This window comes from Zunongwangia sp. HRR-M8 (assembly GCF_027594405.1).
Lineage (GTDB): Bacteria > Bacteroidota > Bacteroidia > Flavobacteriales > Flavobacteriaceae > Zunongwangia.
The window spans coordinates 2,833,779-2,891,449 of sequence record NZ_CP115161.1 but is presented as its reverse complement, the minus strand read 5'-3'; the positions used below and the strand labels follow the sequence as shown (position 1 = coordinate 2,891,449).

At 35.1% G+C, this 57,671-nt stretch carries 49 protein-coding genes and 1 tRNA gene (2 of these 50 cut by a window edge); 21 read left to right on the top strand and 29 right to left on the bottom strand.

The annotated features are described in order from the left end of the window. Positions 1 to 388, bottom strand: the 5' portion of a protein-coding gene (locus PBT89_RS12465) for a BLUF domain-containing protein (protein ID WP_270062186.1). Its footprint begins 26 nt before the window's first position; only the first 388 of its 414 coding nucleotides appear in the window; the start codon lies at positions 386 to 388; its stop codon lies beyond the left edge, outside the window. A gap of 712 nt (positions 389 to 1,100) precedes the next feature. Between PBT89_RS12465 and PBT89_RS16840 the strand changes: the two genes are divergently transcribed. Beyond that, positions 1,101 to 1,202 (top strand): hypothetical protein, encoded by a 102-nt coding sequence (locus tag PBT89_RS16840; protein WP_443089597.1) that lies wholly within the window; start codon positions 1,101 to 1,103, stop codon positions 1,200 to 1,202. Positions 1,203 to 1,353: 151 nt separating this feature from the next. Here PBT89_RS16840 and PBT89_RS12460 read toward each other — a convergent pair whose 3' ends face one another. The 6 genes from PBT89_RS12460 to tamL all read right to left on the bottom strand — a co-directional run bounded on the left by PBT89_RS12460 (position 1,354) and on the right by tamL (position 9,993). Next, positions 1,354 to 2,217 carry a sigma-70 family RNA polymerase sigma factor gene (locus PBT89_RS12460; RefSeq protein WP_013070425.1) on the bottom strand — a complete coding sequence of 288 codons (864 nt, stop codon included), beginning with the start codon at positions 2,215 to 2,217 and terminating at the stop codon, positions 1,354 to 1,356. A gap of 283 nt (positions 2,218 to 2,500) precedes the next feature. Next, a complete protein-coding gene (locus tag PBT89_RS12455; protein WP_270062185.1) occupies positions 2,501 to 4,705 on the bottom strand; it encodes a polyribonucleotide nucleotidyltransferase in 2,205 nt (734 codons plus the stop codon). A 244-nt stretch (positions 4,706 to 4,949) separates the two neighbouring features. Beyond that, a complete protein-coding gene (gene rpsO, locus PBT89_RS12450) occupies positions 4,950 to 5,219 on the bottom strand; it encodes a 30S ribosomal protein S15 (RefSeq protein WP_270060566.1) in 270 nt (89 codons plus the stop codon). A 112-nt stretch (positions 5,220 to 5,331) separates the two neighbouring features. Continuing rightward, a complete protein-coding gene (gene accD, locus PBT89_RS12445; protein ID WP_270060567.1) occupies positions 5,332 to 6,195 on the bottom strand; it encodes an acetyl-CoA carboxylase, carboxyltransferase subunit beta in 864 nt (287 codons plus the stop codon). Between the two features lie 117 nt (positions 6,196 to 6,312). After that, a complete protein-coding gene (gene fbaA, locus PBT89_RS12440) occupies positions 6,313 to 7,380 on the bottom strand; it encodes a class II fructose-bisphosphate aldolase (protein WP_270062184.1) in 1,068 nt (355 codons plus the stop codon). A gap of 45 nt (positions 7,381 to 7,425) precedes the next feature. Next, positions 7,426 to 9,993 (bottom strand): translocation and assembly module lipoprotein TamL, encoded by a 2,568-nt coding sequence (gene tamL / locus PBT89_RS12435; RefSeq protein ID WP_270062183.1) that lies wholly within the window; start codon positions 9,991 to 9,993, stop codon positions 7,426 to 7,428. A 38-nt stretch (positions 9,994 to 10,031) separates the two neighbouring features. On the opposite strand from tamL, the gene PBT89_RS12430 reads away from it, so the two are divergent. After that, entirely contained in the window at positions 10,032 to 10,754 is a 723-nt protein-coding gene (locus tag PBT89_RS12430; RefSeq protein WP_270062182.1) for a TrmH family RNA methyltransferase, read from the top strand. A gap of 143 nt (positions 10,755 to 10,897) precedes the next feature. Here PBT89_RS12430 and porT read toward each other — a convergent pair whose 3' ends face one another. Then, positions 10,898 to 11,617, bottom strand: coding sequence for a type IX secretion/gliding motility protein PorT/SprT (gene porT, locus PBT89_RS12425; RefSeq protein WP_270062181.1), 720 nt, complete (start codon positions 11,615 to 11,617; stop codon positions 10,898 to 10,900). 4 nt (positions 11,618 to 11,621) lie between these two features. Further along, complete coding sequence (gene ubiE / locus PBT89_RS12420) at positions 11,622 to 12,353, bottom strand: bifunctional demethylmenaquinone methyltransferase/2-methoxy-6-polyprenyl-1,4-benzoquinol methylase UbiE (protein WP_270060572.1); 732 nt, start codon at positions 12,351 to 12,353, stop codon at positions 11,622 to 11,624. Between the two features lie 137 nt (positions 12,354 to 12,490). Here ubiE and trkA point away from each other — a divergent pair, with 137 nt between their 5' ends. After that, positions 12,491 to 13,840 carry a Trk system potassium transporter TrkA gene (trkA, locus tag PBT89_RS12415; RefSeq protein WP_270060573.1) on the top strand — a complete coding sequence of 450 codons (1,350 nt, stop codon included), beginning with the start codon at positions 12,491 to 12,493 and terminating at the stop codon, positions 13,838 to 13,840. Further along, the gene (locus tag PBT89_RS12410; RefSeq protein WP_270060574.1) at positions 13,840 to 15,336 is read left to right on the top strand and encodes a TrkH family potassium uptake protein; all 1,497 of its coding nucleotides are present in this window, start codon (positions 13,840 to 13,842) and stop codon (positions 15,334 to 15,336) included. The genes trkA and PBT89_RS12410 overlap by 1 nt, the downstream gene beginning before the upstream one ends. A 78-nt stretch (positions 15,337 to 15,414) precedes the next feature. Here PBT89_RS12410 and PBT89_RS12405 read toward each other — a convergent pair whose 3' ends face one another. After that, on the bottom strand, positions 15,415 to 16,605 hold the full coding sequence (locus PBT89_RS12405; protein WP_270062180.1) for a pyridoxal phosphate-dependent aminotransferase: 1,191 nt from the start codon (positions 16,603 to 16,605) through the stop codon (positions 15,415 to 15,417). A gap of 24 nt (positions 16,606 to 16,629) precedes the next feature. Beyond that, positions 16,630 to 17,736 carry a fatty acid desaturase family protein gene (locus PBT89_RS12400; RefSeq protein ID WP_270060576.1) on the bottom strand — a complete coding sequence of 369 codons (1,107 nt, stop codon included), beginning with the start codon at positions 17,734 to 17,736 and terminating at the stop codon, positions 16,630 to 16,632. A gap of 103 nt (positions 17,737 to 17,839) precedes the next feature. Here PBT89_RS12400 and rsmG point away from each other — a divergent pair, with 103 nt between their 5' ends. Further along, positions 17,840 to 18,469 carry a 16S rRNA (guanine(527)-N(7))-methyltransferase RsmG gene (gene rsmG / locus PBT89_RS12395; protein WP_270062179.1) on the top strand — a complete coding sequence of 210 codons (630 nt, stop codon included), beginning with the start codon at positions 17,840 to 17,842 and terminating at the stop codon, positions 18,467 to 18,469. A 34-nt stretch (positions 18,470 to 18,503) separates the two neighbouring features. On the opposite strand, the gene PBT89_RS12390 is transcribed toward rsmG, so the two are convergent. Beyond that, positions 18,504 to 26,705: a LamG-like jellyroll fold domain-containing protein gene (locus tag PBT89_RS12390; protein WP_270062178.1), complete on the bottom strand. Its 8,202-nt coding sequence runs from the start codon at positions 26,703 to 26,705 to the stop codon at positions 18,504 to 18,506. 282 nt (positions 26,706 to 26,987) lie between these two features. Further along, positions 26,988 to 28,616 carry an L-glutamate gamma-semialdehyde dehydrogenase gene (pruA, locus tag PBT89_RS12385; protein WP_270062177.1) on the bottom strand — a complete coding sequence of 543 codons (1,629 nt, stop codon included), beginning with the start codon at positions 28,614 to 28,616 and terminating at the stop codon, positions 26,988 to 26,990. 138 nt (positions 28,617 to 28,754) lie between these two features. Between pruA and PBT89_RS12380 the strand changes: the two genes are divergently transcribed. Next, positions 28,755 to 29,474 (top strand): NRDE family protein, encoded by a 720-nt coding sequence (locus PBT89_RS12380; RefSeq protein ID WP_270062176.1) that lies wholly within the window; start codon positions 28,755 to 28,757, stop codon positions 29,472 to 29,474. Here the strand turns inward: PBT89_RS12380 and apaG are convergent. Genes apaG through PBT89_RS12365 form a run of 3 tightly spaced genes read right to left on the bottom strand, consistent with a single transcriptional unit; the run spans position 29,466 to position 32,225 of the window. Beyond that, positions 29,466 to 29,852, bottom strand: a complete 387-nt coding sequence (gene apaG / locus PBT89_RS12375; protein WP_270062175.1) for a Co2+/Mg2+ efflux protein ApaG — start codon at positions 29,850 to 29,852, stop codon at positions 29,466 to 29,468. The genes PBT89_RS12380 and apaG overlap by 9 nt on opposite strands. Before the next feature lie 7 nt (positions 29,853 to 29,859). Then, positions 29,860 to 30,954: a DUF3667 domain-containing protein gene (locus tag PBT89_RS12370; protein ID WP_270062174.1), complete on the bottom strand. Its 1,095-nt coding sequence runs from the start codon at positions 30,952 to 30,954 to the stop codon at positions 29,860 to 29,862. A 17-nt stretch (positions 30,955 to 30,971) separates the two neighbouring features. Further along, positions 30,972 to 32,225, bottom strand: a complete 1,254-nt coding sequence (locus PBT89_RS12365; RefSeq protein WP_443089596.1) for a type IX secretion system plug protein — start codon at positions 32,223 to 32,225, stop codon at positions 30,972 to 30,974. Between the two features lie 167 nt (positions 32,226 to 32,392). On the opposite strand from PBT89_RS12365, the gene PBT89_RS12360 reads away from it, so the two are divergent. The 8 genes from PBT89_RS12360 (at position 32,393) to PBT89_RS12325 (ending at position 39,856) form a co-directional block, all read left to right on the top strand. Further along, the gene (locus tag PBT89_RS12360) at positions 32,393 to 33,739 is read left to right on the top strand and encodes a Na(+)-translocating NADH-quinone reductase subunit A (RefSeq protein WP_270060584.1); all 1,347 of its coding nucleotides are present in this window, start codon (positions 32,393 to 32,395) and stop codon (positions 33,737 to 33,739) included. 11 nt (positions 33,740 to 33,750) lie between these two features. Continuing rightward, a complete protein-coding gene (locus tag PBT89_RS12355; RefSeq protein ID WP_270060585.1) occupies positions 33,751 to 34,941 on the top strand; it encodes an NADH:ubiquinone reductase (Na(+)-transporting) subunit B in 1,191 nt (396 codons plus the stop codon). A gap of 5 nt (positions 34,942 to 34,946) precedes the next feature. Then, complete coding sequence (locus tag PBT89_RS12350; protein WP_270062172.1) at positions 34,947 to 35,690, top strand: Na(+)-translocating NADH-quinone reductase subunit C; 744 nt, start codon at positions 34,947 to 34,949, stop codon at positions 35,688 to 35,690. A gap of 2 nt (positions 35,691 to 35,692) precedes the next feature. Continuing rightward, positions 35,693 to 36,451, top strand: coding sequence for an NADH:ubiquinone reductase (Na(+)-transporting) subunit D (locus PBT89_RS12345; protein WP_270060587.1), 759 nt, complete (start codon positions 35,693 to 35,695; stop codon positions 36,449 to 36,451). A gap of 24 nt (positions 36,452 to 36,475) precedes the next feature. Further along, the gene (nqrE, locus tag PBT89_RS12340; RefSeq protein WP_270060588.1) at positions 36,476 to 37,090 is read left to right on the top strand and encodes an NADH:ubiquinone reductase (Na(+)-transporting) subunit E; all 615 of its coding nucleotides are present in this window, start codon (positions 36,476 to 36,478) and stop codon (positions 37,088 to 37,090) included. Between the two features lie 16 nt (positions 37,091 to 37,106). Next, complete coding sequence (gene nqrF, locus PBT89_RS12335) at positions 37,107 to 38,393, top strand: NADH:ubiquinone reductase (Na(+)-transporting) subunit F (protein ID WP_270060589.1); 1,287 nt, start codon at positions 37,107 to 37,109, stop codon at positions 38,391 to 38,393. Positions 38,394 to 38,490: 97 nt separating this feature from the next. Continuing rightward, positions 38,491 to 38,850, top strand: a complete 360-nt coding sequence (locus PBT89_RS12330) for a Na(+)-translocating NADH-quinone reductase subunit F (protein ID WP_270062171.1) — start codon at positions 38,491 to 38,493, stop codon at positions 38,848 to 38,850. Further along, the gene (locus tag PBT89_RS12325) at positions 38,828 to 39,856 is read left to right on the top strand and encodes an FAD:protein FMN transferase (protein WP_270062170.1); all 1,029 of its coding nucleotides are present in this window, start codon (positions 38,828 to 38,830) and stop codon (positions 39,854 to 39,856) included. Before PBT89_RS12330 ends, PBT89_RS12325 begins: the two co-directional genes overlap by 23 nt. Here the strand turns inward: PBT89_RS12325 and PBT89_RS12320 are convergent. From PBT89_RS12320 to gpmI, 6 genes are all read right to left on the bottom strand, one after another. Next, positions 39,853 to 40,620 (bottom strand): class I SAM-dependent methyltransferase, encoded by a 768-nt coding sequence (locus PBT89_RS12320; protein WP_270062169.1) that lies wholly within the window; start codon positions 40,618 to 40,620, stop codon positions 39,853 to 39,855. The genes PBT89_RS12325 and PBT89_RS12320 overlap by 4 nt on opposite strands. 67 nt (positions 40,621 to 40,687) lie before the next feature. After that, positions 40,688 to 41,254, bottom strand: a complete 567-nt coding sequence (locus PBT89_RS12315) for an HNH endonuclease signature motif containing protein (protein WP_270060593.1) — start codon at positions 41,252 to 41,254, stop codon at positions 40,688 to 40,690. After that, positions 41,247 to 42,062 (bottom strand): type I methionyl aminopeptidase, encoded by an 816-nt coding sequence (gene map / locus PBT89_RS12310; RefSeq protein ID WP_270062168.1) that lies wholly within the window; start codon positions 42,060 to 42,062, stop codon positions 41,247 to 41,249. Before map ends, PBT89_RS12315 begins: the two co-directional genes overlap by 8 nt. 12 nt (positions 42,063 to 42,074) lie before the next feature. Continuing rightward, positions 42,075 to 42,485, bottom strand: coding sequence for a BT0820 family HAD-type phosphatase (locus tag PBT89_RS12305; RefSeq protein WP_270062167.1), 411 nt, complete (start codon positions 42,483 to 42,485; stop codon positions 42,075 to 42,077). Between the two features lie 55 nt (positions 42,486 to 42,540). Next, on the bottom strand, positions 42,541 to 43,089 hold the full coding sequence (locus PBT89_RS12300; RefSeq protein ID WP_270062166.1) for a thioredoxin family protein: 549 nt from the start codon (positions 43,087 to 43,089) through the stop codon (positions 42,541 to 42,543). Between the two features lie 11 nt (positions 43,090 to 43,100). After that, positions 43,101 to 44,621 carry a 2,3-bisphosphoglycerate-independent phosphoglycerate mutase gene (gene gpmI / locus PBT89_RS12295; protein ID WP_270062165.1) on the bottom strand — a complete coding sequence of 507 codons (1,521 nt, stop codon included), beginning with the start codon at positions 44,619 to 44,621 and terminating at the stop codon, positions 43,101 to 43,103. A 379-nt stretch (positions 44,622 to 45,000) separates the two neighbouring features. Between gpmI and PBT89_RS12290 the strand changes: the two genes are divergently transcribed. Further along, positions 45,001 to 45,762: a murein L,D-transpeptidase catalytic domain family protein gene (locus tag PBT89_RS12290; RefSeq protein ID WP_270062164.1), complete on the top strand. Its 762-nt coding sequence runs from the start codon at positions 45,001 to 45,003 to the stop codon at positions 45,760 to 45,762. A gap of 58 nt (positions 45,763 to 45,820) precedes the next feature. Here the strand turns inward: PBT89_RS12290 and PBT89_RS12285 are convergent, their stop codons facing one another. Together PBT89_RS12285 and PBT89_RS12280 are read right to left on the bottom strand one after the other, a co-directional pair. Further along, positions 45,821 to 46,108, bottom strand: a complete 288-nt coding sequence (locus PBT89_RS12285) for a GNAT family N-acetyltransferase (protein ID WP_270060599.1) — start codon at positions 46,106 to 46,108, stop codon at positions 45,821 to 45,823. A gap of 5 nt (positions 46,109 to 46,113) precedes the next feature. Next, positions 46,114 to 46,662: a ClpP family protease gene (locus PBT89_RS12280; RefSeq protein WP_270062163.1), complete on the bottom strand. Its 549-nt coding sequence runs from the start codon at positions 46,660 to 46,662 to the stop codon at positions 46,114 to 46,116. A gap of 393 nt (positions 46,663 to 47,055) precedes the next feature. Between PBT89_RS12280 and PBT89_RS12275 the strand changes: the two genes are divergently transcribed. Then, positions 47,056 to 47,128, top strand: a tRNA-Gly gene (locus PBT89_RS12275). A 352-nt stretch (positions 47,129 to 47,480) separates the two neighbouring features. On the opposite strand, the gene PBT89_RS12270 is transcribed toward PBT89_RS12275, so the two are convergent. The 3 genes from PBT89_RS12270 to rho form a co-directional block, all read right to left on the bottom strand. After that, the gene (locus PBT89_RS12270; RefSeq protein WP_270062162.1) at positions 47,481 to 48,839 is read right to left on the bottom strand and encodes a HAMP domain-containing sensor histidine kinase; all 1,359 of its coding nucleotides are present in this window, start codon (positions 48,837 to 48,839) and stop codon (positions 47,481 to 47,483) included. Further along, on the bottom strand, positions 48,823 to 49,536 hold the full coding sequence (locus tag PBT89_RS12265) for a response regulator transcription factor (RefSeq protein ID WP_270062161.1): 714 nt from the start codon (positions 49,534 to 49,536) through the stop codon (positions 48,823 to 48,825). The genes PBT89_RS12270 and PBT89_RS12265 overlap by 17 nt, the downstream gene beginning before the upstream one ends. A 118-nt stretch (positions 49,537 to 49,654) precedes the next feature. After that, positions 49,655 to 51,328, bottom strand: coding sequence for a transcription termination factor Rho (gene rho, locus PBT89_RS12260; RefSeq protein ID WP_270062160.1), 1,674 nt, complete (start codon positions 51,326 to 51,328; stop codon positions 49,655 to 49,657). A gap of 193 nt (positions 51,329 to 51,521) precedes the next feature. Between rho and PBT89_RS12255 the strand changes: the two genes are divergently transcribed. Further along, the gene (locus PBT89_RS12255) at positions 51,522 to 51,932 is read left to right on the top strand and encodes a DUF4293 domain-containing protein (protein ID WP_270062159.1); all 411 of its coding nucleotides are present in this window, start codon (positions 51,522 to 51,524) and stop codon (positions 51,930 to 51,932) included. 195 nt (positions 51,933 to 52,127) lie between these two features. Here PBT89_RS12255 and PBT89_RS12250 read toward each other — a convergent pair whose 3' ends face one another. Further along, positions 52,128 to 52,625 (bottom strand): metallophosphoesterase family protein, encoded by a 498-nt coding sequence (locus PBT89_RS12250; protein WP_270062158.1) that lies wholly within the window; start codon positions 52,623 to 52,625, stop codon positions 52,128 to 52,130. A 102-nt stretch (positions 52,626 to 52,727) separates the two neighbouring features. Between PBT89_RS12250 and truA the strand changes: the two genes are divergently transcribed. The 4 genes from truA (at position 52,728) to PBT89_RS12230 (ending at position 57,126) form a co-directional block, all read left to right on the top strand. Continuing rightward, a complete protein-coding gene (gene truA / locus PBT89_RS12245; protein ID WP_270060606.1) occupies positions 52,728 to 53,480 on the top strand; it encodes a tRNA pseudouridine(38-40) synthase TruA in 753 nt (250 codons plus the stop codon). Then, positions 53,470 to 55,239 carry an ABC transporter ATP-binding protein gene (locus PBT89_RS12240; RefSeq protein ID WP_270062157.1) on the top strand — a complete coding sequence of 590 codons (1,770 nt, stop codon included), beginning with the start codon at positions 53,470 to 53,472 and terminating at the stop codon, positions 55,237 to 55,239. The genes truA and PBT89_RS12240 overlap by 11 nt, the downstream gene beginning before the upstream one ends. Before the next feature lie 128 nt (positions 55,240 to 55,367). Further along, positions 55,368 to 56,252 (top strand): hypothetical protein, encoded by an 885-nt coding sequence (locus PBT89_RS12235; RefSeq protein WP_270062156.1) that lies wholly within the window; start codon positions 55,368 to 55,370, stop codon positions 56,250 to 56,252. A gap of 10 nt (positions 56,253 to 56,262) precedes the next feature. Further along, positions 56,263 to 57,126 (top strand): hypothetical protein, encoded by an 864-nt coding sequence (locus PBT89_RS12230; RefSeq protein ID WP_270062155.1) that lies wholly within the window; start codon positions 56,263 to 56,265, stop codon positions 57,124 to 57,126. A gap of 31 nt (positions 57,127 to 57,157) precedes the next feature. Here PBT89_RS12230 and cdaA read toward each other — a convergent pair whose 3' ends face one another. After that, positions 57,158 to 57,671 carry the 3' portion of a diadenylate cyclase CdaA gene (gene cdaA, locus PBT89_RS12225; RefSeq protein ID WP_270062154.1) on the bottom strand. The gene runs 266 nt beyond the window's last position, so only the last 514 of its 780 coding nucleotides appear in the window; its start codon lies off the right edge, out of view; it ends in the stop codon at positions 57,158 to 57,160.

Below are 57,671 nucleotides of genomic sequence, written 5' to 3'. Positions count from 1 at the left end.
TTAGAATATTTCGAACTGCCTTTTGTGAAGATTGATCTAAGCTTTTTAGACATTTTAGATAAGGTACGTCCTCATGATTTAAATTTTTAGATCGTTTAGAGATGAAATTTGATTCATAAAATTCAAACGAATTCTTTTCAATTTCCTTGTAGAAGATTTTTATCAGATTATGATGTCGCGTATCATTGCAAATATTGTTGAATAGATTTTTAACCGTATTCATTTCTCCTTCTATTACCTGAAAGAAATTCCCATCAGAATACAAAAGTAGACCAGTTAGCTTATGTTCTACATTCCAGGACTGTGTCCAAGAGAGTATTTTGTCCACATCTTTTTCATTAAGAGACGTAGCGGCCGAACTAACATAACATACAGCCCATCTTTTCATATTGGTGTTAATTGGTTGAATACTAAAGTAATAAATTAAAATTATCCCTCTGCTATCCTTTTACTTAAAGATTGATTAGGAATGCTTATAAATGAAGCGACCCCGGGTCATCACTCCGGGGTCATTCATCAATCAAAAAACGAACAGTTATTTTCATGGTTGGGTCATCACTCCCACCACTAAACTGTTGTCATCTTAAATATTTTCGATATTTGATTTTTCATCAAATAAATTCAAAAGCTTTTGCTATTAAATATAGTCAGCAAATGTAAAAAGTTTTACTTAGAAAAAATAGATTTTAATTTAAGTTTAATATTTATAAGATTCTATTTATGTTTCGTTATTGCTATTAGACATAAAATGTACCGGTTTTATTAGTTTGAATAAATGTTCTGGGAGATTGGCCTATAAATCTTTTAAAAGTTTTACTAAGATTACTTAGAGCATATTCTACATTGTAACCAACCTTTGCTATATCTTCTTTATGATCTATAAACAATTCGATAGCCCTAAATTGTACGAACGTAATTTAAATAATGATTAAGAGTGATCATTTCCTGTTTAAACAGTCGAGTTAAATTTTTAACCGAAAATCCATGTTTTTCGGAAACATGCTGAAGTGAAATCTGTTCTCTGTAATTTTTATTAATATAATGAAGTACTTTGGTTAGATGATCCGGAAATTAGTGAGGTACTTACGGATAATAGTCCTATGAAACGCCCTGCAGAACCAAATTATGTTGCTCATCCTGTATTATTCTTATGTTCTCCTGAAGCTGTATTTGTTAATGGCAGTGTATTTACGAAAAGCTAATTATTCGGATTTTGATAACAATTCAGATATGCCCAAAAATGAAGCGACCCCGGTCATCACTCCGGGGTCATTCATCAATCAAAAAACGAACAGTTATTTTTATGGTCGGGTCATCACTCCCGCCACTAAACTGTTGTCATCTTAAATATTTTTAACCTAAATAGGTTTTTAAAATCTTACTGCGAGAGGTATGTTTTAATCTTCTTATCGCTTTTTCTTTAATCTGTCTTACACGCTCGCGAGTAAGATCAAAAGTCTCGCCAATTTCTTCAAGCGTCATAGGATGTTGATCTCCTAATCCAAAATATAAGCGAATAACGTCTGCCTCACGAGGAGTAAGCGTTTCTAAGGCACGCTCGATCTCTGTTCTTAGCGATTCATGTAAAAGATCTTTATCTGGGTTTGGAGACTCACCAGATCGTAATACATCATAAAGATTAGAGTCTTCACCTTCTACCAAAGGAGCATCCATAGATACATGACGACCAGAGTTTTTCATAGACTCTTTTACGTCATTAATAGTCATGTCAAGCTCTTTTGCAATTTCTTCAGCACTTGGTGGGCGCTCGTGAGATTGCTCTAAGAAAGCAAAGGTTTTGTTGATCTTGTTAATAGATCCAATTTTGTTAAGTGGCAAACGTACAATACGAGATTGCTCAGCCAGCGCTTGTAAAATAGATTGTCTAATCCACCAAACGGCATAGGAGATAAATTTAAAACCACGAGTTTCATCAAAACGTTTCGCAGCTTTAATAAGTCCTAAGTTACCCTCGTTAATAAGATCGGGAAGGGTTAATCCCTGATTTTGATATTGTTTTGCTACAGAAACAACGAAACGTAAGTTTGCCTTTGTTAATTTCTCTAGCGCGCGATTATCACCTGCTTTAATTCTTTGTGCTAATTCTACCTCTTCATCGGCGGTAATTAAATCTACCTTACCTATTTCTTGCAAATACTTATCTAGCGAAGCAGTTTCACGGTTAGTTACCTGCTTCGTAATTTTAAGTTGTCTCATCTATCTTCTCCTGGATTTTAATTGTGAATAGCTCTTGTATATAGTTATACGTAAGAAGACTAAAAAATGTTACAAAATGTATATGTGTTTTTAGTAAGTTGCTATCCAAAAATGATATTTTGGGTTGGGATTTCTGCTGCAAGTCCGCGTTGATTTCAGTAACTACGGGCTTTACACGCTAATCCCTAACACAATAGATAATTTTAATTTTTAATAATAAAAATGATTATAAAATAAAAAAGGCATCGATTTACGATGCCTTTTTATTAAAAAAATAATATAGCTATTTTTTGTCTCCTCTTGGTTTACGGTCTTCACGTTTAGTGTGATTACGATCACCACCTTCTTTACGTTCCGGACGCTCTGTACGTTCAGGTCTTGGAAGTAAAGCTTTTCTAGAAACTTTCTCTTTTCTTGTTTTTGGGTCTACACCAAAATATTTTACATCGATAACATCACCAAGGTTAACAACGTCTGTAACATTGTTTGTTCTTTCCCAAGCAAGTTCAGAGATGTGAAGTAATACTTCATTTCCTGGTGCGTCAAGATACTCTACAACTGCCCCAAAGTCTAGAAGCTTAATTACTTTCACTTCATAAACACTTCCTTTTTCAGGTTTAAAAGTAATTGAATCGATTTTGGCAAGAACCTTATCGATACCTTCTTGCTTAGTTCCAAGAATTTCTACGATTCCTTCTTCAGTAACAGGATCTTCATTGATCACGATTTCTGTTCCGGTTTCTTTTTGTAATTCTTGGATCACTTTCCCACCAGGACCAATTAAAGCTCCAATATAATCACCAGGAATCCTTCTGGTAATAATTTTTGGAGAATGTCCTTTTACGTTTTCATTTGGTTGCGCAATAGTATCGGTTAATTTCCCAAGAATGTGAAGTCTACCTTCACGTGCTTGTTTAAGCGCTTTTACTAAGATCTCGTAAGAAAGTCCTTTGATTTTAATATCCATCTGGCAAGCAGTGATACCATCTTCTGTACCGGTAACTTTAAAATCCATATCACCTAAGTGATCTTCATCACCAAGAATATCAGAAAGAACTGCGAAATCTTCACCATCAGAAATTAATCCCATAGCAATACCAGAAACCGGCTTTTTAAGCTGAATCCCCGCGTCCATCAATGCCATTGTACCAGCACAAACAGTTGCCATAGAAGAAGAACCGTTAGATTCTAAAACTTCAGAAACAACACGAACTGTATAAGGACAATCTTCTGGAATCATTCCTTTTAATGCTCTTTGAGCAAGGTTACCGTGCCCAATTTCTCTTCTTGAAGTTCCTCTAATTGGGTAAGCTTCACCGGTAGAGAAAGGAGGGAAGTTATAGTGTAAGTAGAATTTTTCTTCGCCCTGGTATGTTGGAAGGTCTACTTGATTTGATTCTCTAGATGTACCTAAAGTTACGGTAGCCAGCGCCTGAGTTTCCCCTCTGGTGAAAATTGAAGAACCGTGTGGAGAAGGTAAGTAATCTACCTCACACCAAATTGGTCTAATTTCATCAGTTTTTCTACCGTCTAAACGAATGCCTTCTTTAAGAACTACATCTCTAACTGCTTTTTTATGGGCATCAGCAAAGTAAGAGTTTATAAGCTTTTGCTTTTCTTCAAGCTCTTCTTCAGTAAACATCGCCAAAACTTCTTCTTTTAAATTAGAAATAGCTTCGGTTCTTTCCTGTTTTGTGCTTCCCTGTTTAGCTACGTCGTAAGCTTTTTGGTAAACAGCATCGTGTATTTTTTGTTGTAAATCTTCGTCAACTTCAGCAACTTCGTATTCACGAATTTCAGTTTTTCCAGCGGCTTTTCTTAATCTAGATTGAGCTTCACACTGTACTTTTATTGCTTCGTGCGCAAATTTGATGGCTTCTGCCATTTCTTCTTCAGAAATTTCATCCATCTCACCTTCAACCATCATTACAGAATCTGCAGAAGCACCAACCATAATATCAAGATCGGCTTTCTCTAACTGTTCGAAACTTGGGTTGATTACCAATTCACCGTCTATTCTTGCTACTCTTACTTCTGAAATTGGAGCTTCAAAAGGTATATCAGAAACTTGAATCGCAGCTGAAGCAGCTAAACCAGCAAGTGCATCTGGCATCACTTCAGGATCATGAGACATTAACTGAATCATTACCTGAGTTTCGAATTTATAATCTTTAGGGAAAAGAGGTCTTAGTACACGATCTACTAATCGCATCACTAAAATTTCTTCGCTGCTAGGTCTTGCTTCACGCTTAAAATATCCGCCAGGAAAACGTCCTGCTGCGGCAAATTTTTCGCGGTAATCTAATGTAAGTGGGAAAAAATCCATTGTTGTAGGCGTATACGAAGATACTACCGTACACAAAAGCATCGCGTCTCCCATTCTAACAACAACAGAACCGTGTGCCTGTTTTGCTAGTTTTCCGGTTTCGATAGAGATTTCTCTTCCATCCCCAAGATCGATAACCTCTTTAAATGTTTGTGGAATCATAAATTTTGAATATTTGATCTGAATAACTTCACCAGATCTATTTAGTTAAACATTTGGTCTTTCCGTCTTTATCTGGACGGCCAAGAGTTGTGTTGTTGTCGTTGCAGGCAGACCAATGAAAAACTACCCTTTTTGGGTGACAATTTTATAGATTGAAGTAATCCTAAATTGTAAAGAACTAATTTTTGGGTATTTGCAGCTACCCGTGCTGTATAAAAAAAGGGGGCAAAAAGCCCCCTGAAAATTATTTTCTTAATCCTAATTCTTTAATGATCGCACGATATCTCATGATATCTTTCTTCATTAAGTAATCAAGAAGACTTCTTCTTTTTCCTACTAATCTTACTAGAGAACGCTCTGTATTAAAATCTTTACGATTGCTTTTTAAGTGTTCTGATAAGTGAGAGATTCTGTAAGTAAATAATGCAATTTGTCCTTCAGCAGAACCAGTGTTGGATTTTCCTTCACCGTACTTTTCGAAGATTTCTTCCTTCTTTTCTTTAGTTAAATACATTCCAATATTATTTAAATGATTTTTATGTATTGACAGTTTATCTGTCAGGCCGCAAATGTACTACTTTTTTGTACAATTACTAGGTATTGTTTGAAAATTATTTTTCTGAATATTAAGCTCTTACTGGTTGATTTTGAATAAGATCCAGATAAAGGTTCACCTTGTTCTTAAGTTCAGATCTTTTGGTGATAAAATCTAAAAAGCCGTGTTCTTTCAGGAATTCGGAAGTCTGGAAATCTTTTGGAAGATCTTTACCAGTGGTATCTTTTACCACTCGAGGACCTGCAAATCCAATAAGTGCACCCGGTTCAGAAATATTAATGTCTCCTAACATCGCAAAGGAAGCTGTTGTTCCTCCTGTGGTAGGATCTGTACATAAAGAAATGTATGGCAATTTAGCTTCAGCTAATTGTGCTAATTTTACTGATGTTTTGGCCAATTGCATTAAAGAAAGCGCAGCTTCCTGCATTCTTGCACCACCAGATTTAGAGATAATCATCAAAGGTAGATTATTTTGAATCGCATAATCTGCAGCGCGAGCGATTTTCTCACCAACTACAGATCCCATGGAACCTCCAATAAATTTAAAATCCATACAGGCGATAACCAGCTCTTTTCCTTTAGATTTTCCTACTGCTGTTCTTACAGCGTCTTTAAGTCCTGTTTTATCCTGAGCGGTTTTTAATCGATCGGTATATTTTTTAGTATCTTTAAAGTTAAGTGGATCTTTGGCAGAAAGTCCCTTGTCTAATTCTTTATAATTATTATCATCAAAAAGAATTTGGAAATATTCGTTACTTCCTATTCTTACATGATAACCATCCTCAGGACTTACATAGAAATTGCTTTCTAGTTGTTCTGCATCAACGATCTTTCCTGTTGGGGACTTATACCATAAGCCTTTTGGAACATCTTTTTTCTCCTCAGTAGGGGTTTGGATACCTTTCTGTGTTCTTTTAAACCAAGCAGCAGCCATAGTATTTCAAGTTTTTATCTCCTTTGTTCAATCTACTCCATTTACAAAAGAGCAATTAATATCTAAAAATAAAAACAGCCGAAATTAAAGAATTTCAGCTGTTTATTAAGCGTTTTCTTATAAAGTATTAACGTTGTTAAGATCCTCGAAAGCTTTCTTTAAACGAGCTTTAAAAGTAAGTTCTCCTTCACGTACCCATTTTCTTGGATCGTAATATTTTTTGTTTGGAGAATCTTCACCTTCAGGATTACCAATTTGCGAAGCAAGATAATCTTTGTTCTCGCCCATGTAGTCTCTAATTCCTTCAAGGTATGCGTATTGAAGATCGGTATCGATATTCATCTTAATTACTCCGTATCCAATAGCCTCACGAATTTCTTCTACAGTAGAACCACTACCACCGTGGAAAACAAAATCGATATGGTTTTCTTCAACATTGTATTTTTTAGTGATATATTCCTGAGAGTCTTTAAGAATCGTAGGAGTTAGTTTTACGTTTCCTGGTTTGTAAACACCATGAACGTTACCAAAGGCAGCAGCAATAGTAAACTGGTCACTAACTTTACTTAGTTCTTCGTAAGCGTAAGCTACTTCTTCTGGTTGTGTGTATAATTTTGAAGCATCAACATCACTATTGTCAACACCATCTTCTTCTCCACCAGTGATACCTAATTCAATTTCAAGAGTCATTCCCATCTTGCTCATGCGCTCAAGATATTTTTTACAAATCTCAAGATTTTCTTCAATAGGCTCTTCACTAAGATCGATCATATGAGAACTGTAAAGCGGCTTTCCAGTTTTTTCGTAATGTTCTTCACTTGCGTCTAATAATCCGTCGATCCAAGGTAAAAGTTTTTTAGCACAGTGATCTGTATGCATAATTACAGTTGCACCATAAGCTTCAGCCAAAGTTTGCACATGCTTCGCGCCAGCTACACCACCGGCGATAGCAGCTTTTTGATCTTCGTTAGAAAGACCTTTACCACCATTAAACTGTGCGCCTCCGTTAGAAAACTGAATGATTACAGGAGAATTTAATTCAGCAGCAGTTTCTAATACAGCATTAATACTGCTAGAGCTTATTACGTTTACTGCAGGAAGGGCAAATCCTTTTTCTTTCGCGTAATTGAATATTTCTTGTACTTCTTTTCCGGTTGCTACACCTGGTTTGATATTGTGACTCATAATTTAAGTTGAATTAGGTTTACAAAATTAATAAAATAAACTGGCTTAGAAAGGATAATTAATCCCAACATTATAAACCGCATGCCCAAAATTGTATTCTTTAAACCATCTGTTGCCTAAAGATCTGCCTGGGTTATAGGTTTTAAAGCCGATATCAAACCTTAAAATAAAAAAGTTGAAATCGTAGCGCAAGCCAAAGCCAGAGCCTACAGCGATATCTTTTAAATCGGAAAAAGAGGTAAATGTTGATGCCTCATCTTCTACAATATCCAGGACATTCCAAATATTTCCAATATCTACAAAAAATGCACTGTTTAAAGAACCAAATAGATTATACCGATGTTCTAAATTAAGAGCTAATTTCATATTAGCTTCATTAAATTCATTGCGACCGCCACTGCTTCCGGGGCCAAGATCGTAGGCTTGCCAGGCGCGATTATCATTAGGGCCACCGGCAAAGAAACTTCTTGTAAACGGGATACTATTGGCATTTCCGTAGGGAATCGCAATACCACCAAAAGCTCTTATAGCAAAGATATTTTGATGACCTAAATCCCAATGCTTAATAAAATCAACTTCGGGTTTTACATACTGCGAAAAATTAACGCCAAGAATATCGTAATTCCCACTAGGATTTTTATCTAGACCACCAAGAGCAGATACCGCATATAAAAAATTACCGGCGGTTTCTATTTTTATTCTGAAACGGGTAAATTCACGGTCGTAAAGATTATCTTTAGTATTCCACAAATAGGTGAAATTTGATGCAAATATTAAATTATTCTCTGTTAAACGTTGTTTTCGCTCGCCAATATTCCTTACAAGTTGTGATTGATTAGTTGTTAGCCCCGTAGTTGTGCTTCTATTATTATTAATGTCACTTATAAAAGCATTAGCACCTTTAGGAATTGTAAGATCTCCATTACCGTTTAAGTAAGCAGGATCTGTCACTACATTTACCGAATTTACGACTTCATTTAAGTCTTGATAAGAACTTCTATAAACATTAAAGTAATTGGCAGCGTTTAAATTTCTTACATACTGGATATCGAGTAAATCAAAACTATTTGTAAGTTTTTTAGAAGGAGTCCACTTATAGTTTAATTCTCCGGTAATATTTTGTTTGTCGAGCCCAATATTAGTTTGCGTACTTACTCCAATACTTAGCGACGTAAACGGAGACATATATTTAGGAACTAGCTTTTCTGTATTAACAGGAAAGAAAATACGTGGGAAAGTTAAACTAACATCAGCACCAATTTCAGTAATATCGAAAAAGCGATCCTCGCTGCTGTTGGTTACGGCATCTTTGGAAGAACCAATACTTCCTCTTGCCGATATTTCAAAATTTTCAGCACCTCCAAATATGTTCCTAATCAATAGCGAGCCACCAAAGCCAATCCCAAATTTTTGAATATTAGATTGAGAAAGATCAAAATTAAAACCCAAAGAATACTTTTGTTGTGGTGTTAAGAAAATATTGGTAATTAAATCGGTTCCCGTGCTATCTTCGGGATCTGGCATATATTGAATATTGGGGTATTTAAAAACTCTATACGAATTTAAACGGCTGTAGGTTCTGGTACGATCGATATCCCGGTAAATTCTTCCAGGTCTTATAAAAACGGCATCGGTAATTGCTTCAGGTTTATAGTCTAATTCATCATAAGAATAGAGATAATATCCTCCTTTTACCTGTGCACTGTCTAATAAATGTCTGTTTTTATTGGTAAATTTATAATCGGTTATAATATTTACACGGCTAATTTTATGAATTTTGAAGCTCTTTTTTACCGTATCATCTTCAGCAGTAGGTAAATCACCAATAATCACACTCGTGTTTACATTATAATTGGTATTAATGGTATCTGCATCAAAACTTATATATTCCTGTTCAAAATTATAAACACCATTATTTCTAAAAAGGGAAGTTAATCGATCCCTTTCAGCATTATAATCTAAGGTTTTGTATTGTTTACCAGATTTGATAATAGAATTTTGATCGTGCTCATTATAAATAGAATCTAACACCGGAGAACTGATTCTTGTTTTGATTGAATCTACCTCATAAGCCTTTCCGGTTTCTACAAAATAGTCTACTCGAGCTCTTTTTTCTTTGTCTAAAGGAACAATTTCTGAAGATGTTTTTACATTAAACCAGCCATTATTCCAGTAATATGATTTTAAATTCTCTTCGGAATCCTGAATATCTTTATTTTTTAAGATCACAGGAGCTTCGCCGGTACGTTTTAACCAGGCATTAAAATCTTTTTTATTCTGAATTAATTGATCAAATTGCTTTCTGGAAAGCCGATTTACAAGCCTTCGAAATTTTACCGAATCCTGAATATATTTCTCATTCAAAATAGAATCGATATGAGGTCTTGCCAAATTATAGAAATGCAAACGCAAAGGTATGCCCAGTAATTTTGTATTTGGTTCTTGATCTAACTGCCCATAAATGCTGGTTTGGTTAGTTTTTTCGCCATTAACGTAAATGTCGTTTTGTTCCAAAAGCTGCTGGTTTTCCTCTAGGCGCTTTACAGCATCACAGGAAAACAGAAAAAGGGTTACTAAAAAAAATAATGATATTTTTGCGAAAAGCCTTTTCAAACAGTAGGTTTTAAAGTGATCAAAAATACATTTTTTGGATGGTTAGTAAAAGCCAAATTAAATTAATAACGAGCCTGGGACAAAAAAAGTACCGACAAAAAAACGGACTCTTTGTTGCTGAGGGAATCAAGGTGATTCGGGAATTTTTAAATTCTGATTTTCAATTACAAAATTTATTTGCTTCTGAAGCTGTTTTCGATATTCCTGAAGAACAGTTTGTTCTAGCTGAAGAACGAGAATTAAAGAAAATCAGTTTTCTTAAAACGCCACAAACTGCATTGGCTTTGTTTAAAATTCCGCAGCAAAATTTAGAAGTTTTGGATGATCTAACGATTGCCTTAGATGGCGTTCGTGATCCAGGAAATTTAGGTACGATTATTAGACTTTGCGATTGGTTTGGTGTTAAGAATCTAGTATGTTCTAAAGACACAGTAGATTGTTATAATCCAAAAGTGATACAATCTACGATGGGATCGATTACTCGTGTAAATGTAATTTATAAAAATCTAACTGAATTTTTACAAGATCAGGATTTAGTAACCTATGGTACTTTTATGGAAGGCGAGAATGTCTACCAAAAGCAACTTCAGCAAAAATCTATTTTGGTAATGGGTAACGAGGCAAACGGGATTACTTCAGAAATAGCAGAGTTGATTTCAGAAAAAATAAGTATTCCTCAATTTGGCCAATCTCAGGACACTGAAAGTTTAAACGTCGCAACGGCCACAGCAATTTTCCTTAGTGAATTCCGAAGAAAATAAACTTTAGGTTTTCAGAAAAAAAGGCTTAAATTTTATCGAATCTTGCTTGCTCGTCTAGATGGAATCCTACTATCCTATTGGAATAGGAGTAAACAAAAGTTCTCTGATAAATTTCAATTTTAGAATTATCTTGAAGTGATTTTTTACTGAAAAGTAAAGTTTAAAAAGACAGCTCTGGTCGTCATTTTATCAATATTTCCTGTATAAATACTGTCAGGAATATCATCTCTTACCAGTTCGTCATTCAAACCAAAAACACCGCGTATAGAAGGTGTGAACTTGAAGTAGTAAAGATAAAAATCAATACCAAACCCAATTTCCCAATTATAATTATTAGTGGTCATTCTAAATTGCCCTGCGTAATTATCATCTTTATTGTCTTCGTTACTCGATAGGTTTGTAGAATAAGAAATTCCACCTAGAATAAATGGACGAAAATTATTTAAACGATTGGTGTTTATTTTTAGCAATAAGGGAACGTGGATATAAGTAGAATTGATCTCGCGATATCTATTATCTGCATTAACTCCATTTCCGGGTGTAAAATAAAACCCTCTGGAAGTGAAATTTACACCTGGTTGTAATCGTAAATCTACATTTTTATGCAGTTTTAAGTTTCCTAATAATCCAACATTAAAACCGATGTTTTTGTCTACCGCTATTTCGCGACCTGTAATTGAGTTCGAATCATATTCTTTGTAATCGAAATGAAAGTCGTAGCTGTTAAATCCAAGAAAATAACCCCAAGACCACCTTTTATTATCAATATCGACGCTTTGCTGCACCTTTTCTTTTGAAAAGAGCTGAGCTTGCATTGGTTTTAGAGAAAATATGATGATGAATAGGATAAAATATCGCTTCATACAATTACTTTGATGCATTATATATTGTGGCAACTCCTAAAGTTTGTGGAGCACTTGCTACAGATATAAACCCAATTTTCTTTAAAATATTGTTGAATTGTTCTCCATAAGGAAATTCTGCCGCACTTTTGCTTAAATAGCTATAGGCATCTTTATCTTCCGAAAAAAGTTTTCCTATAGTTGGCAAAATTAAGTTAGAGTAAAATTTATATCCTTGTTTAAAAGGGAATTTGGTAGGTACAGAGGTTTCCAGTACGATAAATAATCCTCCTTTTTTAAGTACACGGTAAATCTCTGATAAGCCAAGTTCTAAATTCTCGAAATTACGAACTCCAAATGCAACCGTGATTACATCAAAAGAATTATCCTCAAAAGGTAAAGCTTCAGAATCTCCCTGTATCATTTCTATCTGGGTTTGCAGATTTTTAGACATAATTTTTTTACGTCCAACTTTTAGCATTCCTTCAGATAAATCCAATCCAACGATTTTTTTAGCATCGGCAGCTTCAGCAATTTGTATGGCAAGATCTCCTGTTCCCGTAGCAATATCCAAGACCGTCTCTGGCTGGTGATTTTTGGCCATTTGTACAACCTTCTTTCTCCAGCTCACATCGGTTCCCATAGAAATAACACGATTCATCCCGTCATATTTGCCAGAGATTTTATCGAACATTTGCTCTACCTGCTGCTTTTTACTTTGGGGAGAACCATCGTAAGGAGTAATTTTTTTGCTCATTTCTGCAATTTTGGTTCAAAGATAAGTTTTATAGAAGAATTAGTATATAAAGATTTCTGAATTGTTCTTATCCACTCAGTTTTAGGTTTATTCAAAAATAGCTTACATTTGCACCTCTTACAATTTGAAGCTGTTATATGAAAATAATTATCGCCGGTGCAGGTGAAGTGGGCTTTCATTTAGCTAAATTACTTTCTTTTGAGTCACAGGATATTACGCTGATTGATCCAAGTAGAGATCGATTGCAATATGCAGATACCCATCTGGATATCCGAACGATTAAAGGAGATGCCAGTTCTATCGCAATTTTAAAAGATGCCCAGGTTAAGTACACCGATATGTTAATTAGTGTGACATCTAGCGAAGCCACTAATATTACGGTATGTGTGCTTGCTAAACAGCTTGGTGCCTTAAGAACCATCGCTCGTATTTCTAATACAGAGTTTTTAGAAAAAAAAGAAGAAATAGGATTCACCCAATTTGGTATAGACGAGCTTATTTCTCCTGAAGCTTTGGCAGCAAGAGAAATTGCTTTATTATTAAATCAGTCTGCATTTAATGATAGTTACGAGTTTGAAGATGGGGCGCTAACCATGATTGGTTTAAGCTTGTCTAGAACAGCTCGTTTTGTGGGGAAAACGGTAAAGGAAGCAGCTAGGATATTTCCGCAGCTAAACTTTGTACCCATTGCAATCCAGCGTTTTGGAACACAGTATACGTTAATACCTCGTGGAGATACTCAATTTAAAGAAGGCGATCAGGTATATTTTATCACACTTAAGAGTGGGGTAGAAGAGCTTTATAAACTTACGGGTAAGACTAAACAGGAAATTAAAAGTGTTATGATTCTTGGGGGGAGTAAGATTGGAAGAAAAACTGCCCGGGATTTGTGTCGTAATAATTTTAATGTAAAGCTTGTTGAAGCAAATAAAGAAAAAGCTTACGATCTCGCCGATGAACTGCCAAATACATTGATCATTCACGGCGATGGCCGAAATGTAGAGTTATTGGAAGAAGAAAACATCCACGATATGGATGCTTTTATTGCTGTTACCGGAAATTCAGAGACAAATATTATGTCCTGCCTGGTTGCAAAATCTAAGAGTGTAAAGAAAACGATCTCTTTAGTAGAAAATATGGATTATTTTCAGCTAAGCCACTCTATTGGGATCGATACGCTAATTAACAAAAAGCTATTGGCGGCAAATAATATTTTTAGATATATACGTAAAGGAGAGGTAGTGGCGATGACCAAGCTTAACAATATGAATGCTGAGCTTTTAGAGTTTATCGTGAAACCTGGCTCTCAGGTAGCCGATAAAAAGATTAAAAATCTTGATTTCCCTCGTTCAGCAATTATTGGCGGTATTATTCGTCATGGAGAGGGAATAATTGCTTTAGGTGAATTTTTAATAAAGCCCGGAGATCGTATAGTGGTATGTTGTCTTCCGCGTTCGATTAAGAAGGTTGAAAAATTATTCCTATAATGCCGAAACTTAACTTTAAGGTTATTCTACATGTCATGGGGTTACTGCTAATTTGTAACGGTGGTTTCATGCTTTTATCGGTTCTCATTAGTTTTTTATATAAAGATGGGGTTACTTTAGGTATATCTTCTGCGGCATTAGTTACTTTACTAATAGGGACCTTATTAATGTTTACTACCCGTGGGCATAGCAAAGAGGTGAAAGTTAGGGAAGGTTATATTATTGTGAGTTTCGGGTGGATATTTATGACCTTAAGTGGTTGCCTGCCTTATGTGATGACCAAAGCAATTCCCGATTTTACGAATGCGTTTTTCGAAACCATGTCTGGTTATACAACGACAGGCGCTTCTATTTTAAATGATATTGAGTCGATTCCTAAAGGAATTTTATTTTGGAGAAGTCTAACCCATTGGATAGGTGGTATGGGTATTATCGTTTTAGCGATTGCTATCTTACCCCTTTTAGGAATAGGAGGGATGCAATTATTTGCTGCGGAATCACCGGGTCCTAGCGCTGATAAGCTGAAGCCAAGAATCACGGATACTGCAAAGCGATTATGGCTTATTTATGTAAGTTATACCGCTCTAGAAACGGTTTTGTTGATGTTAGCCGGGATGGATTTTTTCGATGCAATAAATCATGCTTTTAGTACATTGTCAACTGGAGGATTTTCAACCAAGAATGCCAGCATGGCGTATTGGAATGATAATCCAATGATTCAATACATAATTATCTTATTTATGTTCCTCGCCGGAAGTAACTTTGTGATGAGTTATTTTGCGTTTAAAGGAAGGGTGCAACGTGTTTTACAGGATGATGAGTTTAAATGGTATTTTTATTTTGTAGGGATCTTTACCTTAATCTCAGCCTTAATTGTATATTTTAAAGCAGATGTTTCATTATCTTCTATAGATCATCCAATGGTTTGGGGAGAGGGTGAAAGTGCATTTAGACATTCCTTATTTCAGGTGTTAACTGTGATTACGACAACTGGTTTTGTATCTGCCGATTTTACTATGTGGACACCATTTTTAACCATTTTTTACTTCGGAATGTTTTTCTTAGGTGGCTCTGCCGGAAGTACAGCTGGTGGTGTAAAAGTGATGCGTCATATTATAATGATCCGTAATGGATTTATCCAATTTAAGCGTACGCTTCATCCTAATGCGATCTTACCGGTGCGTTTCAATAAGAAATCAATTAATAGTGATATTGTTTTTAATATCCAGGGGTTCTTTATCCTTTATATGTTATCTTTTATTATTGGAGCAGTAGTTTTAGCGGCACTGGGATTAGATTTCGAAACTGCGATTGGTGGCGCTGCTTCATCCTTAGGGAATATTGGCCCAGCATTTGGAGCACTTAGCCCTGTAAACAATTTTGATTTATTACCTGATTTTGGTAAATGGTGGTGTTCTTTTTTAATGCTTATTGGTAGATTAGAACTCTTTACGGTACTTATAATATTAACTCCCTTTTTCTGGAGAAATCGCTAGATATATTATAATTAAACTTCGATATTCCATAAAAAAACCGGCACTAGGCCGGTTTTTAAAATTTATGTTTAGAATATATTATTCAGCTAAAGCTGATTTTATTCTTTTTAAAGCCTCTTCAATTTGTTCCTCGCTAGCAGCGTAAGATATTCTAATACATTCAGGATTTCCAAAAGCATCACCAGTAACTGTTGCTACTAATGCTTCTTCTAATAAGAACATAGAGAAATCTGTAGCATTGTTTATGGTATGTCCTTTAATTGTTTTTCCGAAGTAATGAGAGATATTAGGGAATACATAAAAAGCACCTTCTGGCTCTGTAGTTTCAAATCCTTCGATATTATTAAGTAAATCGAGAATTAATTTTCTTCTAGATTTAAACTTATCTACCATATAGCTAATTTTGCTAACCGGAGCTTCCAAAGCAGTAATTACAGCTCGTTGAGCAATACAGTTAGCACCGCTGGTAACTTGTCCCTGTAGTTTGTTGCAAGCGCGAGCAATCCAAGATGGCGCTCCAATATATCCAATTCTCCATCCTGTCATGGCGAAAGCTTTTGCAACACCATTAACAGTTACGGTACGTTCGTACATGTCTTCAAATTCAGCCATAGAAGCGTGACCACCAATGTAGTTGATGTGTTCGTAAATTTCGTCACTTACAATTATAATATCAGGATGTTTAGCTAAAACATCAGCTAAAGCTCTAAGCTCTTCTTTGTTGTATACCATCCCACTTGGGTTACAAGGTGAGCTATACCAAAGCATTTTTGTTTTAGGTGTAATTGCAGCTTCAAGTTGTTCTGGAGTCATTTTAAAATTAGACTCTAGAGCTGTAGGAACTTCAACAGGAACGCCTTCTGCAAGTTTTACAATTTCAGCGTAGCTAACCCAATAAGGACATGGTAAAATAACTTCGTCACCCGCATTTAACATTGCTAATGCAACATTAGCCAGCGATTGCTTTGCACCTGTAGAAACAACGATTTGTGGATGGGTGTAGGTTAAATTATTATCTCTTTTGAATTTAGTAATAATAGCATCCTTAAGTTCTACATATCCATCTACAGGTGTGTAGGAATTATAATTATCATTTATGGCTTTAATTGCAGCGTCTTTGATAAAATCTGGCGTATTAAAATCGGGCTCTCCAAGTGAAAGGCCAATAATATCTTTACCTTCTGCTCTTAATTCACGCGCTTTAGCTGCCATAGCCAGCGTTTGCGAAGTTGCTAAATTGTTAATTCTGTTAGAGAGTTTTTCTTGCATTTTAAAATGATTAATAAATAAGTATTAAGACGATATTGCAGGTTTGGCACCCATTTCTTTTAAATATTTAAAATGAGCTATAATCGCTGCGCGTGTGGTTTTGTATTCGTTGTAAGGTAAATTACATTCCTGTGCAGTCTGTTTCACTATTTGGGCAATCTTATCATAATGAATATGACTAATATTAGGGAATATATGGTGTTCTACCTGATGATTTAATCCACCGGTAAACCAGTTTACTATTTTATTTTTAGTTGAAAAATTAACCGTGGTAAATAATTGATGGATTGCCCAGGTGTTTTTCATAGATCCGGTATCATCTGGTAAAGGCATATCGGTATCTTTAACAACATGTGCTAATTGAAAAACAATGCTTAGTATTAATCCAGCAACATAATGCATCACAAAAAATCCAATTAATATTTTCCACCAAGAAATGGATAATATCAACATCGGCAGCAAAATCCAAATTGCCAAATAGATAACTTTGGTAATCGCTACTGTACTCCATTGCTTTACGGGATTTGGCATTTTTCCGTAAGAAAGTTTTCTTTTTAAATATCTTCTGGATTGTTTAAAGTCTGTTGTAATCGCCCAGTTAAAGGTTAATAAACCATATAGAAATATAGAATAATAATGCTGAAATTTGTGGAATCTTCTCCATTCGGCATGTTTTGAGAACCGAATTATCCTACCGGCATCCAGATCTTCGTCGTGCCCATGTATGTTGGTATATGTATGATGAAGCACATTGTGCTGAACCTGCCAGTTGTAAACGTTCCCTGCTAAGATATAAATGGTGCCGCCCATAAATTTGTTTACCCATTTTTTTGATGAATAAGATCCATGATTACCATCATGCATAATATTCATTCCAACTCCAGCCATGCCTATACCCATTACAACAGTAAGTAAAAGCATCCACCATTGTGAGATGTCTAAGGTTAAAATAATAAAATAAGGAGATAAAAACATGCAAAACATAACCGCAGTTTTTAAGTGCAATTTCCAGTTTCCTGTTTTCTTAAGGTTATTTTCTTTAAAATAAGTATTTACTCGTTTATTTAAGGTTCTGAAAAATTTAGCAGAATCTATTCTCGAGAATCGTATATTAGGTTGTGATAAATCCATGTGTAAAATTAAACTATCTTCAAAGGTAAAATATTAAACTTTCGAAACGAATTAAATAGTCACTTTAATACTAAATTTCTAATTTTGTTTAAAAATCACTCAGTTGGAATTACTCAGGAAATACTTTGATGGACTTAGTCCGCAGCAAATTGCTCATTTCGAGCAATTGGAAGAACTTTATAAAGATTGGAATCTCAAAATTAATGTGGTAAGTAGAAAAGATATAGATGAATTATATTTACGCCACGTTCTGCATTCTTTAGGAATAGCAAAAGTTCAGAAATTTAAACCAAATGCTAATATTCTTGATGTTGGCACTGGTGGTGGATTCCCGGGGATTCCATTAGCAATTCTTTTTCCTGAAACCAATTTTCATTTAGTAGATTCTATTGGTAAAAAGATGAAAGTAGTAGAGGAAGTTACTGCAGGTTTAGGATTACAAAATGTTAAGACAACTAATGATCGAGTTGAGAATATAGATGGTCACTACGATTTTATTATAAGTAGAGCTGTTGCTGCTATGCCAACTTTTGTGAGATGGACCAAAGGAAAAATTGCAAAAAAGAATAATCATGAGCTTAAAAACGGAATACTGTATTTAAAAGGCGGTGATTTATCGGAAGAGCTTAATGATTATCAAACTGCGAAAATATACAATCTAACAGATTATTTTGAAGAAGATTTCTTCGAGACAAAAAAGGTGGTTCATTTACCATTAAAATATAAAGGTTAAAAAAAAGTGGCTATCAGCTCCACTTTTTTTAATTCTATTTTCTTACAAACTTCAAATTGGTAACTCCTTTGGCGGTATTTATTTTTAGGATATATACTGCGCTGCTCATTTCTTTTTCAAGCGGAATGTATATTTCTTCCACTAAAGGGATATTTTTAAATTCTTTTATAAAGCTACCGTTAAGTCCGTAAAGAAGAATATTGTTAATTTCAATACGTTCTGGATTCTCTATATAAACAGCATCATCTTCGCGCAAATACAAAATTCGGAATTTCCCGCTTAGATAGCTGTCATCTTCATCTGGAGTTTCTGGAGGTTCAGGTTTTTCATCATCATCGATAGCCTCGTCTTCATCATCCTCCGTTTGTTCTTCATCTGATTCACCATCTGTCTCATCCCCATTGCCTTCTGTATCCTCATCCTCTTCGGAAACATCGTCGTCATCATTTTCTTGTTCTTCTTCGGTTGGCTCTTCTTCTGTTGGATCTTCGATTTTTTGGAAAGTTATAGCAAATCTTTTGTCGTAATAACCGCTATCTATAGTTGCAACAAATTTTTCAGCTCTTAAGTCGAAATATGTACTGTCTTGGCGATCTAATAAGTAAATTTCCTTTTCAGAAGAAATATTTTCTAAAGAGTCTATTTCAATATAAAATTCGGCACTAGATCGCACAATCACACCAAGATCTAAAACCCGCTCACTGTTGAAATCTGGAACTCCCTGTATTACCAGCGCCTGGTTCTTCATTAGCCAAAACATATCTTCCTTTTGCATGTCATAAAGAGGGGCATCATAACCAAGATCAAATTCAGACGTTGCATTTTCATCTGCACCTACGACAATTTCGCGGTACATCCCACCCGGAGATTTATAGTTTAATCGAATTTTTTGTCGAGTGTCAGCCTGGGTAATTGTTTTATTTTCTGAAGTTTTCTTTGATTTTGTCTCGGGTTTTAAAAAATGAGATTCAGAAGAATTTGTTTCTTTAGCAAAAACTCGTTGTTCATTTCTAAATAATATATCGCCCGAGCTAATGGTGATATTACCACTTGTTTCTGCATTTAGATAACTATTAACAAAAAATCCTTGCCCTACCGGAATATATTTACCCGGTCTTCTATCACTTTGTGTATTGTTGGCGTTAATAAGCTCATCTGTAGCAATTGCGGGGACGCTTCCTATTAAATTAAGCGTAGCATAACCACCAACATAGTCTTTTAAATAGTGCGAATTGCTATCACCAAAGTGATCCCAGAGGTAGATGGCACCATTAAAAAGGTTTTTATCTCCGGTAGCACCATTCACCTGTTTTTTATCAAGATTGTCAAGAATAAATTGTTCCCCATCTAGTGCGGAAGGATAGGGATTACCTATTAGGTAAATTTCGTTAGGTTCGATGCCTAAAGTTATATTTCCATTATTGGGCAAACCTTTGAAAGTGTAGTTTTGTAAAGAAAAGATATCTACAGAACCCGAGGTTCCTTTCATCGTATAGCCTTCACCTGGCTTTAGTTTGGTATTTTCATTTATTTGTTCCCAGCCTGAGTATATAGCTATTTGATGGAATTTATTTAACCAATAAGTGCTAATTCTTTTTGGGCCTGTATAGTTTTTAGAATCTGCCCATGTAAACTGTCTTTTAAAGGCAATATCTTGAATATTATCTGGATCGGTACCATCTTTTAAAACTTCTCCAATAGTGAAGCCAGAATTAACAGAATTGGAGCTCACAGGAGAAGACCAGTAATTATAATTAAAAGAATTCGCAGTTCCTTGTTGATCCCTTTGTATAAATCCAGTACTATTAGGATCTAAAATGCTGCCTTCGGTTTGTATTAATTGAGATTCGCCATTTAAATCTATAATTCCATTTAATTTTAAATAATCGGTAATAACTAAAGGATTTCCTGTTCCGCCATTGGGAGGATTAATCCCCATCATATTTAAAGCACCGGCATTAGAAATTAACCCAAGTACTTGTAAGGGTTTTGTTGAATTTGCGTAAGGGTAAAATATATCTTTCGAAATTTCAACAATATTCCAATCTATGGTCGTCTGTCCATCAATACCATAACTTCCGGGGACTTTCCATACTTCTCTTTCAGAAACTTTAGAATCATTAACCGATGTAGGTAAATACCAGGTGGTTTGATTTGTCCAATCTTGATTTTCCTCATTCAAAATATAAGGAAGCGGAGCCGTGTTCTCTTGTGTTGAGGTTATATTTCGAATAAGACCGTTATTGTGATTGCCAGTAATTTCTGGAGTTAATCCCTCTGCAATTGCCTCTGGGTTACCTTTTAATTGATAATAGGCTTCTAGATCATTCCAATTTAAGCTTCCGGGAACATCGATAGGTATAGCGTTACCGCGTAAAGGATTACTTGCAATCGCAATATGCTGATTCATTAAAAATCTTAGTTGTTTTTCAGTAAGACTTTTATTCCAAATTCTAAGTTCTTCAATCCAACCATCAAAATAATTAGAAGGAATGTCTGGACTTGTACTATTATGCACTGCACCAATTATAAATGGATAAGGTACTGAAGTAGGAAGATTTCCATCTTTGTTGGCTAAAGGAATACCATCTACATATAATTTTATATTTCCGTTTTTATATATAACCGCAACATGATGCCAAATACCTTCGCTAATTTTATGTGAAGTTGAAACAGAATTTCCATTCCATCTAAAGGTTGGGGAACCTGAGTTAATTATGAAATCGTACCCGCCGGCATTTATATTCTGAATATCTCTTTTGGAAAGTATAGTTTTAATTCCGGTATTGCTTTCAGATTTAATCCATGCCTCAATAGTAAAACTTTCTTTATCCTCCATGCCAAAGGAGTCGCCTATTAAAATATGATCATCTTTTCCGTCAAAATCTAGGCTATTACAATTCGCTGAAATGGTAAGATTAAGCTCATCATAATTAGAACAATTTTCATTAAATACCGTCCACCTTAAAACATATTGGCCTTCATCACCTATAAAATTGGTATTAGGATCACTCGGATTAATAAAGTTATAATTTGCTGGTCCACTCACCACGCTCCATATGCCCGAACCAAACTCTGGAGTATTGGCTTCTAATGTAGTTTGATAATAGCCACACCCCAGCACTTTATCTTCGCCAGTAATAGCTGTAGTTAATTGCTCTGGTTCAGTAATATTTATTGTGCGTATAGCTTGGCATTGGTTAGCATCAATAACGGTAATTGTATATTGTCCTGGTTCTAGATTATTTAAGGTTTTTGTTGTAGATCCAGATGCGTCGTTCCAAAGATATTCGTAAGCCGTCTCCTCATCTCCAATCTTTGGAGTGCCTCCCGAAGGATTTACCGTTACGGTTGCGTTATCGCCAGGACAAACGGGTTGCTGAATTTCAAACTCCATTGTGATAGGAGACTCTGGCTGAGTAATAACTACGGAAGGAATTTTAAAAATATTTGCTTCAGAATCTTTTACCCATACATCATAAGATCCAGCTTTTAAAATTTCGAATAAGTTTTCCTTTTGGTAGCCTGAAGTAGCACTAGTTATGCTGTAACTGTAAGGTGCTCGTCCTCCTGATGCCTGTACGCGTATGGTTCCTAATTCAGAATCATAACATTCCAATTCATTAGGTGTTGCTTTAGCATATAAAGGAGTGAAAACAATTTCTTGATTGTTAGTAGAAAAGCATTTAGATTTACTACTCTGTCCGCAGGCATTCTTTTTGTTATTTGAGAATGTTAGATAAATATTATCAATCGAAACCTCGTCACCGCATTGATAATTAATTGGGATAGCACGAGCATTAATAGGTATTTCTTCTCGCTCATAAAAACATCCAAATTCTCTTATTATGGTAGTCTCATTAGTTTCCAGACTTTTAACACTGTACGTGAATTCGGTATAAAGAGAGTAACGCGAAGTATTCTGATCTAGTTGAACATAAATGTATTTTTGAACACCATCGTTGCAATTTTCAGAGGTTATTTCTGTACCTGAAGCATCTCCAATATAATATCCCGCAATACCAAAATCATTAGATCCGCAGTTGTCTACATAACACTCACCAACGTATTGTTGGTATATAAAATCCTGGCTAAACCCTTCAGCATCGGTGACAGTTAATGTGATAATTCGGTTTCCTTCAGATGGGTAGGTCACTCTGTGAGGACCTAATCCAGTATCTGTCGTATACGTTCCATCGTTGTCGAAATCCCAGGTATATGAGTATGGCGCTACGCCTCCATAAGCCGTACCATTTGCTACTTCAAAATAACTTACCCGAACATTGTTTTCTCCTTCACAAATAGAAGTTGGTAAAATTTCTGCCTTTAATAATTCATTTACAACAACATCAATAGTTTTGGTACATCCATTTTTGTCATATACACTAAGCTTATAATTACCTGCAGCAAGATTTGTTGCTTTTTTTGTTGTAGCTAATATTGTAGAATTTCCTTCAGCTCGCCATTCGTAAGTATAACCAGGAGTTCCTCCAGTTGGATTGGCCTCGGCAGTTCCTGTTTTAGAGTTAAAAACTGTAGTTCGGGTGGTAGAAACAGATACTTCTACAGGAGCACTTGGCTCACTTATTATTATATTTTCTGCGATTAATTTTTGGCAGTTTATATTGTTTTCATCTCTTAATTTTAGCGTATATGAACCTGGTTTTAAATTTTCAAAAATAGCCGATTTTGACCAATTTAAACCGTTATCAATGCTGAATTCGAAACGACCGCTACCGCCAGATATTTTAGTAAACTGAATAATACCTGAGTCTTCCTTATAGCAATTAACATCGGTTTTGTTATAATTAGAAATAAGTTCGTCTGGCTGTTCTATGGTGAATAGTTGCTGGATACCGCAGGCATTAGCATCTTTAATAAAAAGCGTATACGTACCAGCGCTCAAGCCGGTGAAATTTCTATCGGTTTGAAAATTAGTATTATCGATAGAATACTCAAATGGCGCTGTTCCGCCATTAACCTCGCCAGCGGTTATTTTACCCGTAGAAGTTCCAAAACAATTTACGTTTGTTACCGATGGAGATGAAGCAGTAAGATCATTTGGTTGAGTTATTTGTATAGTTTGACTTATAGTACAACCATTATTATCTAAAATTGTTAAAGAATATGTGTCGGCAAATAAATTGCTGAATTTTCTATTCGATTGATAATTAATTCCATCAATCGAATATTGATACGGACTAGTTCCACCCGAAACTGAACCTGCTGTAATACTTCCGTCATTTCCACCAAAACAAGACACGTTTTGTGAAGAAGGTGCCGTCATTTTCAACTGATCAGGCTGCGTGATTTCAATATTCGTTGAAATCGAACAGTTATTTTGATCGCGCACGGTCAACGTATAATTTCCTGCTGAAAGATTTTGAAAGTTGGAATTCGTAGAAAAACTCGTTCCATCAATCGAATATTGATACGGACTAGTTCCACCCGAAACTGAACCTGCTGAAATACTTCCGTCATTTCCACCAAAACAAGAAACATTTTGCGAATTTGGAGCCGTCATTTCCAATTGATCGGGCTGCGTAATTTGAATATTCGTAGCAATCGAACAGTTATTGGCATCACGAACCGTCAACGTATAATTTCCTGCGGAAAGATTATCGAAATTTGAGTTTGTGGAAAAAGTCGTTCCATCAATCGAATATTGATACGGACTAATTCCTCCTGAAACTGTTCCTGCTGAAATACTTCCGTTATTTCCACCAAAACAGGACACTTTTTGTGAAGAAGGTGCGGTCATTGTCAATTGATCGGGCTGCGTAATTTCAATATTCCTTGAAATCGAACAGTTATTGGCATCGCGAACCGTCAACGTATAATTTCCTGCGGAAAGATTTTGAAAGTTGGAATTCGTAGAAAAACTCGTTCCATTGATCGAATATTGATATGGACTAGTTCCGCCTGAAACCGAACCTGCTGAAATACTTCCATCATTTCCACCAAAACAGGACACTTTTTGTGAAGAAGGTGCGGTCATTGTCAATTGATCGGGCTGCGTAATTTCAATATTCCTTGAAATCGAACAGTTATTGGCATCGCGAACCGTCAACGTATAATTTCCTGCGGAAAGATTTTGAAAGTTGGAATTCGTAGAAAAACTCGTTCCATTGATCGAATATTGATATGGACTAGTTCCGCCTGAAACCGAACCTGCTGAAATACTTCCATCATTTCCACCAAAACAAGACACGTTTTGTGAATCCGGAGTCGTCATTTCCAATTGATCGGGCTGCGTAATTTGAATATTCCTTGAAATTGAACAGTTATTTTGATCGCGCACCGTCAACGTATAATTTCCTGCGGAAAGATTATCGAAATTTGAGTTTGTGGAAAAACTCGTTCCATTAATCGAATATTGATACGGACTAGTTCCGCCCGAAACTTTTCCTGCTGAAATACTGCCATCATTTCCACCAAAACAAGACACGTTTTGTGAAGAAGGTGCGGTCATTGTCAATTGATCGGGCTGCGTAATTTGAATATTCGTTGAAATCGAACAGTTATTGACATCACGCACCGTCAACGTATAATTTCCTGCGGAAAGATTTTGAAAGTTGGAATTCGTAGAAAAACTCGTTCCATTGATCGAATATTGATATGGACTAGTTCCGCCTGAAACCGAACCTGCTGAAATACTTCCATCATTTCCACCAAAACAAGACACGTTTTGTGAATCCGGAGTCGTCATTTCCAATTGATCGGGCTGCGTAATTTGAATATTCGTAGCAATCGAACAGTTATTGGCATCACGAAGCGTCAGCGTATAATTTCCTGCGGAAAGATTTTGAAAGTTGGAGCTTGTCGAAAAGTTATTTCCATCAATCGAATATTGATACGGACTAGTTCCACCTGAAACTGTTCCTGCTGAAATACTGCCATCATTTCCACCAAAACAAGACACGTTTTGTGAAGAAGGTGCGGTCATTGTCAATTGATCGGGCTGCGTAATTTCAATATTCCTTGAAATCGAACAGTTATTGGCATCGCGAACCGTCAACGTATAATTTCCTGCGGAAAGATTTTGAAAGTTGGAATTCGTAGAAAAACTCGTTCCATTGATCGAATATTGATATGGACTAGTTCCGCCTGAAACCGAACCTGCTGAAATACTTCCATCATTTCCACCAAAACAAGACACGTTTTGTGAATCCGGAGTCGTCATTTCCAATTGATCGGGCTGCGTAATTTGAATATTCCTTGAAATTGAACAGTTATTTTGATCGCGCACCGTCAACGTATAATTTCCTGCGGAAAGATTATCGAAATTTGAGTTTGTGGAAAAACTCGTTCCATCAATCGAATATTGATACGGACTAGTTCCGCCCGAAACTTTTCCTGCTGAAATACTGCCATCATTTCCACCAAAACAAGACACGTTTTGTGAAGAAGGTGCGGTCATTGTCAATTGATCGGGCTGCGTAATTTGAATATTCGTTGAAATCGAACAGTTATTGACATCACGCACCGTCAACGTATAATTTCCTGCGGAAAGATTTTGAAAGTTGGAATTCGTAGAAAAACTCGTTCCATTGATCGAATATTGATATGGACTAGTTCCGCCTGAAACCGAACCTGCTGAAATACTTCCATCATTTCCACCAAAACAAGACACGTTTTGTGAAGAAGGGCTGGTCATTGTCAATTGATCGGGCTGCGTAATTTCAATATTCGTAGCAATCGAACAGTTATTGGCATCACGAACCGTCAAAGTATAATTTCCTGCGGAAAGATTTTGAAAGTTGGAATTCGTTGAAAAACTCGTTCCATCAATCGAATATTGATATGGTGCGGTACCTCCTGACACCGATTCTGCTATTATAGCGCCGTCATTAAATCCATTGCAGCTCACATTAGAGGTAGAAAAACTATCAAGAACTAATTCTTCTGGTTGAGATATAATAATAGATTCACGACCTGAGTTTCCAGCATCATCTGTGATTGAAACAGTATAAGTTCCCGCTGCAAGATTAGAAATATCTTCAGTAGAGGAAGTGAAGAAGTTGGGACCAGTCCATTGATATGAGTAATTTCCATTTCCTCCGGAAACATCAATATCTATAGCGCCATTGTCGGCATTATAGCAAGTTAGATCTGTAGATGAAGATGTGATAATAAGATCCTCTTCCAATCCGAAAGATTCTGATTGGTTGATGAAAAAAATCGTTATAAATATCCCTAAAATAATGACGGCTCCGGGAAAAGTAGTTTTCTTCATAGGCGTTATATTTTACTACTTTTTTTAGCCTTCTTACAATAGGATACTCTAATTTCAAATTTTTGTAGGGTCTTCAAATTAGCTCTCATCATTATTCGTCCTTGCAAATTTACTCTTTTTTTATATAAAACACCGATAAAAGGTTGGTTTTTAGCGGTGAAAGTAATATTAGATAACAAAATCTGTGCCTTAAATTTTTATTATAAAACACTAAAAGTCATTTTAAGTCATAAAAAAAGGCTACTTTAAAGTAGCCTTTTTCTAAAAATATTTGTTGAAAGATTATTCTTTCATGTGAGGATATTTATAATCGGTAGCTGGAACGAAAGTTTCCTTAATTAAACGAGGAGAAATCCAACGCATTAAATTAAGTTTAGATCCTGCTTTATCATTAGTACCACTAGCTCTTGCTCCACCAAACGGTTGTTGGCCTACAACGGCTCCGGTTGGTTTATCGTTAATATAGAAGTTACCAGCAGCGTTTTGTAAGATATCAGTAGCTTTTGCTGCTTCGTAACGATCTGCAGAAAATACAGCCCCAGTTAAGGCATAAGCACTCGTATTATCTACAGTATGTAAAGTTTCTTCCCACTTATCATCTTCATATACGTAAATGGTTACAACTGGACCAAATAATTCCTCTTCCATTGTTGTATAGTGAGGATCTTTGGCTAAGATTACAGTAGGTTCTACAAAATAACCTTTTGATTTATCACAATTACCACCAACCACGATTTCAGCATCATCATCTTCTTTTGCTTTTTCGATATAAGAAGATAATTTATCGAATGATTTTTCGTGTATTACGGCAGAGAAGAAATTAGTAAGGTCTTCCGGAGATCCCATTTTTATTGATTTTACGTCTTCAATTACGTAATCTTTAATTTCTGGCCATAAACTTTTTGGTAAATAAACTCTGGATGCAGCACTACATTTTTGTCCCTGGTATTCAAATGCCCCGCGAGTAATCGCTGTAGCAACTTGCTTAGCATTCGAGGTTGGATGTGCAACAATAAAATCTTTTCCACCTGTTTCTCCAACAATTCTTGGGTAAGACTTGTATGTGTGAATGTTGTTACCAATTTTAGTCCAAATATTCTTAAATACTTCAGTACTACCCGTATAATGGATTCCGGCGAAATCTGGGCTGGCCAATACAGTATCTGTAATCATTTCTGGATCACCCTGTACCATATTAATCACACCGTCTGGTACACCAGCTTCTTTAAATACTTCCATGATTACTTGTGCAGAAAGCATTTGGCTGTCACTAGGTTTCCATACGGCAACATTACCCATTAATGCAGCACTACTTGGTAAATTACCAGATATCGCTGTAAAATTAAATGGTGTAATCGCATATACAAAACCTTCTAATGGGCGATATTCAATACGATTCCAATTTCCGTCTGAAGAGTTTGGTTGCTCCTTATAAAGATCAGACATATATTCTACGTTAAAACGTAAAAAGTCACAAATCTCTGCTGCTGCATCAATTTCTGCCTGATAGACGGTTTTAGACTGACCGATCATAGTAGCAGCATTCATTTTCTGACGGTAAGGTCCCGAAATTAGATCTGCTGCTTTTAAAAATACCGCTGCTCTTTGTTCCCATTCTAATTTCGCCCATTTCTTACGAGCTTCCAATGCAGTATCGATTGCTTTTTCGATATGTTTTTTCTCGGCTAAATGGTAAACACCGCAATCGTGTTGATGGTCGTGAGGCGGATTTATATTTAATGTTTTTCCGGTTCTAATTTCTTCAGAACCTATGTAAAGTGGTACATCTACTTTGGTATTGTACAACTCTTTATATGTTAATAATACTTCTTCTCTTTCTGGAGTTCCAGGAGCGTATGATTTTACTGGTTCATTTTGCGCTTTCGGAACGTGAAAAAATCCTTTTCCCATATTGTTTTATGCTTGTTTTATTTGGTTTTTAATTCATTTTAAAGGTAAAAAAAATAATAGGGAATAGTAACTTCTAAGTTAGGTTTTAAGTAAGCTTAACTTTTTTCGTAAATTCAGCTACGTGTTTAAGATAAAATTATGTGTACAGTAAGTATTTTTCCAAAAGGAAAGCATTCAGATTCTTTCATATTAAGCTTCAACCGGGACGAGGCGATAGAACGAGAAACTTTACCTCCCAGAAAGAAAAATGTTAATGGATGTGAAATGATTTTTCCAAAAGATGCCGTTGCTGGGGGTACTTGGCTAGGGGTAAGTGCTCATAAACGTTTAATTGGGATCATGAACGGAGAATTTAAAGCACATAAACGCAATCCTCCCTATCGAAAAAGCAGGGGAGTAGTGGTAAAAGAATTTCTAGCTACGGAAGATGTAAAGATGTATGCTGAAAACTACGATTTTGAAGGTATCGAGCCTTTTACAATGCTTTGTGTTGATTGGTCTTCAGATCTAATAATTTTTGAAATGGTTTGGGATGCAAAGCAGTTGCATATAAAAAATGTTCCCTTAAAACCTCAAATTTGGTCTTCATCTCCGCTGTATGATTCTGCAATGAAGAAAAATAGGATAGAATGGTTTGATGAATTTAAAAAAGAAACAAAAATTTCTGCGGAAAGTATTTGGGACTTTCATCATAATGCCGGTGTAGGAGATGCAACTATAGATCTTATCGTAGATCGAGGATTTTTAAAAACACAAAGTATTTCGCAGATTGAAATTAGTAAAAAACGGAAGCAATTTAAATATGAAGAGTTAGCAACCGGAAGTTTAAAAATTGTAAATCTCCAAGATCTAGTTTAAAGCAAAAGGTGCGCTTAATTTAAATGAAGGAATTTGAACTCGAAATCTTCTGGTATTAGTGAAGTTAATCATGTTATAATGACCAATCATTGCACCAAAAGGGGTGTTTAAAAGGCAGCCACTCTGGTAAGTATGTTTTTCACCTGGTTTTATAACCGGTTTTTTACCAATAACGCCTTCTCCTTCTACAGTTTCAGTCTTATTCAAGGCATCTTTTATTTTCCAGAATCTTGATTTTAGTTGAACCGAATCGTTACTTTGATTTTCGATCGTGATCTTATAACCAAAGGCATATTTTACCTGATAGAGATCGTAGATGATGCCGTCGAAAAAAGTATGAACCGAGATTTTTATGCCTTTTGTTATTTGTTGAACCATAGGATTTTTAAAAAACTGCAAAAGAGCCGAATATTGATATTAGCCCCACAATTATGGCTAAGGTAAAAAATATAATGTTGAGAATCATAAATTTAACAGTGGTTTTTAGTTTTCCCTGCTGGTAGAATTTACGTAATCCCTGAAATAAATACCCAATAAAAATAAGATGCGCAAAATTAACTCCGAAGCTATCTCCGGTAATCAAATCTATAATTAAAGCGATGCTGTACAAAATAAAACACATGCTTTGCGTATGAAATGCAAATGTGAGGTGCTCCATATAATTATACTTAGAGCGAATATACAACAAGCTTAAAAAAAGAGAAAAGATAGGTAAGAAAGCAAAAATGATAAACGGGAGTTTACTAATTAGATAATTGATGAACAATTGCGGGTTTTGTTTTACCAAATTATAATCGACTACCTTCTTGTAAAGCCAGTGATTGTATCCAGAATTTTTAAGATTAAGTTTTGTAACCGCATCAGCTGGGATATTATTCTTTGTTTCTTCGAAATAGGAACTAAAGAGCTTGGATTTTGCATCTAAAGCATCTATAAAAGACATGGTGTCCAATTCTTGCTCGGTAATAAGGTGATCTCTGTAGGTTTCTTTTTCTTTTAAGTTGTCCTTAGAACTGGCTTTGATAATTGAATCAAGGTTTTGAAAAGGATTTTCAACTTTAACTTCAATATTTGTATTATTTTTCTCATTAAACTCTTCCAGGTTTCTAGCGACTTCTTCAGGTTCTTGATCTAAATTGATTCCTTCAAAAGAAAAATCGTATCCGTAGATAATAAAAAAGATAATAGAGGTAGTTAAAAAGAATCTATAGGGATTTACGTAACGCATACGTTTACCTTCGATATAATCTTTGGAAATTTTACCGGGTTTAAAAAGAAGTATTTTCATCGTTCTTATAAACCTGGAATCGTAGGCAAACAATCCTGAAAAAAATTCAGAAAAGAAATCACCAAGGGCTAATTTTTTTGTAGAATTTAACTGTCCGCATTCGGGACAATATTTTTGTTCTTTCTCTAAAGTTTTTCCGCAGTTAAGGCATTCTTCACCGCGATATTCAATTAAAGATCGCTTAGATTTCATTTTGTACTGGCAATTGGTTAGTTGCTAATATTGCTGGAGTTTGCGCTTCCTAGGCCAATAATTCTATCATACCTTCCTCCAATTTCACGATAATAAACTAATACGGTATATTCATTTTCAGTTTCGTCATAATTCCCGCTAATAAAACCCTCATCAATGCTGCCATCTTTATTTACAAGTACATATTTATAGTTATAAAATCCTTGTTTAAATAAGCGAGCAGTTTCGTAATATCCGGTTTCTTCGTTATACCGTAGAGCAGTGCTGTTATCTAGAGTGAAATTATTAAAATTTCCGTAAATATGTAGTGTTCCGTTATTTATTGGTTCATAATTTTTTAATGTGAAATGAATCCAGGTGTACTCCGCTTCAATATTAGAGTTATCAGCATTTAGTTGTCTTACCACAAAACCACCATTAATGTCTGGATTGTAGGTGTAAGGAGTACTTTCTCTAGATACGTCCATGTTTAAATAATGGTTATAAAGCTCATCAATATCTACTTTTCCGATATCTGCAGTGGTTGCGCGAAGATCTTTGGTGTCAAATTGAAGATATTCATTACCACCCCAAAAAGAAGTTGGTAGGTCATAACGATAAATTAGCTCATTTCCAACAGTGTATTGAGGTTCGATATCTTTAATGGCAGATTTTAAATTATGGTTTTGAATAATGAGTGGTTTTACAGTTTTATCGGGATTTCGAAGTAATAGATCTGGAGAACTAATTTTGAAATTAATCACCTGTTTCGTATTTATATAATTTAAATCTCTAGTACGTTTAATTGCGGCAGCAACACTTACTTTACTTTCATAAACCATAAATTTTCTGGAAAACACTAATTCGTCATTTTCATTATAGATTTTAATCATATAATTTCCTGAGACTTTTAAGGCTTTGGTATATTGATTAGGAATTTGTAATTGATAGTGCGAGTAGGGTTGAAGTGTATTGTACGAATTTTGGTAATTCATCACCCTAATATCGTCAAGGCCGTCTAGGTATTCGTTTTTAGATAGCTGTGTAGGTTGCCAATTATAATCAAAATGTTCAATACGGTAATAGTAATCTGCTTCGTCTCCAATAATGTCATCAAATGTTAAATTTAACACTCCGTTGATCGGGATTGCAGGATTTCCTTTGGTGCTGTTAGAGTCACCAAATAACCGAATGGTTCTTATAAAGTTTGGAGGTAGTGTTTCTTCCGCTATTTGGCTAGACATAGGGATTATAGAAAAGACACTGAAAATAAGAAAAATTAATCGCTTCATTTTAAAATAATATCGGTAAATGTACTTACAAATTATATACCTGATTTCGAAGGTGTTTATTTTAACAATTCATCAGCTCGAAAAAAGAGTACTTTATTGGGAAAAATGGCGTGAAAAACATAAATTTGCACGACTTTAAATAAACTTTATAATATACACTCCATCCTATGTCAAAAGACATTCGAATTAAAAGAGGACTTACTCTACGATTAAAAGGGGAGGCGGAAAAACAAATAGTTGAGGCCCCAAGGTCCAAGACCTATGCGATTAAACCTCCAGATTTTCATTCAGTTGTTCCAAAAATGGTGCTCAAAGAAGGAGCAAAAGTATTAGCCGGAGATGTGCTTTTCTTTTCAAAATATGCTGAAGAGATTAAGTTTACTTCGCCTGTTAGCGGAACCCTGAAGGAAATTAAACGAGCTGAAAAGCGCCGAATAGTTGAGGTAATTATCGAAGCCGATGCTACAGATGCTTACAAAGATTTTGGAACACTTAATGCAGCAACCGCTCCGGCTGAAGCTGTTAGTGAAAAAATCCTTGCAAGTGGCTGCGGAGCTTTTTTTATGCAACGTCCTTACGATGTTGTAGCAGACCCTAAAGATACGCCTAAGGCTATTTTTATCTCAGCAGTAACCACCGCACCTTTAGCAGCAGATCTAGGCTTTGTTTTAAAAGATAAAGTAAAATCTTTTCAGGAAGGAATTTACGCTATACAAAAACTTACACCAGGAAAAGTTCATCTATCAGTAGATGATTCTTCGTATCCAATTTTAAAGGATATAAAAGGTGTAGAGTTACATAAAGTTAGCGGTCCTCATCCTGCAGGTAACGTTGGTGTTCAAATCCATAAAATTGATCCTGTAAATGCGGGCGAGCGTGTTTGGGTTGTGGGCGCAGATCACGTACCGGTGATTGGTGATTTGTTTTTAACCGGAAAGTTGCATGCTAAAAAAGCAATAGCAGTTGCTGGTAGTGAAGTGAAAGATCCAAAATACTACGAAGTAATTGTGGGAGCTAATTCTGCAGATTTAATTGGTAATCAAATCCCAGATGATGTGAGAATCATTTCTGGTGATGTGTTAACTGGAGATCGAATTAGTAACAATCACTACCTAGGTTTTTACCACAATACCTTAACCTTGATTCCTGAAGGTAATAATTACAGAATGTTTGGCTGGCTGCCGTTTACTTACAATAACATTCATTCAAATTCCAAAACTTCATTATCCTGGTTATTTCCTAATAGAAAATACGAGCCTACAACAAACCTACATGGTGAGGAGCGTGCGCTGGTAGTTACAGGGGAAATGGAAGAAGTTTTACCAATGGATATCTATCCAATGCAATTGCTTAAAGCATGTATGGCAGGCGATATCGAAAAAATGGAAAACTTAGGGATTTACGAAGTAGCGCCTGAAGATTTTGCGTTGATAGATTATGTTAACACTTCTAAATTAGAAGCTCAGGAAATTATTCGTCTAGGATTAGATTTAATGATTACTGAAGTAGGATAAAAAGTTTAATTATGGAATGGATAAGACAACGATTAGATAAATTTAAAGAGCCTTTCGGTAAAGGGAAAAAGCTTGAAAAATATGCCCCTGCCGTAAATGCTCTTGATACTTTTTTATTTACACCCAATCACACCACTCAAACTGGTGCTCACATTCGTGATGGTGTAGATTTAAAAAGAACAATGATAACAGTGGTATTGGCTTTAATTCCAGCCTTGATCTTTGGTATGTGGAATGGAGGTTACCAATACCTACACCAATTACCAGAATATGCAGATGGCGTTCCTTTTATGGATGCGTTTTTAGAAGGAGCTGCTAAAATTGTACCTATGATCATAGTTTCTTATGTTATAGGTCTTGGTATCGAGTTTGCTTTTGCAATTTATAGAGGTCACGAGGTAAACGAGGGTTACTTAGTTACTGGTTTACTTATTCCTATGGTAATGCCAATTGATATCCCACTTTGGATGGTTGGTGTTTCTGTAGTTTTTTCAGTAATAATAGGTAAAGAAGCTTTTGGAGGAACAGGGATGAATATTCTAAACCCTGCGCTAACAGCTCGTGCTTTTGCATTTTTTGCATACCCAACTTATATGTCTGGTAACACTGTTTGGGTTCATAATGCATATGAAGTAGATGGAGTTTCTGGAGAAACTATCCTAGGAAAGTTAGCTTCAGATACAGATGTTCCTTATAGCACACTAGATATGTTCTCTGGCTTAATACCAGGTTCTGTTGCAGAAACATCTACAATATGTATTTTGGCAGGAGCTTTATTATTAATACTTACAAAAGTAGGAAGCTGGAGAATAATTTTAAGTGGTTTTGCCGGAGCAGCTGTAATGGGATTAATTTTTAATTCACTACCATCTTTAGGTATAGAAGGAAATCCTCTTACAAATTTCCCTTGGTATAACCATCTTGTAATAGGAGGTTTGGCTTTTGGAATTGTATTTATGGCTACTGATCCTGTTTCTGCATCACAAACCATGAAAGGGAAATGGATATATGGATTTTTAATCGGATTGTTTGCAGTAATGATTCGAATTTTCAATCCCGCCTATCCAGAAGGTATTATGTTGGCTATTTTATTAATGAACGTATTTGCGCCGGTAATCGATCACTATGTTATCCAGGGCAATGTGAAGAAGAGAAAGAAAAGATTAGCTACAGTTAAAGAACAACAAGTGAAAACAGCTTAGTTATTATGGAAGAGAAAACAGTTAATAAAACAAATACTAACGGTTATACCTTTCTATTCGCCATTATTATGGTGTTGGTAGTAGCCAGTGTACTTGCATTTACAGCGACCTCGCTTAAACCATTGCAGACAGAAAATGTTCGTAATGAAAAAATGCAGAATATTCTTGCTACTGTAGGTATCCAAACTAGTAGAGATAGCGCGCAGGCCTTATATGATAAGTATATAACAGAAACAATTTCTTTAACCGAAGATGGTTCTGTTGATGAATCTGCAGACGCTTTTGAAGTAGATCTTACCAAAGAATTACGTAAACCAGTAAGCGAGCAGATATACCCTTTGTACATTGCTAATATAGAAGGTGCTAAATATTATATTGTACCACTTAGAGGTAAAGGTCTTTGGGATGCAATCTGGGGATATATTTCTTTAAAAGATGATGTAAATACTATTAAAGGGGCTGTATTTGATCATAAAGGAGAAACACCTGGTTTAGGAGCAGAGATTACACAGGCATGGTTTCAGGAGCGTTTTGCTGATGAAAAGATTTTCGATGAAAACGGAAATTTAGTTGGTGTGTCTGTTGTAAAAGGTGGTAACGCAAGTTCTAGTAAGGATAATAATGAAGTGGATGCTATTTCTGGAGCTACTATTACCGGAAACGGAGTTTCAGATATGATTTCAGAAAGACTTAAGCATTATCTTCCTTATTTTAAGCAACAAACTGACGTTAAAGTAGCAACTAAATAATTATGAAGACAGATAACACAAAAACTTCTACAGAGTCGACTAAAAGTGCTGCTGAGAAGAAAAAAGATGAAATGATTCTGTTCTTATCAAGTTCAGAAGAGAAAGAACATTTTCTGTCTAAGAATAACAGAAAATTATTATCAGATCCGTTTGATGACAATAACCCAATTACCGTTCAGGTATTAGGAATTTGTTCTGCATTAGCGATTACTGTTCAATTACGACCTGCCTTAGTAATGGCATTAGCTGTAATTGTAGTAGTTGCTTTTTCTAACGTAATTGTTTCTTTAATTAGAAATTTGATTCCTAACCGAATTAGAATTATCGTACAACTTGTAGTAGTAGCTTCTCTTGTAATATTAGTGGATCAGGTTTTAAAAGCCTACTCTTATGATGTTAGTAAGCAACTTTCAGTTTTCGTTGGTTTGATTATTACCAACTGTATTGTAATGGGACGTTTAGAGGCATTTGCTTTAGGAAATGGAGTTTACAAATCTTTCCTTGATGGTATAGGAAACGGTGCAGGATATGGTTTTATACTAATTTTGGTAGCATTCTTTAGAGAATTGTTAGGTTCTGGAAAACTTTTTGGATTTGAAGTTTTAGGGCATAAAGCACCAACTATGGCAGAATCTACTGGATTGTATGCGTTAGGTTACGAAAATAACGGATTGATGCTTCTTTCACCAATGGCGCTTATCATTGTTGGGATTATTATTTGGGCACAACGTGCAAGAAATCGTAAACTAATCGAAGAATAAACAACAACAGCGAAATATATTATTATGGAATATATAAATTTATTTGTTAGAAGTATTTTCGTAGAAAATATGATTTTTGCCTACTTCTTAGGAATGTGTTCCTATTTAGCAGTGTCAAAAACAGTGAATACGGCTGTTGGTCTTGGAGCGGCAGTTATCTTTGTACTTACTGTAACGGTGCCTATCAACTTTCTGTTAGATCAATACTTATTAAGTCCTGGTGCATTGGCATGGCTAAGTCCTGAATATGCAAACGTTGATCTTAGTTTCTTAAGTTTTATCATGTTTATTGCAGTTATTGCATCTATGGTACAATTAGTAGAGATGATTGTTGAAAAATTTGCTCCTGCTCTTTATGGTGCTTTAGGAATATTTCTTCCGCTTATCGCAGTAAACTGTGCGATTTTAGGAGGATCTCTTTTTATGCAACAAAAGAATTTTGGAGGAATAGGAGAAGCAGTGACTTATGGTTTAGGTAGTGGAATCGGGTGGTTCCTTGCTATTATAGCTATCGCTGCTATTAGAGAGAAAATAACCTACTCTAATGTTCCTGCACCATTAAAAGGTCTTGGTATTACATTTATCATTACCGGATTAATGGCAATAGGATTTATGAGTTTTATGGGTATTAAATTATAAAAGAAAAACAACAACAATGACAGTTATAATTGCAAGTATCGTTGTATTCTTAATTTTGGTTCTTCTTTTAGTTTCTATCCTTTTAGGAGCTAAAGCGAAGCTAATACCTTCGGGACCTGTTAAAATTAATGTAAACGGAGAGAAAGATCTAGAAGTAAGTTCAGGTGGAACACTTCTAGGAACTTTAGGCTCAGAAAAGCTTTTCCTTCCATCTGCCTGTGGTGGAGGTGGTACATGTATTCAGTGTAAATGTATCGTTAAAGAAGGAGGAGGAACACTTTTACCTACAGAAGAGCCGCACTTTACCCGTAAAGAAATAGCTGATGGGTGGAGACTTGGATGCCAGGTAAAAGTAAAGCAGGATATGAAAATTCAGATTCCTGAAGAAGTATTTGGTATCAAGAAATGGGAAGCTACTGTAGTGAGAAATTACAATGTTGCTTCTTTCATTAAAGAATTTGTAGTAGAGATTCCAGAGGATATGGATTACAAAGCTGGTGGTTATATCCAGATTGAAATTCCTAAATGTGAAATTCCTTATAAAGATATCGATATAACAGCGCACCCGGAAGAACATGAAACTCCGGATAAATTCCAGGCTGAGTGGGATAAATTTAATTTATGGCCATTAGTGATGAAGAATAATGAGACTGTAGAGCGTGCTTACTCTATGGCTTCTTATCCAGCGGAAGGACGCGAAATTATGTTGAACGTTCGTATTGCTACCCCGCCATGGGATCGTGGTAAAAACGATTGGATGTCTGTAAATCCTGGTATTGCTTCTTCTTATATTTTCTCAAGGAAAAAAGGAGATAAAGTAACAATTTCAGGTCCTTACGGTGAATTCTTTATCAACGAAAGTGAAGCAGAAATGCTTTATGTAGGTGGTGGAGCCGGTATGGCACCAATGCGTTCTCACCTTTATCACCTTTTCCGTACAGTTAAAACCGGAAGAAAAGTGACTTATTGGTATGGTGGTCGTTCTAAGCGTGAATTGTTCTACACAGAACATTTTAGAGCATTAGAAAGAGATTTTCCTAACTTCAAATTTTATCTTGCCCTTTCAGAACCTATGGAAGAGGATAACTGGAAAGTAAAAGAAGGTATCGACGGTGAAGGAGACGGATTTGTAGGATTTATTCACCAGGTAGTTATAGATAATTATTTGAGTCATCATGACGAACCAGAGGAAATAGAATATTATTTCTGTGGGCCACCATTGATGAACAAAGCAGTGGAGAAAATGACCGAAGATTTTGGAGTTCCAAGAGAGAATGTAAGATTCGATGATTTTGGAGGTTAATCCTTAATTAATAGTATAAAAAAAGCCGACTAATTTTAGTCGGCTTTTTTTATGTCCAATTGATGTAGCTTTATGCATCTATTTGTAATTTTGTACTATGGCGAACGAATTGACAAAACAAGAACTACATAACCTTGCAATGAATGTAGTTGGGGAAGATTTGGAGAAGAATGGATATGAATTTCTTGGCGTAAATAGCAGTATAAAGGCGAATCCGCAATTTGTAGCTTTAAAAAATAAAAAGCTTCATTTTGTTGTTGTTCGGGCTATTCAGTATCCTAAGGATCCTAAAGTTATGGATAGAATCTATATGGAAACCATGAAAGAGCACGCGTCTAAATTTGAGGCTCGTGCTTTTTATGCCGGTGTAGGAATCGCAAATGCTAAAGATTACGAATTACCAGTAACTCACGATGATAATTATATAATAAACTATGATGGTTGGCAAGAAGTTTAAGTTTACAGTACTAACAATAATAATTGGCCTTTTATTAATTGGATGTGAGGGGAACGAATTTGAAGAAAAGAATTACTCTGGATCTGCATTAGGAACTACCTATCATATTAAAATCTTTACCGGTAAAGAAGATTTAAATGTTGATAAAGGTCTTGATAGTATCTTTCAGGCTATCAATAAGTCTTTGAGTACTTACTGGAAAGATTCAGATATTACACTTATAAATAAAGGAGTAGATTCTATTAAAGTAGACGAAAACTTTAAAAGAGTTTTCAAAGGGTCTAAAAAGATCTATGAGGAAACCGATGGATATTTTGATCCAACGGTTGGAAATTTGGTTAATGCCTATGGTTTTGGACCAGATAAACGTTTGGAGCGTTTGCAAGATCAAACAATAGATTCATTATTGAAATATGTTGGCTTAGATAAAATTCAGTTATCTTCTGAAGGGAAAATTATAAAGCAAGATCCTGAAATTTATCTCGATTTTAATGCGATCGCAAAAGGATACACATTAGATGTTATCGCCGAATTTTTTGATCATCTTGGAGTAAAGAACTATTTAATTGAATTGGGTGGAGAATTAGTAAGTAGGGGAGAGCATATCACTAAACAGAAACCTTTTGTCGTAGCCATAGACGACCCAAGACAGGAAGAAGGTGAAAGAACCTTTCAGGCAACATTAGAGCTTAAAAATAAGGCCATGGCTACTTCTGGTAATTATAGAAAGTTTAGAATAGATTCTATTACTGGAGAACGATTTGTACATACTATAAATCCGCTTACGGGTAAACCAGAAAGAAGTAATTTGTTAAGTGTATCTGTACTTGCTGAAAATTGTATGTTGGCTGATGGTTATGCCACAGCGTTTATGGCTCTCGGTTTAGAAAAGTCTAAAAAAATTGTAGCGAAATTAGATAATATCGATGTATATCTTATTTATGCTGAAAATGATTCAACTAAGGTGTATACTTCAGAAGGTTTTAGTAAAGTTTTACTCGATTAAAGCTTTTTGCAAACGGGAATAATTTCTCCTTTAGCCAAACGATATTTATCAACTTCTTCTGAAGAAATTTGATCGGTATAATCGACTTCATCAACGCTAAAGCCTATGCTCCTTAGTTTCTCGAAATAATCTCTGCCATAGACACGAACATGGTCGTATTGTCCAAAAATGCGTGCTCTTTCTTTAGGATCGGTGATACTATCATCTTCAAAAGTAGCTAATCTATCTAATTCTTGCGGAATTTGCAAAATTGCGGTTCCACCAGGTTTTAGAACGCGAAAAATTTCCTGCATGGCTTTCGTATCATCTGGAATATGCTCCAATACGTGATTGCATAATATAAAATCATATTGGTCATTTTTGAACGGTAAATTACAGATATCAGCTTTTACATCTGCTAATGGCGAGTTAAGATCTGTTGTGGTATAATCAAGATTCTTTAGTTTTCTGAACCTTTTATAGAAAGCCTGTTCAGGAGCAAAATGTAATACCTTGATATCGGCATTAAAGAAATTAGTTTGTTGCTTTAAATATAGCCATAAAAGCCTATGACGTTCCAATGAAAGGGTAGAAGGCGACAATACATTTTCCCTTTGATGCTCGTAGCCGTAAGGTAAAAACTTTTTGAAGCTTTTACCATCAATAGGATCTGTATAAGTATTACCCTTTAAAGTTAGTACCAAAAAAGGCTTAACAAAATAGCTAAGACGTATTAATAACGGTCTTGGGACTGTATTGAGAATTTTTTTAAAAAGCTTTTTCATTTATTAATATCTTTCCGGAGCCAAAGATATTGAAATTATAGGCTTTTATAGGGATTTTATATCGAATCTAAACTTCGATATCTCCCCAATTCTCGCCAGATTTAATTCGGTATAACTGCATTTCTGAAACACCAAACTGTTTCGCAAGAACCCGAATTCTTGTTTTTCTGTTTGGATCTAAAAGTTTCTTTTTAAGAATAACAGCTTGTGCATAAGTTAATTTAGAATATGACGTTACTTTTCTAAGCTTCCGTTTTTTCTTGTTTTCTTTTACACTAGGGCTATTATATTGATGCGCTACCCACTCTTCTTTAGTAGCCCATGCAATATTTTCGACGCGATTATCGTCTTTTTCAAAGTTTTTATGAATCACATACTTATCACCTTCTTTTTTATCCAGAAATAATTCTGCTACTATACGGTGTATGTAATATGTCTTGGATTTTCCAGACTTCAACTTTACAGCGAAATTGAGGTAACCGCCAACACGGCCACCACGCATTAATTCGCCTTCTTCTTTGTTTTTAAGGAAGCTTACCAGTCTACCGTAATTAGATACTTTGTAGACAAAACGGTCTTCCCATTCTTCTTTGTGTAGGGTTTTCCAAACCTCTCCTCTGAAATTTTTAATCATAGGTTTTTGCTCTAAATTCATCTTCTTCATTACTCTCTATGCCTAAAGCATCATAGATATAACTGAAGGTAGACAACAGCTCCGGTTTGCCGTCGATTAAAGCTACGTCATGTTCAAAATGAGCACTTGGTTTATTATCTGCAGTTAAAATAGTCCAGCCATCGGGAAGCTGTTTTATACGACGTGTACCTAAATTAGTCATAGGCTCGATCGCAACGACCATTCCTTCTACAAACTTTTTTCCTCGACCTCGTTTGCCATAATTCGGCATTTCAGGGTCTTCATGCATATTAGCGCCAAGGCCGTGGCCAACAAGCTCACGAACAACTCCGTAGCCATGGTCTTCAGTATATTTCTGAATGGCATAGCCAACATCACCGACGCGATTGCCGGCTTTAAATTCTCTTATTCCTATATAGAGTGATTCTTTAGTTACTTCCAGGAGTTTTTGTGTTTCAGGGGCAATTTCTCCAACAGCGAAAGTATAGGCATGGTCTCCGTAGAAACCATTTTTTAAAGCACCACAATCAATAGAAATAATATCACCTTCCTCAAGGGGAGTATCGTTAGGAATCCCGTGCACTACTTGCGCATTAGGACTCATACATAACGAATTTGGGAAATCGTACATTCCCAAAAAGCCAGGGTGGGCTCCATGGTCTTTAATAAACTCTTCAGCCAGTTTATCTAACTGTAAGGTAGTTACTCCAGGTTTTACCTCTGGCGCTAACATACCAAGAGTTTTCGATACGATTTGTGCGCTTTCACGCATTAATTCAATCTCTTCCCTTGTCTTAGGTATAATCATCAGTATTAATATTTATAATCTACCGAAAAATCGGCTTTTTTTCTTTTTACTAGTTTGTTTTGCTTTGCTAGAATCGTCGCTAGAGAGCATTTGATATATTTCTCCCCAACCAAGCATGCCACCAATATTACGATCGTCAATAAAAATGTCTGCTAAAATCTTGCGACTTAAACTTTCATCGTAATTTTCTTCAGGATAGCTTTTATTAATGGCATAGAATACAATACCATTTTTTTTACAAAAGCTTACGGCTTCATCTAAACGTGAGCCTTTACGGTAAGTCCATAGAATAAGGTTATGCCCATCGTCTTGAAGCTTTTTTAATGTTTCAAAAGCAAACAATAAGGGCTTACCTATGTCTGGGTACTTATTTTCTACAATAGTACCATCAAAATCTATCGCTATTGTTAGTGTAGGGGACATAACGTTCAGCAAAATTAAATGAATAACAGCTAATTATCCGTTTTTAAATACTTATTTATTCGGCGTAAGAATTGGCGTAATCTTTTCCGCTAACGATTTTAGCGATATCTTCTTCTAAACTTTCCTGAGCAAATTCTACAAATCGATTAACTTCTTTACCATTTTTATAGAATATCATGGTCGGAACGCGATTTAAATCTACTTTCTCTTCGTATTTTTCTGGAGTAGATTTGCTATAATCTACCGCCACAGCTTCCAATTTGCTCATATCGTAATTCGCCTCGTCCAAAATTTTAAAAAATCTTGGAGTTTCTCTTTTGCTATCACCACACCAGGTACCCATAAAGATTTTAATTTCGTAATCATTAATATTTTCTTTGATGGTAGCCATAGCATCCTCTTGTGGCGAAAATTGTTCGTAGCGAGGCTCGAACCACGAAGAGTAAGGCTTTTGCATAAGATCAGCTTTTTCGAACTTTCCTAGAAGCATACTTTGCTGAACGGAAGAATTTTCTGCTGTACCGGTGCTATTCGTGCTAGAACTATTTACTATACTGCCGCACCCTAAAAGTACGGCAGCTAGAAATGGAATAAATTTTATCATTATGTTTTTATTTAATCTACAAGGGAATCTTGCGTCATTAATTCTGGCTTTTCTATCCCCATTAATTTTAATATTGTTGGCGCAATATCACCTAATTTACCACTTTTAATTTCTTTAATATCTTTATCTAAAAGAATTAAAGGCACCGGATTTGTAGTGTGCGCTGTATTTGGTGAACCATCTTCATTAATCATTGTTTCACTGTTACCGTGATCTGCAATAACAATTACTGAGTAATCATTATCCATAGCCGCGGTGCAAACGTCTTTAGCACATTCATCTATTGTTTCGCAGGCTTTAACGGCAGCCTCAAAAACTCCTGTGTGACCAACCATGTCTGGATTTGCAAAGTTTAAGCAAATAAAATCAGCCGATTTTTTATTCAATTCAGGAATAATTTTATCTCTAATTTCATAAGCGCTCATTTCTGGTTGCAAGTCGTAAGTAGCAACTTTTGGAGAATTACACATAATTCTACTTTCTCCTTTAAAAGGTTCTTCTCGACCACCAGAAAAGAAAAAAGTTACATGTGGATATTTTTCAGTTTCAGCAATTCTGATTTGCTTTTTACCGACATACTCCAGTACTTCTCCTAGGGTACTTTTTATGTTATCCTTTTTGAAAATCACATTGATATTTTCAAAACTGTCATCATATTTTGTTAAAGTAACGTAATAAAATGGCATTTTCTTCATTTCATACTCCGGGAAGTCGTCTTGACTTAATGCCTGAGTAAGTTGGCGTCCACGGTCTGTTCTAAAATTGAAAAATATCACTACGTCCTTTTCATTTAATTTAGCAACAGGCGTGCCATCTTTTTTAGTCACAACGATAGGCTCTATAAATTCATCACTTATATCATTATCATAACTTTCTTGTACAGCCTGTACTGGATCTTGTGTTTTCTTACCTTCTCCTTTAACAATCAGGTCGTAAGCTTTTTCTACACGTTCCCAACGCTTATCACGATCCATCGCAAAATAGCGTCCAATAATAGAGGCTAATTCTCCATTAGTTTTATCTAAATGTTGTTGGATTTCTTCTACAAAACCTTTTCCTGAATGTGGATCTACATCACGCCCATCTGTAAATGCGTGCAGATATTTATTCTTTATTCCGTAGTTTTCAGCAGCGGTTAGAAGTCCTTTTATATGATTGATATGTGAATGAACACCACCATCGCTTAAAAGCCCCATAAAGTGTATAGGCTTATCATTTTTCTTGGCATATTCAAAAGCTTCACGTAAAGCAGGCTCCTCTATAAGGGATTCATTTTTTACTGCCTGGTTTATTTTTACAAGATCCTGGTATACTACACGACCCGCACCCAAATTCATGTGGCCAACTTCACTATTACCCATTTGTCCTTCAGGTAGACCAACGTTCATACCGTCAGTTCTAAGTTGTGCGTGAGGATATTTTTCTGAAATTTCGTCTATGAATGGAGTTTTGGCTTTTGCTACGGCAGAAACTTCTGCATTTTGAGTTTGTCCCCAACCGTCCAAAATCATTAATAATACCTTCTTATTCATTGTTTGGTGTAAATTTTTGATAAATATAAAAACAAAATAAATTTTTGATAAACGCTCTGACCTTAATGTTTTATTAAAGTTAAGCACTTTTTGACGAATAAAATTGACAACTAAGAATAAAACTTTACGAAAACGTTATAAAATCGTAAGAATTCGATATTGGAAAGAAATTAAGAGCTCCTTAATTAAAAATTTAACATTTCTTGGTGCAGCTTTTGTAATATTTAATTAAAATCAACGTTAATATAATTCAATAGTATCTCTTTTGATTTCAAGAGATAAAATGTTAAACATCAAATAATTATCCTATAAATTGTTAGGGTTTATTATTTTTTGTATGTTGGCAAAATATTTAGAAAAAATTAACAAACACACCTGTATGACGAGAAGATTGATGGCTGTAGCGGTAATTTTAATGTTTTCAACGGCCTTTTCGGGTTCTACCCCAAGCACCGAGCTCCATTTAACTAAAGATGAAAATTTATTAGCTGAATTAGATCATTTTGAAATTGAGAAGACAGAACTTTCTTTTGAAGAGAAAGTAGGAATGCTTTACGACACTTTTAAAGATAGAAATGAAAGTATGCCAAAAGTAGAGGCTTTTCAAAACGCTATGAAAGGTTACTACAAATTGGAAGATGAAGGAAGAGTTAAAAATAAATTACTTACCATTATAGATTTTGATCTATCTTCTAAGAAGAAAAGATTCTGGGTTTTAGACATGGAAAATCAAGATGTGCTTTTTAATACGTACACTTCGCATGGTAAAAATTCGGGATGGGAGTTTGCTAAAAGTTTTTCAAATGCAGTAAACAGTCATAAAAGTAGTTTAGGTTTTTATGTTACTGGTGAAACGTATTATGGTAAAAACGGACTTTCACTTTTTATTGATGGTATGGAAAAAGGATTCAACAGCAATGCTAGAAAGCGTTACGTGGTAATTCATGGTTCTGATTATGTTAATGAAAGTTTTGTGACTAGTAGAGGTAGGGCTGGCCGTAGTTATGGATGTCCTGCAGTGCCAAGAATTATTTCTAAGAAAATAATCAATACTATTAAAGGTAACTCTGTGGTTTATATAAACAAAAGTTATGAGGAATACCTAGAAAGCAGTTCTTATTTAAATAGTAAAAAAGCTTAAAAATATAGAATTAAAATTATAAAAGAAAGCCTCGAATTTTTAGTTCGAGGCTTTCTTTTTATGCTCTAACGTCAGAATATTCTGGATTTCTATCAAACATAACTTCAGTAAAAGGGCAGAGCGGATCAATTTTTAAATTATTATCTCTTGCAAATTTCACAGCTTCTTTAACCAATCTTGTGGCTATGCCTTGACCTTCAAATTGTCTTTTTACTTCAGTATGATCTACAGTGATCACATGTTCGTTTTTCTTAGTGTAAGTAAGTTCAGCAATAATACCTTTTTCACCTTCCAAGTAAAACATGCCCATTCGATCATTGTCCTTATGTTTTATAGGCTTTTCCATTGCTTTTACTTCAAAATATCATCTATAATGCCATATTCAAGAGATTCTTTAGCGTCCATCCAGTAATCACGATTAAAATCTTTCATTACTTTTTCTACACTTTGGCCACAGTTTTTAGCTAGAATCTCAGCACTAAGTTCTTTAGTTTTTAAAATTTCAGTAGCTTGAATTTCAATATTTGAAGCCTGACCTCTTGCGCCACCAGATGGTTGATGAATCATTACTTTAGCATGAGGTTGTATAAAGCGTCTTCCTTTTTTACCTGCAGAAAGTAGAATAGAACCCATAGATGCAGCAAGTCCTGTGCAAATAGTAGATACTGGAGCTTCAATGGCCTGGATGGTATCGTAAATGGCAAAACCATCGGTTACGTATCCGCCTGGGCTGTTGATGTAAAGTTGAATTTCTTCTTTTCCTTCCAAATCAAGATAAAGTAAGCGGTCTATAACATGTTTTGCAGATTTATCGTCTACTGGCCCCCACAAGAATATTTTACGTTCTTCTAGAAATTTAGCGTCTATCTTATCCTGAATTTTTCCTGATTTATCTTTCATTATGCTTTCTTTTCAAAAAAATTATTATCACATAAAAATAGGATTAATTTTGAAGAAAAGTAAAATTTGAAGCTTTCATTTAACAGGATTTTAGAAGAAGGTTATCTTTTGCTATCACAGTTACGCAGCAGTTTATAATAGATGGATTTTTCAGTTTGTAAGAACGTTTGAAAATCTTTATGATAATTGTAAAATTTGAATTATGAGATATCTATAAAATTATTTTTGAATTTCAGTTTACTAAGTCATCTAGTAGTGGTAGGTAAGACTTTTAAATCTTAATTATGGAGATGAATCAAACCGCTGTTTTGAGTTGAAGACCATTTACAAAAAAATATTCATGAAAAATTTGGAGAAAACTACAAAACTAATTTATATTTGCAACCGCTTTAGGCGGGAGTAGCTCAGTTGGTAGAGCGTCAGCCTTCCAAGCTGAATGTCGCCGGTTCGAACCCGGTCTCCCGCTCTCAAAACCCTGCTGTTTTACAGTAGGGTTTTCTTTTTTAGGAATATTTGTTTTTAATGAATTTGAAAAAAGCACAGCTGGTTGCATGGCTTTTTCTTTCCGGAAATATTTGTAATTCTAGCCTGTTTTTTCAGAAAATAGATTTTTAAAATTCCCGGCGTAGGGTAACCAAATATTAAGAGTATTAGAAGTGAACGCAAAATTATGATGAAAGAAATAACAGAGATCACCCTAGCCGAGAATTAACCTATTAACTAACAACCAAAATCTTTTATATTATGATTTGATTCACAACAAACTTATTGTTTGATTGTTAGAGATAGATTAATAACAGATTAAAATTGCATTAGAATTATAATCCTATAGGTAATCTGATTTCTATGGATGTTCCGCGGCTTGTTTTAGAATGTGCTATTAAACTACCTTTGTGCATTTTAATCACGTTGCGACTAAGAGGGAGACCAATCCCGTAGCCATGAAAATTTTCTGTGTTCCTTGCTCTAAAAAATGGATCGAAAATATAAGGAAGATCAGCTTCAGGAATACCTATGCCTTGATCTTCAACTTTAATTATGACTTCATTATCTGAAGCTGAAAGGGCAAAAATCACTTTTTCATTGTTAGAATATTTACAAGCGTTCATCACTACGTTAGAAATTGCCAGGTGTAATAATTGACTGTTACCATTAACTGAAAGTTTTTCGGGATCTTCGGGTAATAAATCAAAATCCAAATGAATTACAGCTTCTGGATATATTTTTTCGACTGTTTCTTTAACATCTATAACTAACTCATCAATGCGAAGCGGGCTAAGCGTCTGTGCTTTTCCGTCGTAGCCGGTTTGAGCTAAAAACAGCAAAGCTTTTGTCTTCTTATCAAGCTTTCCGGCTTCTTCTAGTATCGTATTTAGGGAGACTATGTATTCCTCCTTAGATCTTTCTTTAGCAAGAGTAACTTCAGCTTCTCCAATAATGGAGGTTAAAGGAGTATTTAATTCGTGAGAGGCATTGCTTATAAAATTCTTCTGGGTTTCAAATGAAGTTTCTAATCTATTAAGCATATTGTTAAAGGTGGCAGTAAGGCTGCGAAGTTCTTCGTTATCTTCGGTTTCTTTAAGTCGAAAATTTAAATTTTCAGTATTAATTTTTTTCATGTCACCAATAATGGATTGTATTGGTTGTAAAACCTTCCTAGAAAAGAACCACGCAATAAAAATAATAATCAAGATAGAAATTAACAGCGCTATCAAAAGTAGGTTGCGTAGATATACAATATGATGCGTATTATAGTAATTTTCAGCTGAAACAATAACCAGATAATCTTTACCGCGATTGTGATATTTGATTCCTGAATAAAATGTATTGTTTTCTTTGAAGTATGCCCTTTCCTGTGAAACGATGTCTTCTAAAAAAGATTTTGAAAGACTTAAATTAGAATTTGTATGTATATCGAACTTTTGAAGATCGATAATAGTAATTTTTTCATTAGGTAATTCTTCTAGAAAATCCTGCCTAATTTCTTTAACAGCGTTAATATCCTGATCGTCTTCCAATTCGATTTTTGCCATTGTAATGGCCCGTATTTCTAGTCGCTTATAAAAATCGGTGTAAGAATAATCACTAATAGAAAAGTAGATGAAGCCACTAAAAACTAGAATATAAGCTAGAAATATAGAAGTAAGAAAAAGAATAATTTTATTCTGTGTCTTCATCGTCTATTTTTAAAACATACCCCATACCAATAATAGTATGTATTAGTCTACTGTTATTGTCTTTTTCAAGTTTTTTACGCAGGTAGTTAACGTAAACATCAACTACGTTTGTGCCAATATCGTAATTAACGCCCCAAACGTTTTCCAATAATTCTGTACGTGAGATAACTCTACCTGGCGCTTTTAAGAAAGCTAATAATAATCTATATTCGGTAGTTGTTAAGGCAATCTTTTTATCGTTTCTGGTAACTGTTTTAGAAGTATCATTCAGCTTAACATCAGCAAAAATAAAACTGTCATCTGGTGTAACTAGGTTGAAATTCTTAGATCGGCGTAATAAACTTTTAACTCTAGCTGTAAGTTCGATAAACTTAAATGGTTTGGCGAGGTAATCATCTGCCCCGCTATCTAATCCCATAGCAATATTTTCTGAACTTCCTAAAGCGGTGAGAAATAGAATAGGAATCTGGTTATTTTCCTCACGAATAGCTTTGCAGATTTCCATACCATTCATTTCTGGTAACATAATATCAAGGATAAGAAGATCAAATTCGTTTGTAGTAGCCATTTGGTATCCTTCTTTACCATTTAAAGCGATACTCATTTCAAAACCTTCTTCAGTAAGTCCTTTATTAATAAAAGAACAAACTTTGGCATCGTCCTCTACTAGTAATATTTTTGAGTTTTTAGTATCCATAGCATATCATCGTAGGTCTAAAGTAACAAGAATTTTATCAACTATACACAAAAATGCGAACAATAAAAAAGCGGCTAAAATTAGCCGCTTTTATTATAAAAAATATGAGAATTTGTGATTAGCCGTTCATGCTAATAAGAAACTCCTCATTGTTATTTGTTTGTTTAATCTTTTGCTGAATAAATTCCATAGCCTCTACAGGATTCATATCGGCAAGATATTTTCGCATTATCCACATGCGTTGGATGGTGTTTTCATCTAATAAAAGATCATCACGACGCGTACTTGAAGAAATAAGATCGATTGCAGGGAATACTCTTCTATTAGAAATTCTACGATCTAGTTGAAGTTCCATATTACCAGTACCTTTAAATTCTTCAAAGATCACCTCATCCATTTTAGAACCTGTTTCTGTTAAGGCTGTTGCAATTATAGAGAGAGAACCACCACCTTCAATATTACGAGCAGCACCAAAGAAACGTTTTGGTTTATGTAATGCATTTGCATCAACACCACCACTTAAAACTTTACCACTTGCTGGTTGTACGGTGTTATATGCTCTGGCAAGACGAGTAATGGAATCTAATAAAATTACTACATCGTGACCACATTCTACAAGGCGTTTTGCTTTTTCTAAAACAATATTAGCTACACGAACATGTTCGTGTGCTTCTTTATCAAAAGTAGAAGCAACAACCTCTCCTTGGACGTTACGCTGCATATCGGTAACCTCTTCTGGACGTTCGTCGATTAGAAGGATTATTTGATAAACTTCAGGATGATTCGCTGCAATAGCATTCGCGATATCCTTTAGCAACATCGTTTTACCCGTTTTTGGTTGAGAAACGATCATACCACGCTGTCCTTTTCCTATAGGAGCAAACATATCCATTACTCTGGTTGAAATAGAACTTTGCTTTTCGGCTAAGTTGAATTTCTCTTTTGGGAAAAGCGGGGTAAGATGCTCAAAAGAAACACGATCTCTAACTACTTGAGGATCTAAGCCGTTAATTTTACTAATCTTGATTAATGGGAAATATTTTTCACCTTCTTTTGGAGGTCTAATTTGCCCTAATACGGTATCACCTGTTTTTAATCCAAATAAACGAATTTGTGACTGGGATACATAAATATCATCTGGAGAAGTAAGGTAATTATAGTCTGAGGATCTTAAGAAACCGTAGTTGTCTTGCATGATGTCTAATACTCCCTCACTTTCGATAATAGCGTCAAATTCATAATCTGGTTCGCGGTAGCGGTTGCGGTTGTCGCGATTACCACCACTTTTGTGATTATTATTGTTATTATCGTTATTTCGATTATCTTTTCTGTTGTTAGGAGTGTTTCTGGTATCCTTGCGATTATTGTTTCCGCGATTATTACTCTTAGAAGAATTATCGTTACTTTTAGGCGAATCCTGCTCCTTATCTTTCTTTTGCTCCTTGTTATGCTGCTTAGGTGCAGAAGGCTTAGGTTTGTCTGTGGCCTCTTTAGTTACCGCCTCATCCTTTTTTTCTGAAGATTTTACTTCTTCTTTTTTAGGTCTACCAGGTTTCTTGTCACTGCCAATTTTTTTTCTTGGTCTTTTTGGCTTATCGTCGGTTGTTTTCTCTTCGGCCTTTTCTTCTTGGAGTGCTTCTTGAGTTTTCTTTGGGTTAGCAGCCTGATAATCCAGTATTTGGTAAACTAGATCTAGTTTTTTAAGACTTCTAAACTTTGGAACGTTTAGGGATTTAGCAATCTCCTGAAGTTCAGGTAGTTTTTTAGCTTTTAATTCAGAAATTTCAAACATGAATAGTCAAGAATAAATTTTGTTTGGATTGAATGATCAACTTCTCTTGGAAGAATAGAAATATTTTTGGAGTCATAAGTAACCTGTAAAGAACTGGTTACGAAATGTGATTGCAATTATACAACTTTATTTATAAAATAATCCTTTTTTTCTGAAAACTTTATTTTATTTTTGTCGCCAGATTGAAGAGAAAATGCTACAACGTATACAAACAGTTTATTTATTAATCGCAGCAATAGTTAGCCTTGGGCTTATATTTTTATTTGCTCTATGGCAAGATGCTGAAGGTGGCGCAATTTATGCTCAGGATCAATTAACCGTATTTATTATGTTTATTGCTTCTGGATTATTATCTTTGGTGAGTATTTTTATGTTTAAAAATAGAAAGCTTCAATTTGTATTGGGGCGTATCAATATATTATTAAACTTTTTTTTACTAGGAGTGTTTGTTTATTGGTCACTAAGCTTACCCGGAGAAATGAATATTTCAGAGAAGGGTATTGGGATGTTTCTTCCTATCATTTCTATCGTTTTTCTAGTTCTGGCGAATAAAGCCATCAAAAAGGACGAAGATCTTGTAAAATCTGTAGACCGATTACGATAAGCCTATAATCTTAGTAGTATTAGTGCGTTAAAAACCCGAAGTGAAGACTTCGGGTTTTTTTATTTTCAATGGTTTAATACCAAACAGTTTTTGCTGAAACTAGAGTTAAGATTGCACATTTTAAAGGCTTATTTTTTACGATATCCATCAACACTGCAAACTACCGAACTACCAACTGAAGTTATCGATTAAGAACTATTTACCCGCCAGTTCTATAACTTCCAAACCTTTAATTTCTTTGCCATCGATTGTAAATCTTAGCATGGTACGCTGTTTATGCCAGCCGTGTTTTCCGGCCGCTCCGGGATTCATATGTAATAATCCCAGGTCTTTATCCATCATTACTTTTAAAATGTGAGAATGGCCGCAAATAAATAATTTAGGCGGATTTTGCTGAATCTCTTCTCTAACTGCAGGATTGTATTTTTTGGGATAGCCACCAATATGCGTCATCCAGACATCCACATCTTCACACATCCAACGTTGATGCAGTGGAAATTCTTTTCTAACTTCAGCATTATCAATATTGCCATACACACCAATAAGCGGTTTGCCGGTGGCTTGTAGTTTATCAGTAACATTTAAATCTCCGATGTCACCCGCGTGCCAAATTTCATCAGCTTGCTTGGCGTAATGAATTATACGATCATCAATATAACTATGGTTATCGCTTAATAATAAAATTTTTTTCAAAATAGCTTTTATTTCAAGGGTTAAAGCTTTCGCTTAAGTACAATTTAGCAGAATAAATACCTTATCTTTGTACGCTGCAAATTTAGAAAATTCAGTTTAGCTTTGAGGTATTTTATAGATTTAGCCTATTTGGGAACTGCGTATCACGGTTGGCAGATTCAACCAGATGCTATAAGCGTTCAGCAGGTAATCCAGCAGGCACTTTCCAGAATACTTCAGCAAGATATAGAAGTGGTAGGAGCGGGTAGGACCGATGCAGGAGTTCATGCCAGACAATTATTTGCTCATTTTGATGCCGAGCTGAAATTTGATGAAAAAACACTTCAGTTTAAACTGAATTCTCTTTTGCCAAAAGATATTTCGATTCAGCAAATATTCCAGGTTCAGCCTGAAGCCCATGCACGTTTTGATGCTTCCAGTAGAAGTTATGAATATCATATTGTAAATTTTAAAGATCCTTTTAAGATCAATCTTGCTTATTATCTTATAAATCGACTGGATGTTGAAGAAATGAACCGTGCTGCTGCTATGCTGAAAGATTACACTAATTTTAAGTGCTTTTCAAAAAGCCGAACCGATGTAAAAACGTATAATTGTAACATTACTGAGGCATTTTGGGAAGAAACCAATAATCAATTAATATTTCATATTACGGCAGATCGTTTTTTAAGAAATATGGTAAGAGCGATTGTTGGAACATTATTAGAAATTGGATATGGTAAAAATTCAGTTGAATTTTTGAAAGAAATTCTTAAAAGTGAAGACAGAAGTATGGCTGGAACTTCGGTTCCTGCTCACGGTTTATATTTAACCAAAATAGAATACCCTAAAACAGCACTTTTTGATGGCCTCTAAAACCGGAAATGCATTTGATTTTGATCTCTTTAAGCGTTTGCTTAGATATACTAAACCCTACAAATCAACATTTTATTTTGTAGCGATAACCGCTATATTATTATCATTTTTTGCCGTTGCAAGACCTTATTTATTGCAGGTTACCATAGATGATTCGATCACACCAAAAGATAATGGGAATTTAATTTTCTATATCTCTTTGATGCTCGGGTTTTTAATTTTGGAGGTAACTTCACAATTTTTCTTTATCTATTTTGCCAACCTGCTAGGTCAAAATGTAGTTCGTGATCTTCGAGTAAATTTATTTAAACATATGCTTCAGTTTAAAATGAAGTATTATGATAAATCTGCTGTAGGTCGTTTGGTAACGCGCGCTGTTAGTGATATAGAGACTATATCGAGTATTTTTAGTCAGGGTCTTTTTATGATCATCAGTGATCTTTTAAAGATGCTGGTCGTTTTAGGATTTATGTTCTATAAAAGCTGGCAGTTAACACTTTTGGTCATTACGGTATTACCATTTATTATTTATGCTACTAGGGTGTTTCAAAAGAAGATGAAAATTGCTTTTGAGGAAGTTCGTACACAAGTTGCCAACCTAAATACCTTTGTGCAAGAGCGGATTACCGGAATGAAGATAGTCCAGCTTTTTAATCGCGAAAAAGCCGAATACGAAAATTTCAAAAATATCAATGATAAGCACCGTAAAGCCTGGGTAACTACTGTTTGGTATAACTCTATCTTTTTCCCAATTGCAGAGATGTCTACCTCTATCACTGTTGGTCTTATTGTATGGTTTGGGGGATTACAGGCTGTAAATGATAACCCGAATATTACTCTTGGTGTTATCATAGCTTTTATAGAGTTATCACAAATGTTATTTAGACCGTTACGGCAAATTGCCGATAAGTTTAATACCCTACAAATGGGGATGGTCGCCGCTAATCGTGTTTTCGGAATTTTGGATACAGATTCTACCATTATCGATAATGGAAAAAAAGAACTTAAATCGATCAAAGGAGATATCAAATTTGATAATGTTCGATTTAGTTATGTAGAAGGTGAGGAAGTATTGCGTGGCGTAAACTTTAGCGCAAAAGCTGGTGAAACTATTGCTATTGTTGGAGCAACCGGAGCTGGTAAATCTACAATCATTAATTTACTGAATAGGTTCTATGAGATCGATAGCGGAACAATTTCAGTAGATGGTATAGATATTAAGCAAGCAACATTAAAATCCTTAAGAGCTGAAATTGCTGTGGTTCTTCAAAACGTATTTTTGTTTGCTGATACTATTATGCACAATATCAAACTTGATAATCCGCAAATTTCTGAAGAAGATGTAATTAAGGCAGCTAAACAAATTGGAATCCATGATTTTATTAGCAGTTTGCCAAATGGCTATAATTACAACGTGAAAGAACGCGGTGCGATGCTAAGCTCGGGACAACGCCAATTAATTTCTTTTTTAAGAGCGTATGTAAGTAATCCTAGTATTTTGGTTCTAGACGAAGCGACATCTTCAGTAGATACCTATAGCGAACAGCTTATCCAAGATGCCACCGATAAAATAACAAAAGGCAGAACTTCTATTGTTATTGCTCACCGATTGGCAACAATTAAAAAAGCCGATAAAATTATGGTAATGGATAGTGGGGAAATTGTAGAAATGGGAACGCATGATGAATTATTGCTTAAAGAAAATGGTCATTATCGTAAACTTTATGAAGTTCAGTTTATGGCTGAAGAATCAATATAAATCCTTTTTAGTCGATAATTTAATTTCTTACGTGCTAAGGTTTTGGTGGAGTTTATTTTTTCATGTAAAAATGACAATTTTCAATAAAATGTGCGTTGTATTTAAAACCATCTTGAAGTTTTGAAAAAATGAAACATTCAGATTATAAGCTGATGCAGTACATCGCTTCAAAAATGAGATTTCAAATCATTATTACTTTAACCATTTTACTTTTTGGGATCATAAATCCTGGATTCTCGCAAGGCGTAAATTTAAATGCTATCGAGGAGTTTCGGTACAATGGATCTAAAGAAAGTTTGTTGAGACTAAAAATGGAGGTTGACAATTTTGAAGAAGATGGTCTACATTTTTTACGAGTTCAAAAAGTAAATTCAGCTTTAGATAATACGGGCAAAAGTTTGGGTTGGCATAGTAGCTATCCTAATGAAGGGCAGTGGAGCAGAAGCAGATATATCAATTTTAATCTTCAGGCACCTTCAAGAGACGCTAGGTCTATAAAAAAACTTTCCGCAGTAATACAACATTTTAGCGTTTCGAAAGAGAAAAACTCTTTACTGTCTATTGAAAATATAATGCAAAAAAAAGAGGTTAATTTTTTATCTCATTTGGATGAAGAAACTAAATTAATTTTGCTTGATTTTGAAACATTAAAAGAGTTACGAGGGCAAGCAGAGTACAAACCTTATATTGAAAAATTACACCAAAATCTTGATATAGGAAGCACATTGGAAGAAGCTGAGCGCTTTGTTGAAAATCTTTTCTATTTTTCTTACGAGGATAAGGGAAGCCATTTATTTTTTTATAAAAAAGATCCTAAAAATAAAATATTCAGATTCTATATTTTTAATGGCAAAGGCGAAAAAATAAATACTGGATATTCGTATGCGCATGAAAAAATTGTGGTGTATTTAGCGGAAGCACCAGACGAAAATACGCGTTTAGAAATTATGTATGAGCATCCCGATGCTCTCGATAAAGTGGAACTCGATTTAAAAAATATCCCACTTCCTTAAATTACTCAGAATGAAAAATCTTTTCTTTTTTGTGTTTATAAGTATGGTGTTTTGTCGTCAAATAATGGCACAAGAATTTCATGTTTTTGTTCAGGATATCCAGGAAATTAGGACGACGGTTTTTGCAGATAATTCGAGGGATAAAGCGGTTAATCAGCTTAAAATCCTTACTTCTGTAAACGGTATTAGATTAGACAAAAATCATCTGATAAAATTACAGAATCTTAATGTGGTAGACGATAAAGGCGAAGTGTTGCAGCTTATTGGTACTTCTAGAATTGAAGAATATTCTTCAAGAAAATCCAAGGAGATCGTTTTAGAAACTCCAAGCCGGCAAGCCAAAAGCATTACGGTTTCAGGTAGTTTAAGCTATTTTACGCCTAATAAGCAAAATAAAGCTTATGCACGTATCGATAATTTTGTAGAGCGTAGCGGTGAAAATTTGCTCAAAGAGCATCCAGAGAATGCAAAACTTAGCATTTTAACGCCTACAGAACTTTCTAAATTACAAGTTGAAATTGATAAAAGAATTACGAACGAACTAGAAGAATCTAGCGTAAAATTGAGTGAACAGGAGGTTTTAGACAGAGAACTTTCTAGAAGAATCCTAAAAGATATTGTACGAAGAGGAACAGATAATCGCGCTAATTTCATTAATTTTAAAATATATCCTTCTCCACAAAACTTTTATAGTATTAAAGTATTTAATGAAAAAGATCAGGTGATTTCTTATGGTTCTGCTTCAGTAGAAAATCTTTATCAAATTAATTTAAGTGAAGGGCCTACAGCGGGAAGTTATATCGAAGTTATACTAGAAAACGATGAAGCGATAAAGCAGCTAGATTTTAGTTTAGAGAATATATATTTACCTTAAAAAAGATTTTTAAATAAATGTAGATTAAAATTTATCGTAAATCTTCTTTAATACGTTCTCTTAGTTCCTCATTACTTTCAAACATGGTAAATTCCCCGTCGCGGATATAAGAGATTTGACCTGTTTCTTCACTAACTACTAAAGCTAGAGCATCTGTTTTTTCAGTAATTCCAACAGCTGCACGGTGGCGCAAACCAAAACGTAGTGGGATAGAACGATCATTAGAAACCGGTAAAATCACGCGAGTAGCAGTTACTTTATTTTCTTCGATTACCATCGCACCATCATGCAGCGGACTGTTCTTGAAGAATATCGATTCGACAATTGGCTGATTTAGCTCTATATTCATCTCGTCACCGCTATTTTTTACAAAATCTAATTTTGTACTTCTTTTAATCACGATTAAAGCACCGGTCTTTGTTCTTCCCATAGATTCGCAGGCATCTACTATTATATCTACTTTGGTAGCGCCATCCTCAGAATCGTCGTTTCTTGTAAATTTTAAACTTCTAAAAAAACGTCCGTTTTTGGTAATATTGGCCGAG

What these genes read in the sequence shown, in the direction of transcription:
- PBT89_RS12430 (WP_270062182.1), top strand. Translation starts at nt 10,032, where the DNA reads ATGGTTAGTAAAAGCCAAATTAAATTAATAACGAGCCTGGGACAAAAA.
- rpsO (WP_270060566.1), bottom strand. Translation starts at nt 5,219, where the DNA reads ATGTATTTAACTAAAGAAAAGAAGGAAGAAATCTTCGAAAAGTACGGT.
- PBT89_RS12410 (WP_270060574.1), top strand. Translation starts at nt 13,840, where the DNA reads ATGCCGAAACTTAACTTTAAGGTTATTCTACATGTCATGGGGTTACTG.
- PBT89_RS12230 (WP_270062155.1), top strand. Translation starts at nt 56,263, where the DNA reads ATGAAAAATCTTTTCTTTTTTGTGTTTATAAGTATGGTGTTTTGTCGT.
- PBT89_RS12330 (WP_270062171.1), top strand. Translation starts at nt 38,491, where the DNA reads ATGGCGAACGAATTGACAAAACAAGAACTACATAACCTTGCAATGAAT.
- porT (WP_270062181.1), bottom strand. Translation starts at nt 11,617, where the DNA reads ATGAAGCGATATTTTATCCTATTCATCATCATATTTTCTCTAAAACCA.
- PBT89_RS12270 (WP_270062162.1), bottom strand. Translation starts at nt 48,839, where the DNA reads ATGAAGACACAGAATAAAATTATTCTTTTTCTTACTTCTATATTTCTA.
- PBT89_RS12390 (WP_270062178.1), bottom strand. Translation starts at nt 26,705, where the DNA reads ATGAAGAAAACTACTTTTCCCGGAGCCGTCATTATTTTAGGGATATTT.
- PBT89_RS12345 (WP_270060587.1), top strand. Translation starts at nt 35,693, where the DNA reads ATGAAGACAGATAACACAAAAACTTCTACAGAGTCGACTAAAAGTGCT.
- gpmI (WP_270062165.1), bottom strand. Translation starts at nt 44,621, where the DNA reads ATGAATAAGAAGGTATTATTAATGATTTTGGACGGTTGGGGACAAACT.
- PBT89_RS12280 (WP_270062163.1), bottom strand. Translation starts at nt 46,662, where the DNA reads ATGAAAGATAAATCAGGAAAAATTCAGGATAAGATAGACGCTAAATTT.
- trkA (WP_270060573.1), top strand. Translation starts at nt 12,491, where the DNA reads ATGAAAATAATTATCGCCGGTGCAGGTGAAGTGGGCTTTCATTTAGCT.
- PBT89_RS12350 (WP_270062172.1), top strand. Translation starts at nt 34,947, where the DNA reads ATGGAAGAGAAAACAGTTAATAAAACAAATACTAACGGTTATACCTTT.
- PBT89_RS12400 (WP_270060576.1), bottom strand. Translation starts at nt 17,736, where the DNA reads ATGGATTTATCACAACCTAATATACGATTCTCGAGAATAGATTCTGCT.
- PBT89_RS12325 (WP_270062170.1), top strand. Translation starts at nt 38,828, where the DNA reads ATGATGGTTGGCAAGAAGTTTAAGTTTACAGTACTAACAATAATAATT.
- rho (WP_270062160.1), bottom strand. Translation starts at nt 51,328, where the DNA reads ATGTTTGAAATTTCTGAATTAAAAGCTAAAAAACTACCTGAACTTCAG.
- PBT89_RS12235 (WP_270062156.1), top strand. Translation starts at nt 55,368, where the DNA reads ATGAAACATTCAGATTATAAGCTGATGCAGTACATCGCTTCAAAAATG.
- PBT89_RS12285 (WP_270060599.1), bottom strand. Translation starts at nt 46,108, where the DNA reads ATGGAAAAGCCTATAAAACATAAGGACAATGATCGAATGGGCATGTTT.
- nqrF (WP_270060589.1), top strand. Translation starts at nt 37,107, where the DNA reads ATGACAGTTATAATTGCAAGTATCGTTGTATTCTTAATTTTGGTTCTT.
- PBT89_RS12455 (WP_270062185.1), bottom strand. Translation starts at nt 4,705, where the DNA reads ATGATTCCACAAACATTTAAAGAGGTTATCGATCTTGGGGATGGAAGA.
- apaG (WP_270062175.1), bottom strand. Translation starts at nt 29,852, where the DNA reads ATGGTTCAACAAATAACAAAAGGCATAAAAATCTCGGTTCATACTTTT.
- PBT89_RS12305 (WP_270062167.1), bottom strand. Translation starts at nt 42,485, where the DNA reads ATGTCCCCTACACTAACAATAGCGATAGATTTTGATGGTACTATTGTA.
- ubiE (WP_270060572.1), bottom strand. Translation starts at nt 12,353, where the DNA reads ATGAGCAAAAAAATTACTCCTTACGATGGTTCTCCCCAAAGTAAAAAG.
- PBT89_RS12315 (WP_270060593.1), bottom strand. Translation starts at nt 41,254, where the DNA reads ATGATTAAAAATTTCAGAGGAGAGGTTTGGAAAACCCTACACAAAGAA.
- PBT89_RS12365 (WP_443089596.1), bottom strand. Translation starts at nt 32,225, where the DNA reads ATGAAGCGATTAATTTTTCTTATTTTCAGTGTCTTTTCTATAATCCCT.
- PBT89_RS12240 (WP_270062157.1), top strand. Translation starts at nt 53,470, where the DNA reads ATGGCCTCTAAAACCGGAAATGCATTTGATTTTGATCTCTTTAAGCGT.
- PBT89_RS12355 (WP_270060585.1), top strand. Translation starts at nt 33,751, where the DNA reads ATGGAATGGATAAGACAACGATTAGATAAATTTAAAGAGCCTTTCGGT.
- PBT89_RS12370 (WP_270062174.1), bottom strand. Translation starts at nt 30,954, where the DNA reads ATGAAATCTAAGCGATCTTTAATTGAATATCGCGGTGAAGAATGCCTT.
- PBT89_RS12380 (WP_270062176.1), top strand. Translation starts at nt 28,755, where the DNA reads ATGTGTACAGTAAGTATTTTTCCAAAAGGAAAGCATTCAGATTCTTTC.
- PBT89_RS16840 (WP_443089597.1), top strand. Translation starts at nt 1,101, where the DNA reads ATGAAACGCCCTGCAGAACCAAATTATGTTGCTCATCCTGTATTATTC.
- PBT89_RS12360 (WP_270060584.1), top strand. Translation starts at nt 32,393, where the DNA reads ATGTCAAAAGACATTCGAATTAAAAGAGGACTTACTCTACGATTAAAA.
- PBT89_RS12265 (WP_270062161.1), bottom strand. Translation starts at nt 49,536, where the DNA reads ATGGATACTAAAAACTCAAAAATATTACTAGTAGAGGACGATGCCAAA.
- PBT89_RS12255 (WP_270062159.1), top strand. Translation starts at nt 51,522, where the DNA reads ATGCTACAACGTATACAAACAGTTTATTTATTAATCGCAGCAATAGTT.
- PBT89_RS12320 (WP_270062169.1), bottom strand. Translation starts at nt 40,620, where the DNA reads ATGAAAAAGCTTTTTAAAAAAATTCTCAATACAGTCCCAAGACCGTTA.
- PBT89_RS12290 (WP_270062164.1), top strand. Translation starts at nt 45,001, where the DNA reads ATGACGAGAAGATTGATGGCTGTAGCGGTAATTTTAATGTTTTCAACG.
- map (WP_270062168.1), bottom strand. Translation starts at nt 42,062, where the DNA reads ATGATTATACCTAAGACAAGGGAAGAGATTGAATTAATGCGTGAAAGC.
- fbaA (WP_270062184.1), bottom strand. Translation starts at nt 7,380, where the DNA reads ATGAGTCACAATATCAAACCAGGTGTAGCAACCGGAAAAGAAGTACAA.
- PBT89_RS12300 (WP_270062166.1), bottom strand. Translation starts at nt 43,089, where the DNA reads ATGATAAAATTTATTCCATTTCTAGCTGCCGTACTTTTAGGGTGCGGC.
- nqrE (WP_270060588.1), top strand. Translation starts at nt 36,476, where the DNA reads ATGGAATATATAAATTTATTTGTTAGAAGTATTTTCGTAGAAAATATG.
- PBT89_RS12405 (WP_270062180.1), bottom strand. Translation starts at nt 16,605, where the DNA reads ATGCAAGAAAAACTCTCTAACAGAATTAACAATTTAGCAACTTCGCAA.
- PBT89_RS12460 (WP_013070425.1), bottom strand. Translation starts at nt 2,217, where the DNA reads ATGAGACAACTTAAAATTACGAAGCAGGTAACTAACCGTGAAACTGCT.
- accD (WP_270060567.1), bottom strand. Translation starts at nt 6,195, where the DNA reads ATGGCTGCTGCTTGGTTTAAAAGAACACAGAAAGGTATCCAAACCCCT.
- pruA (WP_270062177.1), bottom strand. Translation starts at nt 28,616, where the DNA reads ATGGGAAAAGGATTTTTTCACGTTCCGAAAGCGCAAAATGAACCAGTA.